This is a genomic window from Thermocrispum municipale DSM 44069 (assembly GCF_000427825.1).
GTDB classification, from domain to species: Bacteria; Actinomycetota; Actinomycetes; order Mycobacteriales; family Pseudonocardiaceae; genus Thermocrispum; species Thermocrispum municipale.
Window position 1 is genome coordinate 283,496 of the sequence record NZ_ATYT01000006.1, and the last position, 56,216, is coordinate 339,711.

The following is a 56,216-nucleotide window of genomic DNA, read 5'->3' on the forward strand; positions in this document are numbered from 1 at the left end:
TCACCGCGACGAAGCCGACCACCAGGACGCCGAGCACCACCCAGCTGCCCTTGCCGATCGCCGACTCCAACCACTTCGCCGACTCGCCGAGCGCCGCGCCGATCCCGATGTGCAGCGCGCACCAGGCCAGGCCGGCGACACCGGCGGCGGGCAGGAAGCGGTAGAACGGCAACCGGGCGGCACCCGCGGCGGCGGGCACCAGCGTGCGCATCACCGGCAGGAAGATCGCGATCATCACCGCGAACGTGCCGCGACGCCGCAGGAACTCCACCGCCTTGTCCCAGCTCTCGCCGCCGTGCTTGTCGATGAACTTGACGTTGCGCAGCTTCGGGCCGAAGTAGCGGCCCAGCCAGTAGCCCGCGGTGTAGCCGAGCATCGCGCAGCACGTGGTGATCAGCCACATCAGCAGGAACTCAGGCACCGAGTCGACCGTGACGCCGAGGATGAACAGGCCGGTCTCGCCAGGGGCGATGAAGCCGAGGCCGAGGCAGGTCTCGCCGAACACCAGCAAGCCCGCACCGAGCATCAACCAACCCTCAGGCAGGTTCTGCAGCCAGTTCAGAAAGTCAGCGATCACGCCGCGAGGCTCCCTTGCTCTGCCGTGGATTATCTGGCGAGCAGGGCGCTCGCCTCTTGGGCCGCCGGCCCGGACTCGGCGAGGTGCGCGAGGTTGGCGGGCAACGGCTCACCGCGGCGGCGCTTGGTCTGTGCGTACAGCCTGCCCGCGCGGTAGCTGGAGCGTACCAACGGGCCGGCCATCACACCGGCAAAACCGAGCGATTCAGCCACCCGAGCGTGCTCGACGAACTCCTCCGGCTTGACCCAGCGGTCCACCGGGTGGTGCCGAATGCTCGGCCGCAGGTACTGCGTGATGGTGAGGATCTCGCAGCCGGCGTCCAGCAGGTCGCGCATCGCGGGCTCGACCTCGTCCGGGCGCTCGCCCATGCCGAGGATCAGGTTCGACTTGGTGACCAGGCCCGCCTCACGGGCACGGGTGATGACCTCGAGCGAGCGGGCGTAGCGGAAGCCGGGCCGGATGGTCTTGAAGATGCGCGGGACGGTCTCGATGTTGTGCGCCAGCACCTCGGGCTCGGAGTCGAACACCTCGGCCAGCAGCTCCGGCTTGGCGTTGAAGTCCGGGATGAGCAACTCGACACCGGTGCCGGGGTTCAGCTGGTGGATCTGCCGCACCGTCTCGGCGTACAGCCACGCGCCGCCGTCCGGCAGGTCGTCCCGCGCGACGCCGGTGACGGTGGAGTAGCGCAGACCCATGGCCTGCACGCTCTCGGCCACCCTGCGCGGTTCGTCGCGATCCAGCTCCGCGGGCTTGCCGGTGTCGATCTGACAGAAGTCGCACCGCCGGGTGCACTGGTCGCCACCGATGAGGAACGTGGCCTCGCGGTCCTCCCAGCACTCGTAGATGTTCGGGCAGCCCGCCTCTTCACAGACGGTGTGCAGGCCTTCCCGTTTCACCAGGCCCTTCAACTCGGTGAACTCCGGGCCCATCTTCGCCCGGGTCTTGATCCACGACGGCTTCTTCTCAATGGGCGTCTGGCTGTTGCGGACTTCTAGTCGCAGCAGCTTGCGGCCCTCGGGTGCGGGTGCGCTCACGGTCCCCACACTACCTATCTGATCGCTGCCGGGTCAGGGTGCCGCCACCAGGTGGTCAGCCCGCCGGAGTCAGCAGGCGCAGCAGGTCGCCGACCGGGGAACGGCGGCGCTGGCGAGGTGTCTTGTCCGAGCGGTCGGCGCGCTCCTGGCCGTGGCGCACCAGCGCCATGAAGCTCGCGCCGACCCGGGTGATGTCGTCCAGTGGCTCGTGCGGTTCGGCCAGCCCTGCGGTGATGGCCAACAGTCGCTGCTCACGCTCCAGCGCGGGGATCAGCGTGTCGGGGTAGACGTCGATGTGCGCGTCCAGCACGGCGCGCAGCGTGGGGTTCTCCTCGAACGTGCTGCGCCACGCCTGCGCGACCAGGTCGGTGTTGTCCGATTCGCCGCGCGGCGGCGCGTCCATCGCGTCTTCCGGCCCACCGACCGTGCTGCGCAACTTGCCGAGCAGGCGCAGGTTCCATCGGTAGTACAGCGCCAGCAGCAGCTGCTCGGGCGTGCCGAACAACTCCTGCGCGCGCGGAATCTCGGCGAACGGCAACGGAGCGTCCGGCGCCCGGCGGGCCAGCTTGAGCACGCTGTTCATGACTTTGCGCCGAGCGTAGTAATCGTTCCAGCTCATGGCAGTTCTCCGCTTCGCACGACGGTCCCGGAATGTTGCTCCGGGGTCGCGATTGATTGACATACTGCCGGTATGTTCGCGCCCTCAACATACCATGGGTATGGTCGGCGCCGGATGGCGTAGACTTGTGATCATGGCGACAGTTCGAGCCCGGCGCGCGTCCGCCAGGAGGGCGCACTACGCCGCCAGCACGCGCGATGACCTGGTGCGGAGCGCCGTATCACTGTTCACTACGCATGGCTATGCCGGCACGTCGCTCGACACCATCGCCACCCGGGCCCGGGTGACCAAAGGTGCGCTGTATCACCATTTCAAGGGTAAGCAGGATTTGTTCGAAGCCGCATTCAGTGCGGTCGAACGGAATGTGTACAGCAAATTACAGAGAATTCTGGAGAAATCCGAGAACCTGTGGGTGAAAGCCGGGCTGGTGGTCCGGGAGTACCTGCAGAGCTGCCTGGACCCTGCCTACCAGCGCATCGTCATCCACGAGGGCCCGGTGGTCATGGGCTGGCAGCGCTGGCGCGACGCGCAGGAGGGCCTCAGCTACGGCGTGATCCGCGACGTGATCGCCGACCTACGCGCCGCGGGCGGTCTCGGTGGCATCTCGGTCGAGGTCACCGCGCGGCTGGTGTGTGGTGCGTTGTCCACCGCGGCCACGATGATCGCCAACTCGCCGGATCCGAAGCGGGTCAGTGAAGAGACCGAGGACGCCGTGGTGCGGCTGCTCGCGCTGGTCCGGGCGGGTTCCGAGACGCAGGACGGGTAGGCCGAGTAGCGCTGAGAGGCGCGACAACGACGCTTCAAGGCGGTTCGGCCGTCGCCGCCAGGAGGTGCACGACGACGCGAGAGGGTGGTTCGGCCGCCGCAGCGCCAGGCGGCGTCGGGACAGCTCGGCGAGCCGGCTCGACGGGGCCGGTCAGGCCTTGCCGTAGACAGGCACGTGCGCGCCGCTGACGGCGGTGGCGTCGTCGCGGCACAGGAAGAGGATCACGTCGGCGATCTCGCGTGGCTGCACCCATCGCGCGTGGTCGGCGCCGGGCGAACCCGCCCGGTTGGCGGGGGTGTCGATCACGCTGGGCAGCACGGCATTGACGCGGATGTTGTCGTCGCGGTATTCGGTGGCCATCGCGTCGACGAACGCGAGCACGGCGGCCTTGCTGGTGATGTAGCCCGCGGCCCCGGGAAAGGGTTGTCGCGCGGCACGGCTGGAGACGCAGACGATCGCCCCGCCGCCCGCGTCGATCATGTGGGGCAGGGCGGCCTGGCTGACCAGGTACGTCGGCCGCAGGTTCAACCGCAACTGGTTCTCGAAGTCGCGGATGTCGGTCTCGTGGATCCGGCCGCCCGCGGCGAAACCACCGACCAGGTTGGCAACCGCCTTCAGCGGCGCATCCTCGGCGGACGTCGCCGCCTCGACCACTGCGGCCACCGAGGCGGGATCGAACAGGTCGGCCCGCACGAGCTGCAGATTCTCGTGCTGGTCGAGCCGATCCAGCTCGGCCTCGACGACCCAGGGGACGACCACCCGCCATCCGGCGTCCAGGAATGCTTGCGTCACGGCGGAGCCGAGCCCGCCGGTGCCGCCGGTGATCAAGGCGGTGCGGCCGTTGAAGGGTGTCACCCAGCCAGTTCTAGCACGATACGGAGGCGGCGAACCGGGTGGATTCGGGCGAGGAGTGGTTCACGCACGCTGCAGCGCGAACGTCACGCCAGGCGCCTCGGGCTGCTCGCGCTGAATCCACCTGTCGTCGCTGACCGGTAGCTCGCCTTCCAACGCCGCCAGGGTTGCGCGCTCGGCAAGCGGCAGAACCTCGTCCACCGTCACGTCGCGGCCCAGCTCCTCGCTGAGCGACGTCACCCCTGCGTCCGTGATGCCACACGGGATGATCTTGTCGAACGCGCTCAGGTCCGCGTTGCAGTTGATCTCGAAGCCGTGCATGGTCACCCCGCGCTGGACCCGGATGCCGATCGCGGCGATCTTGCGCTCGGGACGATCGTCGGTCGCGGGCAACCACACGCCGCTGCGCCCCTCCACCCGGCCGGTGGTCACGCCCAGCTCGTCGCACACCGCGATCAGGGCCTCTTCCAGCCTGCGCACGAAGTGCACCACGTCGATCGGGTCGCCCAGCTTGATGATCGGATACCCGACCAGCTGGCCGGGGCCGTGCCAGGTGATCTTGCCGCCGCGGTCGACATCCACCACCGGGGTGCCGTCCGTCGGCCGCTCGTGCTGCTCGGTGCGCTTGCCTGCCGTGTAGACCGACGGGTGCTCCAGCAGCAGCAGAGTGTCCGGGCCGGTGCCGTCCGCGCGGGCGGTGGCCAGCTCGCGCTGCAGCTGCCACGCGTCGAGGTAGTCGATGGTTCCGATGCGACGCACGTCGACCGGGTCCGAGCTGGCCCGGCAGCTTGGGGAATCACTCACGACAGCGAGCCTACCGGGATCTACAAGACCACGGACAGGGCTTGCTCCAGCCGCTCGTGCCGGAACGTGAACCCGGCGTCGACGAGGGCTTTCGGTCGCGCGTTGTGGCTGTTCAAGATCGGTTCGACCGCGTCGGAGCCGAGCACCAGGCGCATCGCGGCTTTCGGGACGAACCACGGCGTCGGCCGCTTGAGCCGGGAGCCCAGCCGGCGGATGAACTCGGCGTTGGTCACCGGGTTCGGAGCCACGAGGTTGGCCGGACCGCGCAGGACGGCCTGCTCCACGGCGAATCGCATCGCCGCGGCGTGGTCCGGCAGGCTGATCCACGGCACGAACTGGTGGCCGTCGCCCAGCTTGGCGCCCAGGCCGAACTGCACCAGCGGCTTGAGGAACCGCAGCATGCCGCCGCGATCGGACAGCACCACACCGGTGCGCAGCCGCACCACGCGCGCGCCCGCGTCCTCGGCCGCCTGGGTCGCTTGCTCCCACTGGGCGGACAGTTCGGCGAGAAACCCGTTGCCGGCACGAACGGATTCGTCCACCACCGCGCTGCCGGTGTCGCCGTAGTAGTCGATCCCGGACGCGTTCACCAGCGTGCCGATGCCGCGCTCGGCGACCGCCTCGGCCAGCACCTCGGTCGGCTCGATGCGGCTGTCCTTCATCTCCTGCTTGCGGGCGTGGCTCCACCGGCCGGGCGTCATCGGTGAGCCACACAGGTTCACCACCGCGTCGACGCCGTCCAGCGCCGCATCGTCGATGGTGCCCGCGGGTGGGTTCCACCGATGCTCGTCCCCGGTCGCCGGGTCACGACGGACCAGCTTGCGCACCTGGTGCCCGTGAGCACGGAGCTCGGCGACCAGCGCGCGCCCCAGCAATCCGCTTGACCCGGCGACCAGGACGAGCATGAGTACCTACAGCCCGAGTTCGGACTCGAAGTTGCCCTCGGTCAACCGCTGCTTGATCGTGGTGAGGAAGCGGCCGGCGTCCGCACCGTCGATCAACCGGTGGTCGTAGGTCAGCGCGAGGTAGGCCATCGACCGGACGGCGATCGTGTCGTTGCCGTCCGCGTCGGTGATCACCACCGGGCGCTTGACCACCGAGCCGACACCGAGGATGCCCGACTGCGGCTGGTTGATGATCGGCGTGTCGAACAGCGCGCCGTTGCTGCCCAGGTTGGTGATGGTGAACGTGCCACCGGACAGCTCGTCGGGCTTGATCTTGTTGGTGCGGGTGCGCTCGGCGATGTCGGCGATCCCGCGGGCCAGCCCGGCCAGGTTGAGCCCACCGGCGTTGTGCAGCACCGGCGAGATCAGGCCACGCTCGGTGTCCACCGCGATGGCCAGGTGCTCCTCGCCGTAGTAGGTGATCTCCCCCGCCTCCTCGTCGAGGTAGGCGTTGATGTTCGGGTGCTGCTTGAGCGCCTCGACGGTGGCCTTGGCGAAGAACGGCAGGAACGTGAGCTTGACGCCCTCACGCTCCTGGAACGACTTCTTCGCCTGCTGCCGCAGCCGGGCGATCTTGGTCACGTCCACCTCGTGGACCTGGGTCAGCTGCGCCGAGGTCTGCAGCGACTCCTTGGTGCGCTTGGCGATGGTCAGCCGGATGCGGTTGGCCTTCTGCGTCGTGCCACGCAGACCGGACTTCTCCGCGGCGGCCGGAGCGGACTGCGGGCGGGCCGCCGGAGCCTGCGCCGCCGGTGCCTGCGCGGCCGCAGCCGGAGCCGCCTGCTCCTGCGCGGGCGCCTGCTTGGCCGACTGGGCCTCCGCGGCTGCCAACACGTCCTGCTTGCGGATCCGGCCACCGACGCCGCTGCCCTTGATGGCGGACAGGTCGACGCCGTGCTCGGCGGCCAGCTTGCGCACCAGCGGCGTGACGTACGGCCGCTTCTTGTCGCCGTCGGTCGACGGCTCGGCGGCCTGCGCCGGGGCCTGCGCGGCAGGCTGCGGGGCCGGCTGCTGTGGCTGAGCGGGAGCCTGCTGTGCGGGAGCCTCCTGCTGAGCGGGAGCGGCCTGCTGCGGAGCCGCCTGTGCCGCACCGCCCTCACTCGGGGTCCCGATGACGGCCAGCTGGCTGCCCACCTCGACGGTCTCGTCCTCGCCGACGGTGATCTCCAGGACGGTGCCCGCCACCGGGGACGGAACCTCGGTGTCGACCTTGTCGGTGGAGATCTCCAGCAACGGCTCGTCCACCTCGACGGTGTCGCCGACCTGCTTCAGCCAGCGGGTCACGGTGCCCTCGGTGACGCTTTCACCCAGCTCGGGCAGCGTGACCGGGGTGCCGGAGCCACCACCGGAGCCGCCGCTGGGCTGAGCCTGCTCCTGCTGGGCGGGCTCGGCCTGAGCCTGGGCGGGTTCCGGTGCGGGCTGCTCGGCCTGCTGTTCCTGCGGGGCAGGCTGTTCCTGCTGCGCCGGTGCTTCCTGGGCGGCTGCGGCATCCTGCTGCTCGCCACCCGCATCGCCGCCGGAGTCACCGGAACCGTCGTCGATCACCGCGAGCTCGGCTCCGACCTCGACGGTCTCGTCCTCCTTGGCGACGATGCGCGCAACGACGCCCGCGACGGGGGAGGGGACTTCGGTGTCGACCTTGTCGGTGGAGATCTCCAGCAACGGCTCGTCGACGGCGACCGAGTCACCTTCCTGTTTGAGCCACCGCGTGACGGTTCCCTCGGTGACGCTCTCGCCGAGTTCCGGCAATCTGACGGAGAAGGCCATCGCTGTTTAGCTCCTCAGGCAGTAGTAATTCGGGGTTCAGGCGTGGACGTGAAGCGGTTTGCCGGCCAGCGCCAGGAAGGCCTCGCCGAGCGCTTCGTTCTGAGTGGGATGGGCATGAATCAACGGGGCGACGTCCTCCGGGAAAGCCTCCCAGTTGTAGATCAGCTGTGCTTCGCCGATCAGCTCACCGACGCGGTCGCCGACCAGGTGTAGGCCGACGACCGGACCGTCCGGTGCCTTGACCAGCTTCACCGCGCCCGACGTCTTGAGAATCTGGCTCTTGCCGTTGCCGCCGAGGTCGTAAGTCAGCGTGGTCACTCCTGCACCGTATCGTTCTTTCGCCGCGTCTTCAGTGAGACCGACCGATGCCACCTCAGGGTGGGAGTACGTCACACGCGGAATGCCCGCCTCGTCGATCGGCTTGGGCTCCAGGCCGGCGATCTGCTCGGCGACGAAAATGCCCTGCGCGAACCCGCGGTGCGCCAGCTGCAGGCCGGGCACGATGTCGCCGACCGCGTACACGCCCGCGATGTTGGTGCGCAGCCGCTCGTCGGTGAGCACGTAGCCGCGCTCCATCGCGACCCCGACTTCCTCGAAGCCGTGGCCGGCGGTGTTCGGCCCGCGGCCGACGGCGACCAGCAGCACGTCGGCTTCCAGCGTCTCGCCGTTCTCCAGCGACACCGCGACGCCGTTGTCGTCCTGCTTGGCGCCGGTGAACTTCACACCCGTCTTGAACCCGATCTTGCGGCGGCGGAACGCGCGCTCCAACTGCTTGGACGCGAACTCGTCCTCCGCGGGCACCAGCCGCGGCAGCGCTTCGACCACGGTGACGTCCGCGCCGAAGGAAGCCCACACGCTGGCGAACTCGACACCGATGACACCACCGCCGAGCACCACGGCCCGCTGCGGAACGGTGTCCAGGGTCAGCGCCTGCTCGCTGGTGATGACGCGCCCGGAGATCTCCAGCCCGGGCAGCGTCTTGGCGTACGAACCGGTCGCCAGCACGACGTTGCGGCCGGTGTAGGTCACGCCCTCCACCTCGACCGTCGTCGGGCTGGTCAGGGTTCCCGCGCCTTCGACGATGGTGACCTTGTGCGCCTTCGCCAGGCCCTGCAGGCCCTTGTAGAGCCGCGAGACCACACCGTCCTTGTACTTGTGCACCCCGGCCATGTCGATGCCCTCGAGCACCGACTTGACGCCGAACTGCTCGCCGGCACGGGCGTTGTCGGCGATCTCCGCGGCATGCAGCAGGGCCTTGGTCGGGATGCACCCGCGGTGCAGGCACGTCCCGCCCAGCTTGTCCTTCTCCACCAAGATCACCGAAAGGCCCAGCTCAGCCGCGCGGAACGCGGCCGCGTAGCCTCCCGAGCCGCCACCCAGGATGACAAGGTCAGCGGACGTTTCGGTCACGGTCACTCCTCATCGTCAGACCTACACCAGTGCAGGGTCACACCATGGCCGCGCTGACGGCCCGGCGTCCGCGGGTCGCGCGTGCGCCGTGGGTTCACCACATCTTGGCATTACGGATGCCACGCTAGCGACCGGAGAACAGCCGTGGGAAACCACACCCACGGTTCCGGCAGAATGTGCTCACACAACGACGGGCGAGGTGGTTGTTTTGGCGTTGTTCAGGTGGCGGAAAGGCAAGCGGAAGCCGGGAACGCTTCGCAAAGCCACGTCCAACGATCTTGCCCATCTCGAGGAGTGGGCATCGTCCCGGCGCGGGGTCGAGGCGTACTTCGAACCGCGCACCAACGTCACCGAGGCGACCGTGGTGCTGGTCGCACACGACGGCGAGTGGACGAGGCGGCGGGTGGACAGCCTCGAGTCGCTGCAGAAATTCGGCGCCAAGCGATCGATCCCGGTTTACGAGGTCAACCGGGTCGGCTATCCGCAACGCATGCGGGACTACACGCGGCGGCTGAAGCTGCAGCGGAAGCGAGACGGTCAGGCGTAGCGCCACCGATGAGTTTCGCGCGGCGCGGCGGTCAGCACCGCAGGACGTCCTGAGCGCTAGGAGGCTGCCATGCGCCGCGTGGTCTATTGGATGGGCACATCCCTCGACGGGTTCATCTCCGACGTCGACGGGGATCACTCGTGGGGTGCGCCCGATGCCGAGCTGTTCGCCTACGTACTCGACGAGCTCCGCCACCTCGACGCGTTCCTGCTCGGCCGCAAACTCTACGAGACGATGGTCTACTGGGAGGACGCCGACCAACAGCCGGACCTGAGCGACGACGAGCGCGAGTGGGCCGTGCGATGGCAGCAGCTACCGAAGGTCGTCTTCTCGACCTCGCTGTCGTCGGTGCGCGGCAACACCAGGCTGGCCACCGGCAGCCTGACGGACGAGATCGAACGGCTGCGCACCGCGCCGGGCACCGGCGACATCGGCATCGGCGGCCCGGAACTCGCCGCTCAGGCAGCCGAACTCGGCCTGATCGACGAGTACCGGACGCGCGTCCACCCCGTGCTGCTCGGGGCCGGCATGCCGTACTTCCCGCAGCATCAACGGCGCGTCGAGCTGCGGTTGGACGAATCGCGCACGTTCCCGTCGGGAGTCGTGTGCTCCCGCTACAGCGTGGTGCGCTGAGCCTCAGCCGTTCTCGGCGATGTCGGCCAGGACGGCGGCGAGCGTGCGCACCGGAACACCGGTGCCGCCCTTGCCGGTGTAGCCCCACACCGCGTCGCTGTAGGCCGGGCCCGCCACGTCGATGTGCACCCACGGCAGGTCGTCCTTGACGAACTCGCGCAGGAAGATTCCGGCGGCCAGCATGCCGCCCCAGCGCTGCCCGGTGACGTTGGCGATGTCGGCCAGCTTCGAGTCCAGATCCGAGCGCAGCTCGTCCGGCAGCGGCATCGGCCAGCCGCCCTCGCCGGTGCGCTGCGCGATGTCGGCAACCCGGTCGCGGAACTCGTCGCTGCCCATGATTCCCGGCGTGCGGTTGCCCAGCGCGACCAGCTGTGCGCCGGTCAGCGTCGAGGTCTCGATCAGGTAGTCCGGGTCGTCCTCGCCGGCGCGCGCGATGGCGTCGGCCAGGATCAGCCTGCCTTCCGCGTCGGTGTTGAGCACCTCGACCGTCTTGCCGCCGTACATCCGCAGCACGTCGCCGGGCCGGTACGCGGTCCCCGACGGCATGTTCTCCGCCAGCGGCAAGTAGGCGATGACCTCGATCGGGTAGTTCAGCTCGGCGGCCAGCACGGCGGTGGCCAGCTGGGCGGCAGCGCCCGCCATGTCCGAGGTCATCTCCTGCATCTTCGCCGCGGGCTTGAGCGAGATGCCGCCGGTGTCGAACGTGATGCCCTTGCCGACCAGCGCCACCTTGGCCTTCGGCTTGCTCGGCTTGTAGTGCAGCCGCACCAGGCGGGGCTGGCGGGACGAACCGCCGCCGACGCCGAGGATGCCGCCGTAGCCCTTGCGCTTGAGCTGCCGCTCGTCCAGCACCTCGACCGACAGTCCGGCCTCCTCGGCCAGCTTCTTGGCCCGCTCGGCGAACGAGGCGGGGTACAGGTCGTTCGGCGCGGTGTTGACCAGGTCGCGGGCGGTCACCACGGCCGTCGCGACCGCGGTGGCGGCCTTCAGCGTGGCCTTGTGCTCCTTGCCGGTGCCGTCGGCGGGGGAGACGAAGTCGACGTTCTTCACCGGCGCCTCGCCCGGATCGGACTTGTACTCGGTGAACTGGTAGGCGCCGAGCGCGATGCCCTCGACGGCGGCCCGCAGATCGATCTGCGACAGCGTCACGAGTGCGCGCTTGGTGCCGGACAACGCCCGGCCTGCGGCCCCGCACGCGCGGCGTACCTGCTCGGCGGTCGGCGCGTCGCCGTTCACCTTGCCGAGACCGGTGGCGTAGACGGCGCTCGCACTCACCCGGCCGAACGTGGGCACGCGCACCACCTCGTCGGCCGCGCCGGTGGCGCCGAGGGCCTTGAGCGCGGACAGCAGCTCGCCGTCGAATGCTTCGTCGACCGCAGCCGCGCCGTCGGCCAGAGCCACGGTGTCGCCTTCGCTGATGGTGCCGATGACGATCACGTCGGCCTTGCCGTCGCGGATCGTCTCGGCGGTGTGGTCGGTCAGGCCGAATTTCGGCACGGTCACGGCTGCTCCCTCTGCCAACTGCCAAATGAACGTGAGCCATGCTAATGGCGCGCCGGGGGCGCGATGGAACAGCCTTTGGTAGGAGGTGTCGGACGGCCGTGCACATCCTGCCTGCGCTGCTGGTAGCGCTCCCTACAGCGGCCGCGTTCGGCGGCTGGGCACTTCTGCCGGGCCTCGTCGTGGCCGGACTGCTGGCGGCGATGTTCGGTGGCTCGGAACCTCGACGCGCGGTGCCGCATCCGCTGTTGCGGGCCGTCGTCCTCACTCTGCTTGCGGCGGTGGCGGCGCGTGCGTTCGGAATGGTCGTTCTCCCGGACCACGACTGGCTCGCGGGCCTGGTGGTGGCGGCACTGGTGAGCATGGCAGCGATCGCCGGCCTGGACATTCCGACCATGAGCCGTCGTGCGGTGTCGGTCGTGCTGCTGCTCGCCGCCGCTGGTTTCGCCGCTGTTTGTGCCGGCGTCGAACCGCCACCGGCCGTCGTGCCACGGCCGGCCGACGAGGCGCCGATCATGGGCTGGATCGTCGCCGCCGGGTTGTTCGCCGCGCCGATGCTGATGCTCGAGCCGGGCAGACGGCTGGTGCGCGTCGGATCAGCCGTCCTCGTCGCCGGAGCCGTGGCGGCGGGTGCGTTGTATCAGCTGGGACCCCAGCGGCTGGGGCTGTCCGATGCGCCGCTGCACGACACGCTGATCGCTGCCGGTGCGGACACTTTGACCACCATGCTGGCCGCGGTCGTCGTGCTCGGCACGCTCCCGGCGGCCCTCATCGCGCAATCCGCGGCGACGCGCGCGGCGGCATCCCTTCCGCGGGCGCGAGCACTGACGGCCGCGTTCTGCCTTCTCGCGCTCCTCGCGGCGAGCACGGTGGAGCCGATCATCGTGCTGGCCGCCGCCTCGACCGTGGCCGTCACCAGCACGGTGCTCGGTTGGGCACAGTCACGACGCGTTGATACCGGACAATCCCGGGGCCAGTACTAGGACGTCCGAGTAACAGGTAAATTCACACCATGACGACCGCAATGCCTTTCACCCGTACCCCGCACCCCAACCCGGCACCTGCGGAGCGGGTGGCCGAGGTATTGGCGAACCCGGGGTTCGGCACGCATTTCACCGACCACATGGTCAGCGTGCACTGGAGCGCGGACCAGGGCTGGCACGACGCCGTCGTCGAGCCGTACGCGCCGTTGACCCTCGACCCGGCCACCTCGGTTCTGCACTACGGGCAGGCGGTGTTCGAGGGGCTGAAGGCGTACCGGCAGCCGGACGGTTCGATCGTCACGTTCCGCCCCGAGGTCAACGCCCGGCGGTTCCAGGTCTCGTGCGCCCGGTTGGCCATCCCGGAGTTGCCTGAGCAGGTCTTCCTGGACTCGCTGCGCGAGCTGATCGCGGTCGACGCCCGGTGGGTGCCGCACGCGGAGGGCGCCTCGCTGTACCTGCGACCGTTCATCATCTCCACCGAGGCGGGCCTGGGCGTCAACCGGCCGGCCAACGCCTACCGGTACACGCTGATCGCTTCGCCCGCAGGCGCGTACTTCTCCGGCGGGGTGAAGCCGATCAAGCTGTGGATCTCGACCGAGTACAGCAGGGCAGCGCCTGGTGGCACCGGGTTCGCCAAGTGCGCCGGTAACTACGCCGCGTCCTTCCAACCGCAGGCCGAGGCCGTCGAGCAGGGCTGCGACCAAGTGGTGTACACCGACGCGGCCACTCATGAGTGGGTGGAAGAGCTGGGCGGTATGAACCTGTTCTTCGTGTTCGGCTCGGGGGAGAACGCGCACCTGGTGACCCCGGAGCTGAACGGCAACCTGCTCGCGGGCGTGACCAGGGACTCGATCCTGACCCTGGCGCAGGACTTCGGTTACACCGTGGAGGAGCGCCGGATCTCGGCCGAGGAGTGGGAGAAGAGCGCAACCTCGGGTGAACTCACCGAGGTGTTCGCGTGCGGCACGGCCGCGGTGATCACCCCGGTCGGATCGGCGAAGTACGCCGGTGGCGAGTTCACCATCGGGGGCGGTGAGCCCGGCGAGGTCACCATGCGACTGCGTGAGGAACTCATGGGGATCCAGGTCGGCACGCGGCCGGACAAGCACGGCTGGCGATACCCGCTGGGCTGAGCAGACGATGGTCGACGGCCGGCCGGGTGCCGGCCGTCGACGCCGTGCGGAGCCTGCTGCGATGCGGGTCCTGGCGACGGTGGTGCCGTGCGATCGTGGCCCGGCCGCGCGTCGGCGTCCGGCGTCGTGCTGGATTGTCGCCGGTGTCTTCGGTGTCGCCGGCCGCGCTGTGGGGCCTAGACGTCGGCCAGGAGCCGAGCCGCCGAGGTGAGTAGCGGCAACGCCAGCAGCCCCGCCGTGGGTGCCTCCCCGCCGAGCTGCAGGTCCAGTAGTGGCTCGAGGTCCAAATGCTCCATGGCGACGCCGTGGGCAGGCTCTGTGCTGCTCGACGCGACAAGCCACCAGTCACGCGCGCCCTGCGCCAGCTCTTCGGCGATCACCGCGGCCGCGAGCACGGTGACCCCGCCGAGCAGAACCGGGGTGCGCCGGACCGCGGCTTGCAGCAGAAACCCGGCGAGCCCGGCCAGATCGGCCCCACCGGCTGCGGCAAGCAGATCCAACGGCTGCGCCATGCGCGGCTTGGCTCGGCGCATCGCGTCCCGGACCGCGGTGGTTTTGCGCATCCACGCCGCGTCGTCGATCCCGGAGCCACGGCCGACCACGGCCACGGGCTCGGTGCCGGTGAGCGTTCCGACCAGCACGGCGGCCGGCGTGGTCGCAGCGACCCCGACGCCGGACGCGACAAGCAGGTCTGCCCCCTCGTCGACTTCGACGTCGGCGACCTGCATACCCCTACGGACGGCCTGCTCGACCTCGTCGGGGGTCAGGGCGTCCTCGGTGTCGATCGGCCTTGCCGCCTGCTCCATCTCGACCACGCGTACACCTGCGCCGGCCGCGTCGGCCAGCTCGGCCACCGCGCCGGACTTGACCGCGGCCACGAGCTCCGACGTGGTGCCGGCTGCCCGGGCCGAAACCCCGCGCTCGGCGATGCCGTGCTCGGCCGCGAACACCACGACCCGCGGGGCACGCACCGGCCGCGGTGGACACCCGCCCTGGCACCCGGCGAGCCACGCGCCGACCGTGGCGAGTTTGCCGAGGCCCAGCGGGCCTGCGGGAGAGGCGACGGTGTTGTCGGCGCCGGCCAGGCGCTGGACTGCGGCGCGGGCGGACCCGTCGGGAGGTTCGATGCGAGGCAGTTCCACCGTCATCGACCGGGTCATAGCGGGATTTCGTCGCCCGGCTTCACCCGTGGCCTGGGGATGCGCAGCTTGCGGAACTGGGTCGCCCGGATGAAGCAGTACCAGCCGAGCGAGCGGCCCTTGATGGTCTCCTTCGGGAACTTCTCCCTGGCCAGCCGGGCGATCCGGCGCCCGTTGTAGAACGCCTCCATCAACATGGCCAGCAGCAGCACCATGCACAGCATCGTGATGATCTGCTGCACCGCCACGTTGCCGATGACGGTGGAGACGAACATCACCAACGCAAGCGGCATGAACAGGCCGAGCAGATTGCGGCGCGAGTCCACGCAGTCGCGGGCGAACGCCTTGACCGGGCCGCGGTCGTGCGGCGCCAGGTACCTCTCGTCGCCCGCCAGCATGCGCTCCCGGCGTTCCCGGCGCAGTGCCTTCAGCTCTTCCTTGCTCACCGGGTTGGACTTGCGCAGCTCACGGCTGCGCTTGATGGCCTCCCGCGTCGTCTTCGGCGGCGGCGGGACCGGTCCGCGACGCTTGTTCTCGGCCTCCCGGCGGGACGGAGTGGGACGACCCTTTTTCGGGGTGTAGCCCCGGCGGATGTGGGATTGCGCACTTTCCTCGCCGGTGTCGGTGGCTTCGGCGTCCTTGGTGTCCGTCGTTGAGCTGCCTCTCCGCAAGAACCTCACGGTGCAAGCCTATGGCACCGTCGGCCGCGCTGGTTCAGCAGGCGTTGGGGATGTGTCACCATGGACGGTGAAGACGTGCCAGGTTGGCGGTCGGATGAGGAACACATCGCGCGGCCGCGGCGTTGCACCGGATGTACGTGCACGACCCAAGGAGAGTCATGACGACTGCTGAGCAGACCGGGACGGAAACCGAGCAGACGCACGGCGTCGTGTTGACCGAAGCGGCGGCGGCCAAGGCGAAGGCTTTGCTGGAGCAGGAAGGCCGCGACGACATGCACCTGCGGCTCGCGGTGCAGCCGGGCGGCTGCGCCGGCCTGCGTTACCAGCTCTTCTTCGACGAGCGTGAGCTGGACGGTGACCTGTTCCGCGAGTTCGACGGCCTGCGGGTGGCGGTGGACCGGATGAGCGCCCCGTACGTGCAGGACGCGGTCATCGACTTCGTGGACACCATCGAGAAGCAGGGCTTCACGATCGACAACCCGAACGCCACGGGCTCGTGTGCCTGCGGCGACAGCTTCAACTGAGCAACCGCTCGAGAACGCTTTCGGGATTTTCGTCGCCGACGCAAGCCGCCGGTTCGGCGGTGGCTTGCGCGCGTGTCGGTGTGCTGTTGAGCTCGCCCGTGCGGGGCATCACGTTCGGCGGGGGTCGCCCTGACGAGCGACAGTGATTGTTGCAGCCGGTATTTTTGCTGCGTTAACGCAGCGACCCCGATGGGCGACACCGAGGAGTGACCAGCGGAATGGCTCAACAGCCCGACCTGTCCGTGATCGCCGGTGCCCGGGTGGCCGTGTGCGGCTCCATCGCCACGGACCATCTGATGCACTTCCCAGGCCGATTCACCGAGCAGCTGGTCGCCGAGCAGCTGCACCGGGTGTCGTTGTCGTTCCTGGCCGACGACCTGGTGGTCCGACGCGGCGGCATCGGCGGCAACATCGCCTACGGCCTCGGTGTGCTCGGCGCCCGGCCGGTACTGGTCGGTGCGGTGGGGGACGACTTCGCGGACTATCGCGCCTGGCTGGAGCGCCACGGCGTGGACACGTCCGGCGTGCACGTCTCGGAGGTCGCGCACACGGCACGGTTCGTCTGCACCACCGATGAGGACAACTGCCAGATCGGCACGTTCTACGCGGGTGCCATGTCCGAGGCCCGCAACATCGAGCTGGCGCCCCTGGAGAACAGCGGCGGCGAGTTCGGCCTGGTCCTGATCGCGCCGGACGACCCGGAGGGCATGCTGCGGCACGCCGAGGAATGCCGTCAGCGCGGTTGGCCGTTCGCCGTCGACCCGTCCCAGCAGCTGGCCAGGATGGACGGGGCGCAAGCGCGCAGGCTCGTCACGGGGGCGCTGATGCTGTTCAGCAACGACTACGAACTGGGCCTGCTGCTACGCAAGACCGGCTGGACCGAGCAGGAGGTGCTCGAGCAGGTGGGTTTGCGGGTCACCACACTCGGTCCGAAGGGCGTGGAGATCGTCGGCGCGGACGGCACCGCGATGCACGTCGGCGCCGCGAAGGAGCTGGCCAAGACCGACCCGACCGGTGTCGGGGACGGATTCCGCGCCGGGTTCCTCGGCGCTTTACGCGCCGGGCTGAGTCTGGAGCGGGCCGCGCAGCTCGGCTCGGTCATCGCCGTACTGGTGTTGGAGACCGTCGGCACCCAGGAGTGGGGGTACGACCGCGCGGAGGTGTTGCGCAGGTTGAGCGAGTCGTATGGCTCGGAAGCCGCTGACGAGATCGCGCCCGCTCTGCCCGAGTAGGCGTCAAGGCAGCAGCACCATGCTGTCGCCGAATTCATGCCAGAGCATGCGGTGCTCGACTGCGGCGGTGTAGGCGGCGTCGACGAGTTCCTTGCCGGCCACCGCTTCCAGTAGCTGCAGGTGGCTCGAGTCCGGATCGTGCAGCCCGGTGATCAGGCCGGACACCACATGAGCCGGCCGGTGTGGGCCCAGGATCAGGTCCGTCCACCCCTGCGCGGGTCGAGCGACACCGTCGACCACAGCGGATTCCAGCGCGCGCACGACGGTCGTCCCGACCGCGATCACCCGATGTCCGTTCGCGCGGGTCATCGCGGCCAGTCGTGCGGTGGATTCCGGAACGGCGTACTGCTCGGGGATCGGCGGTTCGTGCGCCTCCGGGCTCGATACTCCGGAATGCAGCAGAACCGGTGCCACCGTCACGCCGCGGGCCATCAGACGCACCAGGATCTCGTGGGTGAACGGCCTGCCCGCGCTCGGCATCTCGGCGCTGCCCGGCTCGGTCGCGTAGACCGTTTGATACGCCGACAACGGGAAGTTCTCCGTGACGTAGCCGTAGGTGATGGGACGCCCGTACGCGCAGAGGTAGTCGATCCGCCGCATCTCGGGTGTCGTCGACGCTCTCCAGAGCCTGGACTTCAGCGCGTTCATGTCGGGATAAGGCCAGGTCAGCTTGAGCAGCACGCCGCCGGGCAGCTGCACGTGCTCGCCAGGAGCGGCGTCGTCCTGCCAGCCCATGCCGTCGGGCCTGCGCAGCTCGACGACCCAGTCACCGTCCTCCAGCTCTCCGGCGATGTGTACCGGCAGCGTCCGTCCCCGGTATTGACCGTCGACCGCCGCAGGGAGTGTGCCCGAGGTGTTGACCACCAGCAGGTCGCCGGGCTCCAACCACCTGGGCAGGTCTCGGAATCGGGTCAGCGCACGTCGGGACGGAGTGGCAACGAGAAGACGCACGTCGTCCCGGTCGAAGCCCCGCCACTCGGGCGGCGACGTCGCTTCTGAGGCTTCGGGTACGACGAAGCGGGTCATGACGTCACCGCCGCGGGCAGCTCGGCCGCACAGTAGCGGCCGCTGGGCAGTGTGCTGTCGATCAGCGGCAAAAGTGTTGCGGCCACGGCGGCCGGGTCTTCCCGGTCGGAGATGTCCTCGCCGGGGAAGGCCGCCTGGTGCATGGCGGTGTTCATGTCGCCCGGGTCGACCGCATACACCCGCAGGTCGGGCTCCTCCTCGCTCAGCACGGCCGACACGTGGTCCAGCGCGGCCTTGCTCGCGCCGTAGTTGCCCCAGCCGGGGTACGCCTCCACCGCGGCGTCCGAGCTGATGTTGACGACGCGCCCGGCGTTGGCGCGGAGCTGGGGGAGGAGAGCCGACGTCAGCAGTACCGGAGCGACGACATTCACGTCGAAGATCCGGCGCAGGTGATCAGCGGTGACCGCGCCGAGCTTGGCCGCCGGAAGCGACGGGCTCGGCCCGAGTTCGCTGGCGTTGTTCACCAGTAACCGGGCGCCGCCCTTCGCTCGGGCAGTCTCGGCCAGCTCGGCGCGATGGTCGGCGTCGGAGACATCTCCCGGGACGGCTGTGATCAACTCGCGCGGAAATCGAGCGATCGCGTCCGACAGTCGCGTCGCGTTGCGCGCGTCGGCGATCACGTGCCATCCGCGGCTGGTCAGGGTGGCGGTCAGTGCGAGGCCGAGGCCCGCCGACGCGCCGGTGACGACGGCCACCGGCGGGTGCGGCGATGTGGAATGTGCCATGCCTCCATCGTGAAACCTCGAGTTAACTCGAGGTCAAGAAGCAGCGTGCAGGTTTTTTGCCGTCGGCGAGGTCGGCACCGTCGAGGGGTCGGGATAGGTGCCCAGTACCCGGTCCGCCGTCCCGCTGGTGGTGACGGTGAACCAGTAGTGCTCGTTCTTGTAGTGGTGCCGCCGGTGGTTACGCCACACCGCGCGGAAGAGCCGGCCGCGCGGCTTGTAGTCGCTGTGGATCAGAAAGTGCGTCCATTCGTAACCCAGGCCCAGGGTGAACACCCCGACGATGAACGTCAGGCCCATGCCCGCGGTCGGGAAGGCGAGCAGCCCGATGGCGACGGTCCCGGCGATCAGCCAGATGAGCGCCTGCCACGGGATGAAGATCAGCGGCACATTCCGCGGATCGGCGTGATGTTCGCGATGTTTGCGGGCCAGCAGCGAATCGATCTTGATCGGACCCAGCTTCCGCGGCTTCCAGTGCAGGACCACCACGTGCACGACCCACTCGAAGAAGGGGAAGACGGCGAGCATGATCGCCGGCACGAGCGCGTCGTTCCACGTCCAGTCGCCGACGACGATGCGGGCGGTCACCGCGGCGACCAGGGACGTGCCGATCATCCACGGCGACGGATTGCACCAGAAGATGCCTGCGGCCTCGCCCAGTGTGATCGTCTTGCGTGAACGCCGCAGCGACTCCTCGTCCGCACGCACGCGAGTGTTGGCTTCCGATTCGACATTCATGATTGCTCCAGTTGACGCAGGGCGGTGAACATGCGCTCGGTTGCCGGGGTCAGCAGGTCGACGGCGAGTTCTCGGGCCTTACGGGCGTCGCCTGCCGTCACGGCGTCGGCCAGGGCGCGGTAGGCGTCGACCCGGTCGACCTCGGCCGCCATGACCGCGGTCAAGGCCTCCATCGTGGGCAGGTACGCCGCCCGCAACCCGTTGAACATCAGGCGGAACACGATCGACGAAGCACCTTCGACCAGCAGGTCCCAGAAGTCGAGGGCGCGATGCTGGCGGCGCACCGGGTCGTCGTCCGACTCCAGTTCGGCGATCGCGGCGCCGAGCCGGTCGGCCAGCTTCGAGCCGGAGCGCTCGGCGGCCAGTTCGGCGATCTTCGGGGCGATGTGCAGCCGGGCCTCCATGATGCTGCGAACCACGCTGACGTCGATGTCGCCACCGGGCATCAACAGCCGGGGCAGCAGGTCGAGGCCTGCGTGCTTGCGGTAATCCAACACCGTCGTGCTCTCGCCCTGGCGGACGTCGACCAACTTCGCCTGCGCCATGCGCTGGAGTGCCTCGCGCACCGCGGGCCGGGAGACGCCGAGGGCTTCGGCGAGCTTGCGTTCACTGGGGAGCGGTTCACCGGGGGAGAGCGTGCCCTGAACCATCTCGGCCAGCAGGCGTTCGAAGACCTCGTCCGGGACCGAGCGCCGGGAGATCGGCTGTAAATCCATGCGAGGCACGATAAGGCGCTGGTCGGCAGAGGTCAAGTGGTCAGACCAGTCTGTGCGGGAGTTCCACACCACGGTTCGGTGGGTGTCCGGCGCCGCGACTCGCGGGCTCGCCTGCGCACGGGCTTTCCCGACGCCCGGTTGCGCATAACTTCGCAGGCCGCTGCAGCGAAGACTGGGTGCCAGGGGGTGAGTCGAGGAGCAAGTGATGTCAGACCACACCATGCAACGACTGACCTTGGACGAGCTGCGCACGAGGTTCCACGGCAGCCTGCACACGCAGGACGACCCGGGCTACGACGAGGCCAGGATCATCTTCAACGCGGCCGTCGAGTCCCGGCCACGCCTGATCGCCGAATGCACCGACGTCGACGATGTGCGCACCGTGCTGCACTACGCCCGCGGCAACGGGCTGGACATCGCCGTCCGTGGAGGTGGTCACAGCGTCGCCGGAGCCAGCCTGGTCGACGACGGCGTGGTGATCGACCTGCGCGGGCTCAACGACGTCAGCGTGGCCCCGGAGGCCAGGACGGTCACCGTGGGCGGCGGCACCATCTGGGGTGAGATGGACCGGGCCACCGCGGAGCACGGTTTGGTGACCACCGGCGGCCGGGTGTCGACCACCGGGGTGGCGGGGCTGACGCTGGGTGGCGGATCGGGCTGGGTCGAACGAGCCTATGGGCTGGCCTGCGACAATCTGCTGGAGGTCGAGCTCATGACGGCCGACGGCAGCATGCTGCGCGCCAGCGAGTCGGAGAACCGCGCCTTGTTCTGGGCGCTGCACGGCGGCGGCGGCAACTTCGGCATCGCGACCTCGTTGACGTTCCAGCTTCACCCGCTCGACCGCTTCAGCATCGCGCTGCTGGTGTGGCCGAAGGAACAAGGCCGCGAGGTGATCGCCGAGTACCGGGATTTCGTCGAGTCCGCGCCGGATGCCGTCGGTGGCGGGGCCCTGTACTGCACCGGCGTGCCGGACGAACCATTTCCTGAGCGTCTGGCCGGCAAGCTCTGCTGCCTGACGCTGGTCACCTACCTCGGCTCCGAGCCCCAGCTGCGGGCACTGCTCGGCGGATTGCTCCGGCACCGCCCGGCCGGAGAGCTGATCACCGAGATCCCGTACGTGGATCTGCAGTGCATGCTCGACGACCCACCCGGCTACCGGAACTACTGGTCGGCCGACCACCTCGGTGCACTGCCGGACGAGGCGATCGACCGCTTCTGTGCGACGGCCGAACTGATGGTGGTGCCCTCGCCGTCGCAGCACGCCCTGTTGCCGTGGGGCGGAGCAGTGGCACGCAACGCGGAAAGTGGCACGGTGATCAACCGCGATGCACCGTGGGTGGTGCACCCGCTCGGGCTGTGGGAGGACCCGGCCGACGATCAGCGAGCCCGTGACTGGGCCAAGGCCACGGCCGACGAGCTGCGGCCGTGGATGACCGGCGACGTCTACCTGAACTTCATCGGAGACGAAGGCGCCGATCGGATCGTGGCCGGCTTCGGCAGAACGAACTACGAACGGCTGGCCAGGATCAAGGCGGCCTACGACCCGGACAACGTGTTCAACCGCTGGCACAACGTCCTGCCCGCCGGGCGGAGGTCAGGCGTGGGCGCTTGACCGATCGCTGTGGAGAGCCGGGGAGCAGCCGCGCAGCCACGCGGTCCGTTCAGAGCTTGACCGGGTAGTGCGGCTCCGGCACCTCGGGCTTGATCCGGTTCTCGACGAAAATGCCGTGCCAGAGCATGAACACCAGCAGCGCCCACAGCTGACGGCTGCGGTCGTGCGGCCCCGTCCGGTGCTCCTCGAGCAGCCCGCGCACGGCCTGCTTGTCCAGCAGTTCGTCCGTGCCGGACTCGGTGATGATGCGGCGCGCCCAGTCGTACATCTCGTCGCGCAGCCAGTGCCGGATCGGCACCGGGAAGCCGAGCTTCCGCCGGTTCAGCACATGCGCAGGCACGATCTCCGCGAGCGCCCGGCGCAGCGCGTGCTTGGTGGTCTCCTTGGTGATCTTCTCCTCGAGCGGGATGGTCGACGCCACCCGGAACACCTCGGCGTCCAGGAACGGCACGCGCAGCTCGAGCGAGTTCGCCATGGTCATCTTGTCGGCCTTGACCAGGATGTCGCCGCGCAGCCAGGTGAACAGGTCGACGTGCTGCATGCGCGCCACCGGGTCCCAGCCTTCCGACTGGCGGTACGGCTCCGCCGTCACGTCGGCATGCCCGACCCCGTCGGTGAACGTGCGCAGCACCCGGCGGAGCTGGTCGTCACGGAAGATCCGGGCGTTGCCGTAGTAGCGCTCCTCGAGCGTGAGCGAGCCGCGCCGCAGGAGGTCCTTGCCCTTGGTGCCCTCCGGGATGCGCTGCGAGACCTTGCCGAGCGCGCGTCGCAGCGCACCGGGAACCTTCTCGAACGCGCGCAGCGAGATCGGCTCGCGGTAGATGGTGTAGCCGCCGAACAGCTCGTCGGAGCCTTCGCCGGAGAGCACGACCTTGACGTGCTTGCGGGCCTCCCGCGCGATGAACCACAGCGGCACCAGCGCCGGGTCGGCGACCGGGTCGTCCAGGTACCAGACGATCAGCGGCAACGCGTCCATCATTTCCTCGGCGCTGACCGTGCGGACCACGTGCTTGACACCGATCGCCGCGGCGGACTCCGCGGCCACGTCGACCTCGGAATAGCCTTCCCGCTCGAACCCGGTGGTGAACGTGATCAGGTCCGGGTTGTGTTCCTTGGCCAGCGCCGCGATCGCGGTGGAGTCGATACCGCCGGACAAGAACGACCCGACGGTCACGTCGGCCCGCATGTGCTTGGCGACCGAGTCGCGCATGACGTCGGCGATGCGGTGATGCAGTTCGGCCGGGTCGGACACCGGTGTGGCGTTGAACACGGGGTTGAAGTACCGCCGGATCTCCGGCTTCTCACCCGGCCGCACCGTGAACAAGCATCCGGACTCGACCCGGCGGATCGCGGTGTGCAGCGTCTCCGGCTCCGGCACGTACTGCAGCACCAGGTAGTGCTGCAGCGCCGTGCGATCCAGTTCTTCGGAGAGCCCGAGCCGGCCGGCCAGCTCGAGCAGCGACTTCTTCTCGCTGGCGAACGCGGCACCGCCCGGTCCGACGGCGTAGAACAGCGGCTTGATGCCGAACGGGTCGCGCGCGCCGAACACGGTGCGCTTCTCGGCGTCCCAGATCAGGAACGCGAACATCCCGCGCAGCCGGGTCACCGCGTCCTCACCCCAGTAGTGATAGGCCGCGACGATGGCTTCGCTGTCACCTTCGGTGTGGAACCGCGCACCGTGCTTGTCGGCCAGTTCGGCCCGCAGCTCGACGTAGTTGTAGATCTCGCCGTTGAACAGCAGGGTGTAGCGCTCCGGCGACTCGGGCGGGCCCCAGGTCAGCGGCTGGTGCGAGTGCTCGACGTCGATGATGGACAGCCGGTTGAAGCCGAACACCACCTCGGCGTCGGACCACGTCCGGTTCTCGTCCGGGCCTCGGTGCCGCTGGCAGTGCATCGCAGCCGACACCACCGGCCGCGCCTCGGCGGCGCCATCCTTGCTGGTACAGATCAGTCCGAGCAGGCCGCACACGCTTCGTCCCACACTCCCAACGCCATGGCGAAAAGCTGTCAATGAAGTATGCCCGCTCACAAACGTGGGCAAGCCGCACGCCCCACCGAGGCCGCATCTGGGATATTCGGCTAGGCTCCCGATTGATCCACCGTAGGTACCGTTAGACACCTGAATCAGGAGGCGCGGCGTGCGGACCAGCAGAGTCGCCACAGTCGCCGGGCTGGCAGGGCTGCTTGCCTTGACCGTGACCGGCTGCTCGGCCGACGAGGTGCTCCGATTCGGCTGGCCGGAAGGCATCACGCCGGAGGCCCACTCGATGCGTCAGCTGTGGACCTGGTCGGTCATCGCGGCTCTGGCCGTGGGTGTGCTGGTCTGGGGCCTGCTGATCTGGTCGGTGACGTTCCACCGGAAGAAGAAGGGCGACAAGGAGTTCCCGCGGCAGTTCCAGTACAACGTGCCGCTGGAGCTGTTCGCCGTCGGTCTGCCCACCGTCATGGTGTGCGCCCTGTTCTACTTCACGGTCTCGACCGAAACCGACGTGGTACGCAGCGAGAAGCCGAATCCGGACGTCACCGTCGACGTGGTGGCCTTCCAGTGGAACTGGGAGTTCCGCTACCAGGGTGAGGAGACGCCGGACGGCGAGGTGGTGCGTACCACCGGTAGCTCGTCGGAGATCCCGCTGTTGGTCGTGCCGACCGACCGCAGGATCCAGTTCAACCTCCGCTCCACGGACGTCATCCACGCGTTCTGGGTGCCGGAGCTGCTGTTCAAGCGCGACGTCATGCCGCAGCCGGAGCGCAACAACCAGGACCACACGTTCCAGATCACCAAGATCGATCGGGAAGGTGCGTTCGTCGGGCGCTGCGCCGAGTTGTGCGGTACCTACCACGCGGTGATGAACTTCGAGTTGCGAGCACTGTCGCCGGACAAGTACGACCAGTACATGCAGCTGCGCCGTTCGGTGAACCAGGAGACCGGCCAGCCGTACACCGCCGCCGAAGCGCTGGAGGAGATGGACTGCGGCGAGCTGTGCAGCCCGACTGCCACGTCCACCAAGCCGTTCAACACCGACCGCCTCGCCCGTACGGCTTCGGGCTGAGTGAACCGAGCCAGGAGAAGGATCCGACATGAAGGTCGAAGCACGGGTCTTCGAAATCGTTACGGTCTTCGCGTTCTTCATCGCGGCGGTCTACGGCGTGGCCACCGAGCTGTGGACCGAGGACGGGATCGAGCCGGTCGGTGTGGTCGCCCTGCTCCTCACCGGTGGGCTGGCGCTGCTGGCGGGCAGCTACTTCCGGTTCGTCGCCCGGCGCATCTCGGCCCGTCCGGAGGACGACGACGAGGCCGAGGTCAGTGACGGAGCGGGCGAGCTGGGCTTCTTCAGCCCGGGCAGCTACTGGCCGGTCGGCGTGGCCGCATCCGCCGCCGTCACCGGTGTCGCGCTGGCGTTCTTCGATCCGTGGCTGATCGCGATCGGCATCGGACTGGTGCTGCTCAGCGTCGGCGGGCTGGTGTTCGAGTACCACCGCGGCAGCCCGCGTGCGGGAACGCCCAACGACTGATCTTTCCGGTCGCGGTGAGCGTGGCGCGTGTGCCACGCTCACCGGTGTGACCGATTCCGTTGCGCCCCAGCTCGAGCCGTTGGCGAGACTGGCCGAGTCTGTCGCCGATGCGTCCATTCGCACGGTCGTGCTCGTCGAGGGGCGGAGTGATCAGGCGGCCGTCGAGGCCGTCGCGGAGCGCTGTGGCCTGGACCCAGCGGCGAGCGGCTTTCTGGTTGCGCCGATGCAGGGGGCCTCGAACCTCGGTCGGTTTCTCGATTTTCTCGGATCCATCGATCTACGCGTTCTCGTCTTGGGCGATGCCGCGGAGGCGCCCGGTATGCACCGCTGCCTTGCGGGTGCCGGTGTGCCGGAGTCAGCGCTGTACGTGTGCGTACCCGACCTGGAGGCCGAGCTCATCGCCGCGCTGGGTGCCGACCGGGTGCAAGAGCTGGTCGTCGAGAACGGGGACGGCCGGGCGTTCCGGTCGCTGCAGCGACAGCCCGAGTGGCGTGACCGGCCACTGGAGGACCAGCTGCGCCGATTCTTCGGCAGCGGTTCGGGACGCAAACTGCGCTATGCGCGTGTGCTCGCCGGCCAGCTGACGCGTGAGCGCATGCCGAAACCACTTCGTGATGTGGTGCGGACGCTGGAGAACTAGCTCGCCAGCGAGCTGGACAGACTGACCCAGCGATCCAGCAGCTGCGCGGCGGCCCCCGAGTCGATCGCCTCGGCCGCTCGCTTGATCCCTGCCGCGATGTCGTCGGTCAGCGAACCGGAGAACCCGGTGAACGCCGCGAGCGCGGCACCGGAGTTGAGCAGGACCGCGTCCCGCACCGGGCTTTTCTCGCCGGCCACCAGCGCGCGGACGACGTCGGCGTTCTGCCGGGCGTCACCACCGCGCAGATCCTCGGCGGTGGCGCGCTCGATACCCACGTCGCGCGGATCCAGCGAGTGCTTGGTCACAGTCTCACCGGCGACCTGCCACACCGTGCTGGTCGTCGTGGTCGTCAGCTCGTCCAGGCCGTCGTCGCCACGCACCACCAGGGCGTTGGCGTTGCGGGCGGCGAAGACGTGCGCGATCACTTCCAGCTTGTCGGGGTAGGCACAGCCCACCAGGCCGGCGGTCGGCTGGGCCGGGTTGGTCAGCGGCCCGAGCAGGTTGAAGATCGTCGGAATGCCCAGCTCACGACGGGTCGGGCCGGCGAATTTCAGTGCCGGGTGGAACACCGGGGCGAAGCAGAACCCGATGCCGAGCTCGGTGACGCAGCGGGCCACGGCGTCCGGTTCGAGCACGGCGGCGACCCCGAGCGCCTCCAGCACATCGGCCGCGCCGCACTTCGACGACGCCGACCGGTTGCCGTGCTTGACCACCGGCGCCCCCGCGGCCGCGGTGACGATCGCGCTCATCGTGGAGATGTTCACCGAGCCGGAGCGATCGCCACCGGTGCCGACGATGTCCACCGCCGGTCCGGCGACGTCGAGCCGCCGAGCGTTGGCCAGCATGCCGTCGGCCATGCCCACGACCTCGTCCGGTGTCTCGCCCTTGGCGCGCAACCCCACGGCCAGCGCGGCGATCTGCGACGGCGTCGCCTCGCCGGACATCACCTGGTCCATCGCCCACGCCGTCTCGCGCGAGCTCAGGTTCTCGCCGGCCACCAGGCGATTGAGCAGATTCGGCCAGGTGTGAGAGCTCATCGCGCCAGGCCTTTACTGCGCCCGGACGGCGGGGACCCGGTGCGCACGCAGGACGTCGGCGACGGTGTCGGCTGCGGCGATCGGGTCCAACGGATGCACGATCACGGCGTCCGCCTGCGACCAGGTGGCCAGCCACCGGTCGTCCTTGCGTCGCACCGCGATGACGATCGGGGGGCAGTCGGTGAGCTCGTTCTTCAACTGCCTGCACAGGCCCATGCCGCCGTTCGGCTGCGCCTCGCCGTCCAGGATCGCCAAGTCGATGCCGCCTGCGTCACATTCGGCGATCACGTCGGCGACCTTGTCCACTTCCACGTAGGTGATCCGGCCAAGATCGCTCGCCGGACGACGCCCGACGGCGGTGATGATCGACTCGCGTACCTGGGGCTTGTGGCTGTACACCAGGACAGTCCGCACCTCGCTGGTCATGCCACAGACTGTAGCCCGTCGGGTGAGCCAGCCAACACACAGCTACCCGGGGGCGCGAGGTCGGGCCCGAAGGGACATAATGCAGGCGTGACTACGGCAGCCCCAACGATCAGCCAGCGCGTGCACTCGCTGAACCGGCCCAACATGGTCAGCGTCGGCACGATCGTCTGGCTCTCCAGTGAGCTGATGTTCTTCGCCGGGCTCTTCGCGATGTTCTTCACCGTGAAGGCCCAGAACACCGCAGAGAACTGGCCGCCGAACCCGCCTGGGTGGACCGAGGCAGAGCCGTTCGTGCTCAACCTCCCGTGGGCGCTGCCGTTCACCATCATCCTGGTCGCCTCGTCGTTCACCTGCCAGCTCGGCGTGTTCGCCGCCGAGAAGGGTGACGTTTTCGGGCTGCGCCGCTGGTACCTGCTGACCCTGTTCATGGGCGCGGTGTTCCTGTTCGGCCAGGTCTACGAGTACTTCCAGCTCGTCGACGAGGGTGTGACGCTGCAAGCCAACGGCTTCGGCACCGTCTTCTACCTGACCACCGGGTTCCACGGTCTGCACGTGCTCGGCGGTCTGATCGCCTTCGTCTTCCTGCTCATCCGCACCAAGATGAGCAAGTTCACACCGGCACAAGCCACGTCCGCGATCGTGGTGTCGTACTACTGGCACTTCGTCGACATCGTGTGGATCGGCTTGTTCGCGGTGATCTACATCGTGCCGTGACGCACCCGAGGAATTGACAGACAGCCTGCAACGCCCGAACTGACAGCAAGGTGCCGAAGATGACATCTCCGACGCCCCGGGGGACAGACACCGGGGAGAAGGTCTCCCGCATCCGCCGGTTGCGTGCCGGCAAGGCGCGCCGACGGATCGCCGGGCTGCTAGCCCTCGGTCTTGCGCTCATGGTTGCCGGCGGCCTGTACGCGCTGTTCGCGCCAGAGCCGCAGACCGCGCAGGCGGACAGCACACAGTCCGCGCTCGAGCGCAAAGGTGCCGAGGTCTACAACAACACGTGCATCACGTGCCACGGCAAGAACCTCGAGGGTGTCAAGGGACGCGGCCCGAGCCTGGTCGGTATCGGCGAGGCGGCCGTCTACTTCCAGACCTCGACCGGCCGGATGCCGATGGCGCGCCAGGAAGCACAGGCCTCCCGTAAGCCCCCGCGGTTGACGCCGGAGGAGATCGACGCGGTGTCCGCCTACGTGCAGTCGCAGGGCGGCGGCGTGGAACGTCCGAAGGAGAAGGGCGAGGCGCTGCGCGGCGACAACCCGGCCCGCGGTGGCGAGCTGTTCCGCCTCAACTGCGCGTCGTGCCACAACTTCACCGGCAAGGGCGGTGCGCTCTCGTCGGGCAAGTACGCACCGCCGTTGGCGCCGGCGAGCGAGGAGCAGCTGTACACCGCGATGGCCACCGGTCCGCAGAACATGCCGAAGTTCTCCGACCGGCAGCTGTCGCCGGAGGAGAAGAAGGACATCATCGCCTTCGTCAAGTCGGTCAACTACGGCAACAACAACCCGGGCGGCATGTCGCTCGGCGGTTGGGGGCCGTGGTCCGAAGGCATCGTCGCCTGGGTCGTCGGGATCGCCGCCATCGTCGGCGTGACCCTGTGGATTGGATCGAGGGCTGGGCATGAGTAGCGAGAACGAGGAGCGGTTGCCCACCGCCGCCGAACTGGCCGAGATGGATCGCGACGAGCTGCTCCGCCTCGGTGGCAAGCTGGACGGCGTCGAGCTGGTGGAGTACCCCGACCCGTGGCCGGTGGAGGGCACCAGGGCGGAGAAGCGGGCCGCGCGCGGCGTCACGATGACGTTCCTGCTGGGAGCGCTGCTCGGTGTGGCGTTCCTCGCGGTGATGCTGTGGTGGCCGTGGAAGTACCAGCCGCCGACGAACGAGGACGGCGAGTTCTGGTACAGCCTGTACACCCCGCTGCTGGGCATCACGCTCGGCGGGGCGGTGCTGTGCTTCGCGTTCGGCGTGCTGCTGTACACCCGCCGCTTCGTCCCGCACGAGCTGGCGGTGCAGGAGCGTGGCGACAACCTGGGCGCCGGGTCGGACGAGGTTCACCGGCAGACGTTCCTGGCGCACGTCACCGACGCCGGTGCGCGCAGCACCATCGGGCGTCGCAAGGCGATCCTGGGCAGCGCCGGTCTGGGCGTCGGCGTGCTCGGCCTCGGTGCCGCGGTGCTGCCGGCCATCGGTTTCGTCAAGAACCCGTGGGCGAAGGATCAGGACCCGCGCGACACGCTGGCGCACACCGGCTGGATGCCGGTCAACGGCGAGAAGGTCTACCTGCGGCGCAACACCGGCCACCCGCACGAGGTCGTGCTGGTCAAGCCGGAGGACCTGGACGCAGGCGCGATGGAGACGGTCTTCCCGTTCCGGGAGTCCGAGCGCAACGACCCCGAGGCGCTGTCCAAGGCGCTCAAGCGGGTGGACAACCCGGTCATGCTGATCCGGCTGCGGCCGGAGGACGCGGCCCGGGTGGTCAAGCGCAAGGGCCAGGAGGACTTCAACTACGGCGACTACTACGCCTACACCAAGATCTGCAGCCACGTCGGATGCCCGACGTCGCTGTACGAACAACGCACGAACCGGATCCTGTGCCCGTGCCACCAGTCGCAGTTCGACGCACTGCACTACGCCAAGCCGATTTTCGGCCCGGCCACCAGGGCACTGGCGCAATTGCCCATCACGGTGGATCCTGAAACTGGTTACTTGATGGCCAAAGGCGACTTCATCGAGCCGATCGGGCCCGCGTACTGGGAGCGTGAGTCATGAGCGAGTTGACGACTCCGACACGGGGCGACTCGCTGGTCAAGAAGCTGGCCGGCAGGCAGCTGGACGAAGTGGACAAGCGCTACCGTGCGGCCAAGGGCATCCGGCATCAGCTGAACAAGGTCTTCCCGACCCACTGGTCGTTCCTGCTGGGCGAGGTCGCGCTGTACAGCTTCATCGTCCTGTTGCTGTCCGGCGTGTACCTGACGTTGTTCTTCGACCCCTCGATGGAGGAGGTCGTCTACGACGGCAGCTTCACCAACCTCAAGGGCGTGGAGATGTCCCGCGCCTTCGAGACCACGCTGAACATCTCGTTCGACGTGCGGGGCGGCCTGCTGATCCGGCAGATCCACCACTGGGCGGCGCTGATCTTCGTGGCGGCGATGTTCGTCCACATGCTCCGCGTGTTCTTCACCGGCGCGTTCCGCCGCCCGCGCGAGGCCAACTGGGTGATCGGCGCCCTGCTGCTCATCCTGGGTATGTTCGAGGGCTTCTTCGGCTACTCGCTGCCGGACGACCTGCTGTCCGGTACCGGCCTGCGCGCCACCATGTCCGGCATCGTGCTCTCCACGCCGGTGATCGGTACGTGGTTGCACTGGGCGTTGTTCGGCGGTGAGTTCCCGGGCAACGAGATCATCCCGCGGCTGTACACGCTGCACATCCTGTTGATCCCGGGCATCATGCTCGCGCTCGTGGCGGTCCACCTGGGCTTGGTGTGGTACCAGAAGCACACCCAGTTCCCCGGCGTCCGCCGCACCGAGAGCAACGTGGTCGGCGTGCGGATCATGCCGTACTTCGCGCTGAAGGCCAGCTCGTTCTTCCTGGTCGTCACCGGCGTGATCGTCCTGCTGTCCGGCCTGTTCCAGATCAACCCGGTGTGGAACATCGGCCCGTATCTGACCTCGCAGGTGTCGGCGGGTTCGCAGCCCGACTGGTACCTGGCGTGGGCGGACGGCATCCTGCGTATCTGGCCCGCCTGGGAGCTGTATCTCGGGCCGTACACGATTCCGCCGGTGTTCTTCGCCGGTGCGGTCGGTATGCCGATCCTGTTCGGTCTGCTGATCGCCTACCCGTGGATAGAACGAAAGTTCAGCAAGGACTACGCGCACCACAACTTGCTGCAGCGTCCGCGTGACGTTCCGGTCCGCACGGGTATCGGCGTGATGGCGCTGACGTTCATGAGCGTGCTGGAGATCTCCGGCTTCAACGACATCATCGCGTTCACGTTCGACATCTCGCTGAACGCGATGACCTGGATCGGCCGGATCGGTCTGCTGGTGTTGCCACCGATCGCCTACTACGTCACCTATCGGATCTGCCTCGGCTTGCAGCGCGCGGACCGTGAGGTGCTCGAGCACGGCGTGGAGACCGGCATCATCAAGCGGACGCCGGAAGGTGCGTTCATCGAGATCCACCAGCCGCTGGGCCCGGTGGACGAGCACGGTCACCCGATCCCGCTGGAGTACCAGGGTGCCCCGGTGCCGAAGAAGATGAACGAGCTCGGCTTCGCGGGCAAGCCGGTGGCCGGCACGTTGCTGACGCCGGACCCGCCGGAGGAGACCGCCGCGTTGGAGCGGGCGCGCGCCGAGCAGCACGGCAACGGCCGGGCCGCGATCACTTCGGGCAACGGCCAGGTGACCGAGTCGGAGCGCGAAGAGGTCGAGACGCGCTCGACGTAACCAACCTGATCGACGAAGGCGGCGTGCCGGGTGACCGGCACGCCGCCTTCGTTGTATGGGGCGTCGGTGCTCGGAGTCGGCGTTGTGCTGCGAGTCGCTGTTGGGAGCTGCGGTACGGCTGCCTGGTTCACCGACGCGTGGTGCTGACACGGCCCGCGCCGAAGCGCGGTGGGGTGCCTCAGCTGGGACGGCTGTTGGCTCTGGCCTGGGGCGCTGGTTGCCTCGGGTGGGACGACTGTGGGCTCCGACTGGGGCGCTGGTTGCCTCGGGTGGGACGCCTGTGGGCTCCGACTGGGGCGCTGGTTGCCTCGGGTGGGACGCCTGTGGGCTCCGACTGGGGCGCTGGTTGTCTCGAGCGAGACGCCGGTGGCTCTGGACTGGAGCGCTGGGAACCTCAGACAAGACGACCGCTGGAGCCGAGACGAAGGTGCTGGGTGGCCTCGGGCAGGAAGCTGCTGTGTCCGGACGGGAACCGGTAGTTGCCGTGGCCCGCGAGCCCCGACCCGGTCGGCCCGGCGGTCAGCCGGCCAGTTCGAGGGTGCGGGCCGTGGCCACCCGGTCGAGCCAGCCGCGCCACCCGGATGCCGCCCCGGCAGGCTCGGCCCACGGCTCGCTGGACCGCACCAACCGCACCCCCGGCCGCGCCAGCCACCGCAGCAGCACCCGCACCTCGTCCGGGCTCGCGCCCCGCAGCGGCCCGCGTGCGGGCAGGACCGTCTCCGCCCCGGCCACCAGGGCGTCGACCACGGGCATCGGTGGGACACCGCGGCGCGCCGTGCCCGCCGAAGCCAGCCTGCCGTGGCGGATGACCGCGAATTCCCAGCCGCCGGAGCCGTCCGGGTGAGCCGCGATCAACTCTTCGATGCGCGCCAGCGCGGCCATGCGGTTCGCGGTCATCACCGAGCCCACCACGTCCGCGAGTTCGTCCCGCCGGGCAGCGGCCAGCTCGAAGCGCTGAGCGGCGGCGAGCGCGTCGACCTGGTCGGCGGCTGCGCGCAACGCCGAGCCGTCGGTCCCCGCGATGAGCGCGGCGACCGCATCGACCGCCGGCGCGTACTCCGCGACACTCTGCTGCCCGGCGCACGGCGCACCGCACTTGCCGAGCTCCCACAGCGCGCACGGAGACCCCTTGGGCGACTTCGCCGAGATCCGATCACTGCACGCCCGCAGGCCGGACGCCGACGTCAACACGGAAGCCGCTGACGCCGCGGCGGTACGACTGCGGAACGGGCCCAGCGCCCCGTCGCGCGGCACGCGAACGACCGACAGCCGTGGGAAGGCCTCCTTGGTGAGAACGACCCACCAGTACTTGTTCGGGTTGCGTGAGCGGCGGTTGTAGACCGGCTTGTGGGCGGACAGCAGGCGCAGTTCGCGGACCTCCGCCTCCAGTGAGTGCGCACACGGGATGCCCTCCACCCGTTCGGCCAGCGCCACCATCTCCCGGATCCGTCCGCGGCTTTCCGAGCCGGTGAAGTACTGCCGCACGCGCCTGCGCAGGTTCGACGCGGTACCGACGTAGAGCACCTCGTCGTTCGGCCCGCGGAACAAGTACACGCCGGGTGAGGTCGGAAGGTGGGCGGCCATGCCGCGTTTCCTGCGCTGTGCCGGGGTGACCTCGGGCAGGAAGTCCATCAACTCCTCGAGCGACTGCACGCCGAGGTTTCCGACGCGCTCCAGCAAGCCGTGCAGGACGTCGACGGTGGCGCGCGCGTCCTCGAGCGCGCGGTGGTTGGGCACGGTCTTGGCGTTGAACAACGCCGCCAGCGCGGACAGCCGGAAGCTGCGGGCGTCGTCGTGGCGGGTCAGTACACGACGCGCCAGCCGCACGGTGCAGAGCACGGTCGGCTTCGGCCAGCGGTAGCCGTGCCGGGCGCACGCCGAACGCAGGAAGCCGATGTCGAACCCCGCGTTGTGCGCCACCAGGACCGCGCCCTTGGCGAACTCCAAAAACGCGGGCAGGACCTGCTCGATGGTCGGTGCGGCGGACACCATCGCCTGCGTGATGCCGGTCAGCTGGACGATCTGCGGCGGGATGACCGTGCCGGGGTCGACCAATGTGGCGAATTCGCCGAGGACTTCTCCACCACGCACTTTGACCGCGCCGATCTCGGTGATCGCGTCCTTCTCCGACGAGCCGCCGGTGGTCTCCAGGTCGACCACCACGAACGTGGTGTCACGCAGCGGCGTACCGAGTTCGTCGAAGCTCAACTGCACGCTCACGAGCGCTCACGATAAGGCCCGGAACCGACAGTATGTTCGAATGACGCGCCGGTCTACGGTAAGTCCATGAATGCGCCCCGGGTGGACTGGTCGGCGGTGCCGGACCCGGTGCGGGCCCGGCTGGCCGATCTCGTCGCGCGGGCTCTCGGCGGCCTTGCGGAGGCGGAAATCCCCCAGCGGTTACGGCCGGTTGCCCGGTTCGCCCCCGCGAAGCGCGCCAAAGTCGCCGGTGGGCAGCTGGTGACCGCACTCGCCGAGAGCAAGAGTTTCCGCGCTGCGGTCGTGGCATGGGCGCAGCGACGACAGCCGCACATACTCCGGCCACCGGCTGACGACGTCGTCGGGCGCGCGGTGGTGGCGATGCTGTTGGAGACCGACGACGCCGAAGAAGTGGTGACGGCCGCGGCCGAACGGGCCGAGGAAGCCGATCTGCGGGCCGAGCGGGATGCGTTGCGTGCTCGCGTGCAGCGCCTGGAGGCCGAGATGGCCAAGCTGCGGGACGAGCTGGACGAGCAGCGTGCGGCGACAGCTGCGGCGCGAGCCGAACGCGAGCAGGAGCTCGACCGGCTGCGGCAGCGGCTGCGGGAACGAGGGATGCAGCTGCGCCAGGCCCGGGAAGAGACGCAGAAGGCGCGTGAGGAACTCGCCGGAGCCGGCACCGCCACCGACGACAAGATCGCCGAGCTGACCGAGCGGCTGGCCCGTGAGCAGCAGCGAGCCGCGGCGGAACGAGCCCGCGCGGACCGGGCGACCGAGCAGCTGGAGGCCATGCGCAGCGGAGTCGACCAGCAGCTGCGTGGCGACCAGGCGCGGCTCAGCTTGCTGCTGGACACCGTCGCGGGAGCGGTCGAGGGGCTCCGCGGCGAGCTGCGGCTGCAGGCCGGTACGCCAGGCCATCGCCCGGCCGACGCGGTGGCAGGCGCGACGACGGGTGGCAAGGCGCGCTCGGTGGTCAACGATCCGGTGGTGCTCGAGCGGCTGCTCGGCGTGCCGAACACGCACATGATCGTGGACGGCTACAACGTCACCAAGACCGGTTATCCGGACCTGCCGTTGGCCGAGCAGCGGGAACGGTTGATCCGTCAGCTCGCGCCGCTGGCTGCGCGGACCGGCGTCGAGGTCACCGTCGTGTTCGACGGGGCCGGGGTGGTGGCGCCGGCCAGCCGGGTGCGCAACGTGCGGGTGCTGTTCAGCGAACCCGGTGTGTCGGCGGACGAGGTGATCAAGAACTTGGTCGCCGCCGAACCGTCCGGACGCCCGTTGCTCGTGGTCACGGCGGACCGGGAGATCGTTCGCGCGGTGCGCGACCACGACGCTCGCGCGGTGTCGTCCGCCGTGTTGTTGGAGGTCGTGCAACCAGGCTGAACGACACCGTCACATCGGCGGGTGCTGTGCGTTATGTCAGTAGGGGCCACCCGGTGGGAATCACCTCCTCGCCCGCGGAGCGTGACGTATCGTCACTCCGTCGCGATGAGGGGATTGCGGGGAGCTTGGCGGGATTGTCGGAGGTGTGATGCGGGCGAGGGTCGCGATTGCGGCGATGCTGGCCGGCGCGGTGGTGTTGACGCCGGTCGGTGAGCAAGGCGCGTATGCGCAGGACACGGCGCCGACCGATCCTGGCGACCTGCGGATCGAGGCAGGCGTCGCCCCGGGCACCGGAGCGCCCGATCCGCGACCGGGCGAGGCGTTCGCCGACCCGAAGGTGGCCGCGCTGCAGCAGACCGCCAGTGACGTGCAGCGCGAACTGAGCGAGCTGGCCGACCGGATCCGCAACGCGAAGGGCAAGGTCGCCGAGGCGACGAAGAAGCTCAGCGCCGCGCGGGCCGAGCGGGAGGCGGCCGAGCTGGAGGTCGAGCGGCAGCAGGCAGAGGTCGACAACCTGTCGGCGAGCGCGTACAAGTCGCTGGGCAGGCCGAACAAGCTGCGGGCCATGCTGACCGCCACCGACCCCGCCAACTACCTCGAGAAATCCTCGGTGGTCGGTTATCTGCGTGACGAGCAGGACGAGCGGCTGCGCAAAGCGTTGCAGCGCCATCGCAAAGCGGTCGCGGCCGAACGTGCCGCACTCGGACTGGAACGCAAAGCCAGCAAGCGCGAGGCGGAGCTGACGCAGCGCAATCGCGACGCCACGAACCGGGCGGACGCCATCAGCTCGGAGCTGCGCGACCCGATCCGGACCGCCAGCGCGGCGGTCACCGCGCAGCAGCTGGAGCAGAAGAAGCGCAACGCGCGCACCGCGAAGAGCTGGCGCCAGTACCTGAACAGGCTGGACAAGGCGGGCGTCACTCCGCCCCATGCGTCCTCGCTGGTGGACCCGAAGAACCTGCCGGGTGGCCTGCGGCCGGTGAAGGGCGCCAAGGGCAAGCTGCAGCCCGGTGTGGCCGAGGTGTCGGTGAAGGGTAAGCGGCTGCTGGTGCTGCCGAAGGAGACCATCGAGGCGGTCAGTGCCGCCATCGACGCCCTGGGCAAGCCGTATGTGCCGCGTGATCACGGCGAGGGGCCGACCGCGTACTCGTGCGACGGACTGGTGCGCAAGGTGTTCGGTGACGCCGGCCTGGAGCAGCCGTCGAGCGCGCGCAGGCAGTACATGGTCGGCAAACCGGTCTCGGTGCGCGACATCCGGCCGGGCGATCTGGTCTTCGTCGGCCCGGCGAAGTACGGCGTGCAGCACGTGGGAATCGCACTGGACGAGCGAACCATGGTGGCCGCGGACGGGCGGCTGGCCTCGGTCGCGGTGACGGACATTCCTGGCAAGGGAACCTTGCTCGGGGTGACCCGTCCGTCGCTGGGGGAGGGGTCGGCACGGAAGGCGCCGCAGCGCGGCAAGAACGAGCTGACGTGGCGCTGCGGTGGCGTCGAGCTGCCGCTCTCGGTGGCGGGCAGCTTGTCCGCCGACGGTGGTTCCAGCGACGGAGCGGCCGGCGCCTGGGGTGGGTACCCGAACGGGCTGATCCCGCCGTCAGCGCTGTGCAGCGTGGGGATCGGCAATCACGCGTTGCGCTGTGACGCGGCGCAGGCGTTCGTGGCGATGTCGCGGGAGCACGCGAGGCAAACGGGGCGCCCGTTGTGCATCACCGACTCGTACCGGACGTTCCAACAGCAGGTCGATCTGTATCGCCGCAAACCGTCGCTGGCCGCGGTGCCAGGGACCTCCAACCACGGCTGGGCGCTGGCGATCGACATGTGCGGTGGCGTGGAGTCGTTCAGCAAGCCGGGCTACCGGTGGATGGCCAAGCACGGCCCCGCGTTCGGCTGGGTGAACCCGCAGTGGGCGCGCCCGGGCGGCGGGCGCGAGGAGCCGTGGCACTGGGAGTACGTCGGCCGCGGCTGACACCCGTGAGCGCACGGGCACCACGGTCGGCACCCGGTGCCCTCCGAACCGTGCGACCACCCACCTGATGGCAGCGCGCGACCGCCACCGGGACACCGGGCCGGTCGCCCGGTCAGCCTGCCCGGCGCTCGCCCTCCTCCGGCTTCCGCTCCGTGCGGGACACCAGGCGCAGCCGGGGAACCATGCCCGCGTCGGCCAGCGCCGTGACCGCACGACGCTCGTCGGCGTCCCACTCCACCAGTCCTGGCGGGCCGAGCAGCACGCTCACCACGCAGTCCGCGCACGCCGTAGGACGCACCTCGCACCGGTCACAATCGATGATCAACGTGCCGTCTTCCGCTCGTTCGCTCATGGTCGCCTCCTTCGCGGCGGGCCGTACCTGCTGGTCGCGATCACGTTCTCGGCGCCACGATAGGAACGACCACCGACAACCTCCGGCGGTCGAGAGTTCCGGCAGGCGGGCATCCACCCGATCGCGGCATGAGCCGGGAGATGGCCGCAGGGAGCACGAAGGTGCCCTGTGGGCGCGCGGGTGGCTCAGTCGGGGCGAGCGTCCTGATGCTGGTGGCGGGTGCCCGGTGGGCGCCGCTTGTGGGCCGAGTCCGCCTGTGCGGCCGAACCCGTCCGCGCGGCCGAGAACCGTGTTCGTCAGGGCAGTTCCGCGGGCGCGCGAGGTCGCCGATCGGTGAGCGGTCGCCGCGACGCGCCGAACGTTACTCAGCGTGTGTCCGATCGGTGAGCGGTAATTCTGATCGGTGAACGGTCATCCAGGCCGGTACACCACGGCTATTGCCATCGTCACAAGGGGCGATTCACCGCTGCTCCACCTGGGTTTCGCGCGCCAGTGGCGGCCAAATCTCGGAGTTGCCCTGGACGCGGGCGCGGTCGTTTCGTAACCTGTCCGAGATCTCGCGGGAGGCCGTCGCCGTACCCCGGAGGCGACGCCGCGGGATTGTCGCCGGGACGACTTGTCGGGGAGTCGTTCCTGGAGAGTCGAGGCGAGGACTGCTGCAGTAGCTGCTGGGCTTCGCCGCGCCGGTTGGAGGGCCCCCGACCTCCTTCCCGGCATCGGCTCTCGACAGGGCGACCGAGCGCAAAGGAGATACGCGCGACGTGAAGTCGCTTCATATCGTGAAGCGAGGAGTGTCCGGTGTTGTCGCAGCCGTCGCTGTCGCGGCGATGGTCAGCATCCCTTCCCCCGCTCTCGCTGATCCCGACCCGACGCCGGACACAGCCTCTGAAGCGCTGGAGGCCTACCAGGCCCTCAAGCGCAAGGCGGAGAAACTCAACGAGGCGCATCTTCGAGCACAGGACGACCTCGAAGCCAACAAGAAGAAGATGCGCACGGCCGAGCGGGCCCTGGCGTCGGCGAAGAAGGCCGAGCAGCGTGCTCGTGCCGACATCGCCGAGTACCGCAAGGTGGTCGACAAGTTCACCGGCGCGGCTTACCGCGGCAGCAGGCTGACCAGTGTGTCGGCGGCGCTGACGGGCGATTCGGTGCGGGACTACCTGGATCGCTCGGCGACCATCGACGTGCTCGCCGGCCAGAAGGCCGCGGCGCTGAAGAAGCTCAATCGTGCCGTCGAGCAGGCCCAGCAGGCCAAGGAGACGGCGCTGGCTTCGCGGAAGGCCGCCCAGAAGGCCAAGGACGAGGCACGCCGCAACCTCAAGGACATCGAAGCCCGAGGCGACGCGCTGCAGAAGCAGATCGACAAGGCTCGCGAGGCGTACAACGAGCTGAGTGGTGCCGATCGGGCGGCGCTGGAGGCCAGCTACGGCGACGGTGAGACGCCGCCGAGCAGCATCAAGGCGCCGTCGGCCAAGGCGCAGGTGGCCGTGGACGCGGCGATGTCCAAGCGCGGCAGCCCGTACGTCTACGGTGCCGAGGGTCCGGACAGCTTCGACTGCTCCGGCCTGACGTCCTGGGCCTACCAGCAGGCCGGGATCAGCATTCCGCGGTCCAGCTCGGCGCAGTCGCAGTCGGGCACCCCGGTGCCGCGGGAGCAGCTGCAGCCCGGCGACCTGGTGTTCTTCTACTCTCCGGTGTCGCACGTCGGCATGTACATCGGCAACGGCCAGATGGTGCACGCACCGCAGGAAGGTGACGTCGTCAAGGTCGCCCCGGTGATGTGGGGAGACTTCGTCGGCGCCCGCCGATATGCCTGAGCCGCTTCGACGGCTTGCCTGAGAAAGACAGAGCCACCTTCGCAGTCCCCCGGGCGAAGGTGGCTCTGTTGTGTCTTCGGTAGCGTTGAGCAGGTGCGGCCGACCCTGTTGGTGACCAACGACTTCCCGCCGCGACCCGGCGGTATCCAGAACTACCTGCACTCGCTGGCGAAGCGGCTGAGCGCGAACGACCTCGTCGTGCTGTGCTCGAGCTGGAACCGGCCGCAGGGCAGCGACGCCCGGTTCGACGCCGAGCAGCCGTTCGAAGTGGTGCGGCACCCCACGTCGGTGCTGCTACCCACGCCGGACGTGCGTCGCCGCGCCGCCGAGCTGATCAAGGACCGCGGCTTGGGCGCGGTCTGGTTCGGTGCCGCCGCACCGCTGGGTCTGCTCGCGCCCGCGCTGCGCCAGGCGGGGGCTGAGCGCGTCGTGGCCAGCACCCACGGCCACGAGGTCGGGTGGTCCATGCTGCCCGGTGCGCGGCAAGCGCTGCGGGTCATCGGTTCCACCAGCGACGTCGTGACCTATGTCAGCCAGTACACGCGACGCCGATTCGCCACGGCGTTCGGCCCGCTGGCCGGTCTGGAGCATCTGCCGTCGGGCGTCGACACCGACGTCTTCCGCCCGGATCCGGCGGCCCGCGAGGAGCTCCGCAAGCGTTACGGGTTGGGGGATCGGCCGGTGGTGGTATGCGTCTCGCGGCTGGTTCCCCGCAAGGGGCAGGACATGTTGGTGCGGGCGCTGCCTGCGCTGCGCGAGCGCGTCCCGGACACGGCGTTGCTGCTGGTCGGGGGCGGCCCGTACCGCCAGCACCTGCAGCGTGCGGCGCAAGCGCACGGCGTGGCGGACCACGTGATCCTGGCCGGCTCGGTGCCGTGGGAGGAGCTGCCCGCGCACTACGCGGTCGGCGACGTCTTCGCGATGCCTGCCCGCACCCGCGGCAAGGGACTGGACGTCGAGGGCCTGGGGATCGTCTACCTCGAAGCCTCCGCGACCGGCCTGCCCGTGGTCGCCGGACGCTCGGGTGGTGCGCCGGAGACGGTCCTGGACGAGGTGACCGGACACGTCGTCGACGGCCGTGACCTCGATCAGCTCGTCGACACCGTGGCGGCGCTGCTGTCCGATCCGACACGCGCGGCCACCATGGGCGCCGCCGGACGCGAGTGGGTCAGCAGGCACTGGCGCTGGGACCGCCTGGCGCATCGGCTCGCCGGCCTGCTCAGCGGCGAACCGGCCCTGTACCGGAGGTAGGCCAACGGGCCATCGGTAGGGTCGGTGGCCGGAGGTAGCCGATGGACCCGCACGAGTTGCAGAAGTGGGATGCCGCCCACGTATGGCACCCGTACGGCCCCATGCCGGGAACCGTCGCGCCGCTGGTCGTGGAGTCGGCGTCCGGTGTGCGGCTGCGTCTGGCGGACGGGCGCGAGCTGGTGGACGGCATGTCGTCGTGGTGGGCGGCGATCCACGGCTACCGGCACCCCGAGCTCGACGCGGCGGTGACCGAGCAGCTGAGCCGGATGAGCCACGTCATGTTCGGTGGGTTGACGCACGAGCCCGCGGTACGCCTGGCCCGCAGTTTGGTGGAGCTCACGCCCGAGGGGCTGGAGCACGTGTTCCTGTGCGACTCGGGATCGGTGTCGGTCGAGGTCGCCGTAAAGATGTGCCTGCAGTACTGGCGGTCCGTCTCCCGGCCTGCCAAGCGGCGGCTGTTGACGTGGCGCGGCGGTTATCACGGCGACACGTTCCACCCGATGAGCGTGTGCGACCCCGAAGGTGGCATGCACTCGCTGTGGCGCGGTGTCCTTCCCGAGCAGGTCTTCGTCCCGCCGCCTCCCGGGGGCTACCGCGCGCCGGTCGACGACGAGTACGCCCAGCTGGTGCACGACGAGATCGCTCGGCACGCCGACGAGCTGGCCGCGGTGATCGTGGAGCCGGTCGTGCAGGGCGCGGGCGGTATGCGCTTCCACAACCCGGGCTACCTGAGGGTGCTCCGCGAGGCGTGCGACGCGCACGACGTGCTGCTGATCTTCGACGAGATCGCCACCGGGTTCGGTCGCACGGGCGAGTGGTTCGCCGCCGATCACGCCGGCGTCACCCCGGACGTGATGTGCCTGGGCAAGGCACTGACCGGTGGGTATCTGACCATGGCCGCGACGCTGTGCACCCCACGGGTCGCGGACGGGATCTCTCGTGGTGAACTGCCGGTTCTGGCCCACGGGCCCACCTTCATGGGAAATCCGCTCGCGTCCGCGGTGTCCAACGCCTCGATCGCTCTACTGCAGCGGACCGACTGGCGCGGGGCCGTCAAGCGCATCGAGCAAGGGCTACAAGGCGGGCTGGCCGACGCAGACGGGATTCCGGCGGTGACCGACGTACGCGTGCTGGGCGCGATCGGCGTCATCCAGCTCGATCACCCGGTGGACATGGCTGTGGCTACTCGGACGTGCGTCGAGCACGGCGTCTGGCTTCGGCCGTTCCGCGATCTGGTGTACACGATGCCGCCGTTCATCAGCACCGACGAGGACCTGGCCGCCATCACCGAGGCCATGACGGCGGTGGCCGCGGCCGCTTAGTGAACGGCCACTAAGCTCGCACGCCGTGAGCCTGCTGGTCATCACCGGAACGGATACGGGCGTCGGCAAGACGGTCGTGACGGCCGCTGTCGCGGCGTTGGCCGTCGGCTCCGGTCAGCGGGTCGCCGTCGTCAAACCCGCGCAAACCGGTGTAGGCCCGAACGAAGCGGGCGACGTCGACGTCGTGCGCCACCTCGCCGGGCCGGTCACCACCAAGGAGATCCGTCGTTATCCCGACCCATTGGCCCCGGACACGGCCGCTCGTCGCAGTGGCCTTCCGCCGGTGACGCCGGCCGAAGCGGCGGCGGCCGCCGGCGAGCTTGCCGAAACGCACGACCTGGTGCTGGTCGAGGGGGCGGGCGGCCTGCTGGTTCGGATGGACCACCACGGCGGGAGCCTGGCGGACGTCGCGTGGGCGCTGGCTGCCCCGCTGATCGTGGTCGCACGCTCCGGGCTGGGGACCCTGAACGCCACCGCACTCACCGCGGAGGTGGCCACCCGCCGCGGTCTCGACGTGGCGGGCGTGGTCGTCGGGAGCTGGCCGGAGAAGCCGGACCTCGCCGAGCGCTGCAACATCGAGGATCTTCCGAACGCGGCCGGAGCGCCGTTGCTCGGTGTCCTGCCCGAGGGTATGGGCGAGCTGACCGGCGACGCGTTCACCGAGGCGGCCGCCGCCGGACTGTCGCCGTGGCTGGGTGGCACGTTCGACCCGGAGCGGTTCACCGAACAGGTGCTCGGAGCGTGACCGGCGTCTCGCCACGGTCGCAACCGGGAGCGAAGCGGTTAGGGTGAATCCGCACTCCGTGCCCCGGCGTACTCGAGGAGTTGGTGTGACCACTGCGGCTCGAACCGACGTGCTGGCCGTCGCGCGCGAGCAGGTGCTCGAACGCGGCGAGGGCCTTGCCGAGGATCAGCTGGTGCAGGTGCTGCGCCTGCCCGACGAGCGGCTGACCGAGCTGCTGGAGCTCGCCCACGAAGTGCGGATGCGCTGGTGCGGGCCGGAGGTCGAGGTCGAGGGCATCGTGTCGGTCAAGACCGGCGGCTGCCCCGAGGACTGTCACTTCTGCTCGCAGTCCGGCCTGTTCCCGTCGCCGGTGCGGGCCGCGTGGCTGGACATCCCCGGCCTGGTGCGGGCCGCCCGTGAGACGGCCGAGACCGGGGCGACCGAGTTCTGCATCGTCGCCGCGGTGCGAGGCCCGGACAAGCGGCTGATGTCGCAGGTGCGGGACGGGATCAAGGCGATCAGGGCGGACGGCAACGACATCAACATCGCCTGCTCGCTCGGCATGCTCACCCAGGAACAGGTCGACGAGCTGGTCGAGATGGGCGTGCACCGCTACAACCACAACCTGGAGACCGCCCGCAGCCATTTCCCGAACGTGGTCACCACGCACACGTGGGAAGAGCGCTGGGAAACGCTGCAGATGGTGCGCGAGGCGGGCATGGAGGTGTGCAGCGGCGGCATCATCGGCATGGGCGAGACCATCGAGCAGCGCGCCGAGTTCGCCGCCCAGCTGGCGGAGCTGAACCCGGACGAGTGCACGATGAACTTCCTCATCCCGCAGGCGGGCACGCCGTACGAGCACTTCGACGTCGTCGAAGGCAAGGACGCGCTGCGCACGGTGGCGGCGTTCCGGCTGGCGATGCCCAAGTCCATCGTCCGGTTCTCCGGCGGCCGCGAACTGACGTTCGGCGACCTGGGGACCAGGCAGGGCATGCTGGGCGGGGTCAACGCGATCATCGTCGGCAACTACCTGACCAGCCTCGGCCGCCCGGCGGCGGAGGACCTGCAGATGCTCGACGAACTGAAGATGCCGATCAAGGCCCTCTCCGACACGCTGTGAGCACGTACTGCGTCCATTGCGGCAAACCCCGAACGGAGCCGGTGCACGAGGTCTGTGACAGCCCGCGCGCCCGGCTCGAGCCGCCGCGGTTCTGCGCCGAATGCGCACGCCGCATGGTCGTGCAGGTCACGCCGTTTGGTTGGACGGCCAAGTGCAGCAGGCACGGCGTCACGTCGTCCCAGTAGGGCGAGGTGGCGCCGCGGCGGTTAACCTGCCTGGCATGGTGTTCCAGCTGCCCCGCGAACGACCCCGGGTCGTGGTGAAGGCCGACCTGCTGCCCGCCATCTCGATCCTGTCGCTGTTCGGTCTGCTCGGCATCCCGCTCGGGTGGCTGTGGGCGCAGCTGGCCCCGCCGCAGCGGTCGCAGATCCAACCGGACGGCAAGGCGTACCCGATCGACATCGAGGCCTGGCACGCGTTCGACGCGGTGGTGATCTTTGCGTTGCTGGCCGCGGCCTGCGGGGTGGTCATCGGGGTCGGCACCTGGTTGCTGCGCGAGCGGCGCGGACCGGTCGCCATGGCCGCGGCGGTGCTCGGCTCGCTGCTGGCCGGATGGCTGGGCACCACGATGGGCGGCGCGTTCCTCGGTGACCGGTACACCCCGGACGGCCCGCCCGAGGTGGGGCAGATCATCGACGTCGCACCGGAGATCACCACCGACTNGGTGCTGATCTGCGCACCGTTGACGTGCGCGTTCACGTACGCGTTGCTGGCGGCGTGGAACGGTCGCGACGATCTCGGTCGCCGGTTGGGCTGACCGGGAAGCCGTAGGCTGGGGCGCGTGACCACCCAGGACAGAGTGCGATTCCCGCGCATCAGCCCGCGGGCCTACGAGCATCCGGTCGACCGTGGGGCCCTGGCGACGCTGCGTGCCGTGCCGGGCTTCGCCCAGGTGCTCAAGGCGCTGGCGGGCGCGTTCTCCGAGCGCGGTCTGCGGCTGACCGCGTTGGCGTCGGCGATCCGTGTCGGGCCGACGCAATATCCGGTGCTGGACGAGCTGCGTACCGACTGCGCGGCCGCGCTCGACCTCGATGGAGTGCCCGAGCTGTACGTGACTCGCGACCCGGTGGCCGCCGCGTACACCGTGGGAATGGACCGGCCGATCATCGTGCTCACCACCGGCCTGGTCGAGCTGCTGGACACCGACGGTCTGCGGTTCGCCATCGGCCACGAGATGGGTCACGTGCTGTCCGGCCACGCGGTGTACCGGACGATGATGATGTACGTCCTCAACGCCCAGCAGAGCCTGTCGTGGAACCCGCTGTCGGCGCTGGGGCTGCGCGCGATCAACGCCGCGCTGCACGAGTGGTATCGCAAGTCCGAGCTGTCCTGCGACCGTGCTGGGCTGCTGTGCGGACAGGACCCGGCCGCCGCGCTTCGCGTGCACGTCCTCCTGGCCGGTGGACTGGACCCCGCCGAGGTCGACATCCCGTCGTTCCTACGTCAGGCGGAGGAGTACACCGGCAGCGGCGACCTGCGGGACAGCCTGCACAAACTGCTCGCCGTCGAGAACATGTCCCACCCCCTGGCCGTGATTCGTGCCGCCGAGCTGCAGAAATGGGCGTCCTCCCAGGAGTACCGGGACATTCTGGCCGGCACCTACCCGCGCCGCGACGACGATGCACCGACGTCCACGTGGCGTGACGACCTCGCCTCGGCCGCGCGTTCGTACAAAGAGTCCTTCTCCGAGTCGACCGATCCGCTCGCCAAGGTGTTCAGCGACGTGGGCTCGGCGATCAGTGGGGCAGCGGGCAGGATGCGTGACAAGTTCCGCGGCGAGCGCTAGCCGCGGCGCTTGTTGCTGGGTGGCTTGAGCACCGCGAACGCGTCGGTGACGTGCACCCCGTTGCAGGTGAAGGCGTACAACGCCGCCGGACGCCCGCCTGCTCGCCCGGGCGGAGCGATCTCGCCGGTCGGCTCGAGCACACCCCGCCGGGAAAGCACGCGCTGCAAGTTGGTCGCCGAGACCCGGTAGCCGAGCGCCGCGGAGTAGATGTCCCGCAGCTGGGAGATGGTGAAGCTCGCCGGAGCCAGTGCGCTGCCGATGGTGGTGTAACTCAGCTTGGCGCGCAGCCGGTCCCGCGCGCGCAGGATGATGTCGCGGTGGTCGAACGCCGTCCGGGGGAGGTCGTCGACCGAATGCCAAGCGGTGTCCTCCGGCACGTCGGGATCGACATCGGTGGGCACGACACCGAGGAACGCGGTCGCCACCACGCGCGGACCGGGGACCCGGTCCGGTGCGCTGAAGACCGCCAGCTGCTCGACGTGCGAGAGCTTGCGGATGTCCACCTTCTCGGCCAACTGCCGCCGCACGGACGTTTCCACGTCCTCGTCCATGCGGAGCCTGCCGCCCGGTAACGACCACCGTCCGACGTGAGGTTCCAGCGCGCGCTGCCACAACAGCACCTGCACTGTGGCGGAACGCACGCGCAATACCGCGGCCAGAACCTCGTGGACCAGGGGTGCCTGGGTGTTAAGATGGCTGCGCACGTTTTCGATCCTAAGTCGAAAACCTGATGGGTGCCAACCCGGGGAGGACCAATGACCGAGACGCTGGAGCGCCCGCCCTATCCGCTGACCCCGTACGGCGGCGTGGAGGCCGACGAGGCGTGGGCGCGCGAGGTGCGGCGGCTGGCCCGCGAGCGGGACGCGGTGCTGCTGGCGCACAACTACCAGCTGCCGGAGATCCAGGAAATCGCCGACCACACCGGTGACTCGCTCGCGCTGAGCAGGATCGCCGCGGAGGTGGACGCGTCGACGATCGTGTTCTGCGGCGTGCACTTCATGGCCGAAACGGCCAAGATCCTCAGCCCGGACAAGACGGTGCTCATCCCGGACGCGCGGGCGGGCTGCTCGCTCGCCGACTCCATCACCGCCGAACAGCTGCGGGAGTGGAAGGCGCAGCATCCCGGCGCGGTCGTGGTCTCCTACGTCAACACCACGGCGGACGTGAAGGCGGAGACCGACATCTGCTGCACGTCGTCGAACGCCGTCGACGTGGTCGCCTCGATCCCCGCTGACCAGGAGGTTCTCTTCCTGCCGGACCAGTTCCTCGGTGCGCACGTCAAACGTGAGACGGGCCGGGAGAACATGCACGTGTGGGCGGGTGAGTGCCACGTGCACGCGGGCATCAACGGCCCCGAACTCGCCGAGCGGGCGGCGGCGAACCCGACGGCCGAGCTGTTCATCCACCCGGAGTGCGGCTGCGCGACCTCGGCACTGTACCTGGCCGGGGAGGGCGCGGTGCCGAAGGAGCGCGTGCACATCCTGTCCACCGGCGACATGGTCAAGCAGGCGCGTGCGACCAGGAGCAACACGGTGTTGGTGGCCACCGAGGTCGGCATGTTGCACCAGCTGCGCAAGACCGCCCCGGAGATCGACTTCAAGGCGGTCAACGACCGCGCGTCCTGCCGCTACATGAAGATGATCACTCCGGCCGCGCTGCTGCGGTCGCTGCGCGAGGGCGCCGACGAGGTGCACGTCGCCCCCCAGATCGCCGAGCGGGCACGCGCTTCGGTGCAGCGGATGATCGCGATCGGGCAGCCGGGCGGTGGCGAGTGAGCGGCCATGTTGGCGCTCGGGAGTCGAAAACCGAGCCCGCTTGGCAGGCGGACGCAGAACTGGTCGTGGTCGGTTCCGGGGTCGCGGGACTGACCGCCGCCGTCCGGGCGGTCGAGCTCGGCATGCGGGTCGTGCTGGTGACCAAGGCGGCCGTGGCCGAGAGCAACACCCGGTGGGCGCAGGGCGGCGTGGCGGTCGTGCGGCCGGAAGAGTGCGATCCGGGCGATTCCGCCGAGCGGCACGTGGCCGACACGCTGGCGGCTGGTGCCGGGTTGTGCGACCCGGACGCGGTCGCGTCGATCATCGCCGACGGGCCTGCGGCGATCCGGCGGTTGCAGCAGCGCGGCGCACGGTTCGACGTCGGAGCGGGAGGGCTGCTGGCCCGCACCCGCGAGGGCGGGCACAGCGCGTTCCGGGTCATCCACGCCGGCGGAGACGCGACCGGCGCCGAGGTGGAGCGTGCGCTGGTCGAGGACGCGTATGACCACAGGGTGCGCATCCTGGAGTGCCACATCGCCATCGACGCCCTGCTGGACGACCATGGCGCGGTCGCAGGAGTGACGGTCCTGGATGAGCGTGGGCGGCTCGGTGTTCTCCGCGCGCCGGCCGTCCTGCTGGCAACAGGCGGGCTGGGTCAGCTCTACCGGGCGACGTCCAACCCGGAGATCGCCACCGGCGACGGTCTTGCCCTGGCGTTGCGGGCGGGCGCGCGGGTTGCTGACCTGGAGTTCGTGCAGTTCCACCCGACGGTGCTCTACACCCCCGGGGCGCGGGGGCGGTGTCCGCTCGTCACCGAAGCGGTCCGTGGCGAGGGCGCTGTTTTGGTGGATGCCACCGGTTCACCCGTCATGGCGGGGGTGCACGAGCTCGGTGATCTGGCGCCTCGTGACGTGGTGTCGGCCGCGATCAGCAGGCGGATGGCGCAGGCGCCGGGTGGCGTGGACGATCACGTGTTCCTGGACGCGACCGGGATCGCAGATTTCGCCGGCCGATTCCCGACGGTGTACTCGTTCTGCCGGCAGGCGGGTATCGACCCGGCCACCGAGCCGATCCCGGTGGCGCCCGCGGCCCACTTCGCGTGCGGCGGCGTGCTGACGTCGACTGCGGGCCGTACCACGGTCACCGGCCTGTACGCCGCGGGCGAGGTGGCCCGGACCGGGTTGCACGGCGCGAACCGGCTGGCCTCGAACTCGCTGTTGGAAGGTCTCGTCATGGGCGGACGTGCCGTGGAAGCCGCCGCGATGGACCTGGCCGCAGGGGTACTCAGTACTGCCCGGCCCGAGTTCCGACGGCCGCGAGCGCACGTCCTCGAGCGCGAGCGGCTGCAGAGGGTCATGACCAGGCACGCAGCCATCGGCCGCGACGCCCACGGACTGTCGGAGGTCTCCGCCACGCTGGCGCAGGCACGGCCCGTCGACCTTGCCACCGTGCGAGACGTCGAGGATGCGGCGTTGACGCTGGTGGCGCGTGCCGTGGCGACGGCGGCGGAGTCGCGGACCGAAACCCGCGGTGCTCACGTACGGACGGACTACCCGCACCGCGACGACCAGCGATGGCAGTTCTCACAGGTGCTCGGCATGCACGACGACAAGCTGGTCGTGCTCGAACCCGCGCTCGCGGGAGGAGGTGCGTCATGACCCTCGACCAACGGGACGTCGCGCGCGTGGTGCAGACCGCGTTGGAGGAGGACTTGCGCTACGGCCCGGACGCCACCACGGAAGCCACCGTGCCCGAGGATGCGATCGCGGTCGCCGAGCTGACTCCCCGGCGTGACGGTGTGTTGGCTGGTGGCCCCGTGGCGCTGGCCGTTTTCGACGCCGTGCTCGGCAAGGACTACGAGGTACTCGATCGCGTCGAGGACGGCACCCGGTTGACCGCGGGCAATCCGGCGATCGTGTTGCGCGGACCCGTGCGCGGCTTGCTCACCGCCGAGCGCACCGCGCTCAACCTGCTCTGCCATCTGTCCGGAGTGGCCACCGTGACGGCCGCATGGGTGGACGCGGTGGCCGGAACGCAGGCCGTGATCCGTGACAGCCGCAAGACGTTGCCCGGCCTGCGGTCGCTGCAGAAGTACGCCGTGCGCTGCGGAGGCGGGGTCAATCACCGCATGGCCCTCGGTGACGCCGTGCTGATCAAGGACAACCACGTCGTCGCCGCAGGATCGGTCACGGCCGCGCTGGCCGCCGCGCGGGAACACGCTCCGGAGCTGCCGTGCGAGGTCGAGGTGGACTCGCTCGACCAGCTGCGGGAAGCCCTGAGCGCGGGCGCCGACGAAGTCCTGCTGGACAACTTCACTCCCGAGCAGTGCAGCCAGGCGGCGCGGCTGCGGGACGACCTCGCGCCGAAGACCCGGCTGGAAGCCTCCGGTGGCCTGACTTTGTCCGTCGCACGGGCTTACGCCGAGGCCGGAGTGGACTACCTTGCGGTTGGCGGATTGACCCATTCCGCCCCTGCCCTCGACATCGGGATGGACATGAGGGCGGGGTGACTGCGGGGAGGGGGAAACACCCTTGAGCGACATCAAGCCCTACGACGCCGAGACCACCTCCGCATACGGTTTCGGTCTGCATCACGTCCAGCCGGCGATCCCGCCGGACAGTGAGGACGTCTGCCGCGAGTTCTACGTCGACGTGCTGGGCATGACCGAGGTTGCCAAGCCGCCCGAGCTGGCCGCTCGCGGCGGGCTGTGGGTGCGCGCCGACCGGTTGGAGCTCCACCTCGGGGTCGAGGTGGCTTTCCGCCCGGCCCGCAAGGCCCACCCCGGCATCCTGGTCGACGATCTCGACGGGCTCGCCAAACGGCTGATCGACCACGGCATCAAGGTCGACTGGGACGGCAACTTCCCGGGGTACCGGCGGTTCTACACCGCCGACGCGGTGGGCAACCGGCTGGAGTTCCTCAGCCCGCAGCAGGCCTGAGCAGGCGAGCCCGCAGCAGGACTCGGCCCGCAGCAGGCCTGAGCAGGCGAGCCCACAGCAGGCTTCAGCCCGCAGCAGGCCGGTGCCGAGCGCGTGCGAAGCTTGGCCGCATGAACACCGCTGCCTGGGTTGTGCAAGGAGTGCTGGCGGCCATGTTCTTCGGTGTCGGCCTGGCGAAAGTCACCCAGACCAGACAACAGTTGCAAGCGCTGTCGCCGAACTTGGCGTGGACCGAGGACTTCGGCGACACCACCGTGAAGCTGATCGGCGCCGCCGAGGTGCTCGGCGCGCTCGGGCTGATCCTGCCGATGCTGACCGGCATCGCGGAGCTGCTGACGCCGATCGCGGCGGTGGGGCTGGTCGTGGTCCTGATCGGTGCGGTCGTCACGCACGCGCGACGCAAGGAGTTCAACGCGACGACTCCGCCCCTCGCGCTGGCGATCGGTGCGGGCTTCGTCGCCGGGGTGCGGTTCGGGCTGCTCTAGAGCCTGCGGTTCGCCAGCACCGCGGTGGCCTGGCGGGACTCCTCGGCCCGCTTCGGGTCGATGTCGACCACCAGGATCCCGGGCCCCGCGCCCAGCTGGTCGTGCACGTTCCCGAACGGGTCGGCCACCGTGCTGTAGCCGATCCCGGTCGGCACGCCGGGCTTCGTCTCGATGCCGCTCGCGGTCGGGTCCGCCTGCCCGCAGGCCAGGATCCAACAGCCGGAGTCCAGTGCCCGGGCACGCACCAACAGCTCCCACTGCTCACGCTTGCCCTCCCCGGCACCCCACGAGGCAGGCACCACCACGGCGGCCGCACCGGCTTCGCCGTGCGCCTGGAACAGCTCGGGGAACCGGATGTCGTAGCAGGTCGCCAGGCCGATCTGCACGCCTTCCACGTCGACCGAGACCAGTTCGCTTCCCGGCGCGACCGTGCGCGACTCCTGGAAGCCGAACGCGTCGTAGAGGTGGATCTTGTCGTAGCCGATGGACTTGCCGCGGCCGGTGACCAGCAGCGTGTTGTACACCCGGCCGTCGTCGGCAGGCGTGAACATCCCGGCCACCACGAGCACACCGGCGGCTTCGGCGATCGCCGAGATCACCGACGCCCACGGGCCGTCGAGTGGCTCGGCGACGTCCTTCAGCCGAGTACCGAAGCGGGCCATGGTGGCTTCCGGGAAGACCACCAGGTCCGCTCCCGCCTTGACCGCTTCGGCCACCGACGCGCGAACCTGCTCGACGTTCTCCACCGGATCGGGGCTGCTGGTGATCTGGCACAAGGCGACGCGCATGTCTGCAGGTTACTTGTCCGCGCCGCATCTGCCATGGTCCGAACCGCTGACGCCCGCACGTGGCAGCCGCCACCCGGTCAGGCGCCGACGGGCTCGACGGCCGTATCGTTAGCGGCATGCTCAGCCGCATCGACCTGCGTGAACGGATGCCTGCGGAGTTGACCTCCGCCCAGCTGCAAGCCACCCTGCCCAGGGCCGAGATCGACGTCGACGCGGCAGTGCATCAGGTGCGGCCGGTGGTGGAAGCGGTCCGCGAGCGCGGGGTCGCCGCGGCGCTGGACTACACCGAGCAGTTCGACGAAGTCCGGCCGGAGACCGTGCGAGTGCCGGCCGACGAGCTGGCCAAGGCCGCCGAGCAGCTGGACCCCACGGTGCGGGCGGCGCTGCACGTCAGCATCGAGCGGGCCCGTCGCGTGCACGCCGACCAGCTCCGCTCGGATGTCACCACGACGCTGGCCGACGGTGCGACCGTGACCGAACGTTGGGTGCCGGTTCGCCGGGTCGGCCTCTACGCTCCGGGCGGCCTCGCGGTCTACCCGTCCAGCGTGGTGATGAACGTGGTCCCCGCCCAGGTGGCCGGGGTGGAATCGCTCGTGGTCTGCTCGCCGCCGCAAGCCGAGTTCGGGGGCCTGCCGCACCCCACCATCCTGGCCGCCGCCGCGATGCTGGGGGTCGACGAGGTGTGGGCCGTCGGCGGCGCGCAAGCCGTGGCGCTGATGGCCTACGGCGGAACGGACACCGACGGCACACCGCTGGCCGGCGTGGACATGGTCACCGGCCCCGGCAACGTGTACCTGACGGCGGCCAAGCGCATGCTGCGCGGCGTGATCGGCATCGACTCCGAGGCCGGTCCGACGGAGATCGCCGTGCTGGCCGACGACACCGCCGACCCGGACCACGTCGCCGCCGACCTGGTCAGCCAGGCAGAACACGACCCGTTGGCCGCATCCGTGCTGGTCACCACGTCCGAAGGGCTGGTGGACGCGGTGGAAGCGCGGTTGCAGCAGCGTGTCGCCGCCACCAAACACAGCGAACGCGTGCGCGCGGCATTGACCGGCAAGCAGTCCGGCGTCGTGCTGGTGTCGACGCTCGACGACGCCATCCGGGTCGTCGACGCGTACGCCGCCGAGCACCTGGAGATCCAAACCGCGGACGCTCGGGCGGTCGCGGCCCGCGTGCGCAACGCCGGTGCGATCTTCGTCGGCCCGTACTCGCCGGTGTCGCTCGGTGACTACTGCGCCGGCTCCAACCACGTGCTGCCGACCGGGGGATACGCCCGCCATTCGTCCGGCCTGTCGGTGCAGACGTTCCTGCGTGGCATCCACGTCGTGGACTACAGCCAGGCCGCGCTGCGCGATGTCGCCGACGAGGTCGTGACGCTGGCCAACGCCGAGGACCTCCCCGCACACGGTGAGGCTGTGCAGGCTCGCTTCCCGGGAGGCGCCCAGTGAAAGACGTGACGCTGGACGACCTGCCGCTGCGCGACGACCTGCGGGGGCGGAGCCCGTACGGCGCTCCGCAGCTGGACGTCCCCGTTCGGTTGAACACCAATGAGAACCCGTACCCGCCGCCGCCCGAGCTGGTCGCGCACGTGGCCGCGTCCGTCGAGCAGGTGGCCAGGCAGCTGCACCGGTATCCCGACCGGGACGCCCTCGAGCTGCGCGGCGACCTCGCCGCCTATCTCAGCGGGACCACCGGCGTGGAGCTGACTACCGAGAACATCTGGGCGGCCAACGGCTCCAACGAGGTGATCCAGCAACTGTTGCAGGCGTTCGGTGGTCCGGGACGCACCGCGGTGGGCTTCGAACCGTCGTACTCGATGCACCCGATCATCTCCGCGGGCACCCGCACCGAGTGGCTGCCTGCCCCGCGGCGTGCGGACTTCAGCCTGGACGTCGACGTGGCGGCACAGCAGATCGCCGAGCGGGCGGCCGATGTCGTCTTCGTGACCAGCCCGAACAACCCGACCGGTGGCAGCATCTCGGCCGACGACTTGCGCAAGATCCTCGACGCCGCGCCGGGCATGGTGGTGGTCGACGAGGCGTACCAGGAGTTCTCCAGCAACCCCAGCGCGGTCCAGCTCCTTGCGGAGTACCCGGCGAAGCTGGTGGTCTGCCGCACCATGAGCAAGGCGTTCGCGTTCGCCGGCGGCAGGCTCGGATACCTGGCGGCCGCCCCGGCGGTCATCGACGCGCTGCTGCTGGTGCGCTTGCCGTATCACCTGTCGTCGCTGACCCAGGCGGCGGCGCGGGCGGCGCTCGCGCACGGCAAGCAGACGCTGGAGTCGGTGCGGCAGCTCGTCGCCGAACGCGAGCGGGTGGCGGGGGAACTGACCGCCATGGGCTTTTCCGTGGTGCCCAGCGACGCGAACTTCCTGCTCTACGGCCGGTTCAGCGACGCTCCGGCGGCATGGAAGTCCTACGTGGAGAATGGTGTTCTGGTCCGGGACGTGGGAATCGAAGGACACCTGCGGGTGACCATCGGCACACCCGAGGAGAACGACGCGTTCCTGCAAGCGAGCAAGAAGGTGACAGCGTGAGCCGCATCGGCAAGGTCGACCGCACCACGAAGGAGTCGTCGATCAGCATCGAGCTGGACCTGGACGGCACCGGCCAGGTCGAGATCGACACCGGGGTGCCGTTCTACGACCACATGCTCACCGCGTTCGGGGTGCACGGATCGCTGGACCTGCGGGTGCGCGCCGAGGGCGACGTGCACATCGACGCCCACCACACGGTGGAGGACACCGCGATCGTGCTCGGCCAGGCCATCCGCGAGGCGCTGGGCGACAAGCAGGGCATCCGCCGCTTCGGGGACTGCTGGATCCCGATGGACGAGACGCTGGCGCACGCCGCGATCGACGTGTCCGGCCGCCCGTACTGCGTGCACACCGGGGAGCCGGAGGAGTTCACCACGTTCACCATCGGCGGCAACTACCCGTTCGTGCTGACCAGGCACGTGTTCGAGTCACTGGCGTTCCACGCGCAGATCGCCCTGCACGTCCGGGTGATTCACGGTCGCGACCCGCACCACATCGCCGAGGCGCAGTACAAGGCGGTGGCTCGCGCGCTGCGAGCCGCCACCGAGCCGGACCCGCGCGTGGGCGGTGTGCCGTCCACCAAGGGCGTGCTCTAACCTCCGTCCGCAACGGAGGGAGCACGGTGGAGACGCGCGACTACTTGATCGTCCTGCTGATCGGCGCTGCGGGCCTGCTGCTCGGCGGGGTCATCGCCATGTGGAAGACCTCGAAGGCCTTCGCCGGGTTCCTGCTGCTGCTCTGCCTGCTGGCGGGTGTCGGCGCCGTGCTCTGGTGGCAGTCCGCCTGACGTCAGACACCACCCTCGGCGGCCGGCTTGAGCCGCGGCGCGCCCGGGCCGAACCGGGCCATCTCGTCGTCGTGGTTCATCAACGAACACGACCGCAGCGACAGGCAGCCGCACCCGATGCAGCTGGTCAAGCTGTCGCGCAGCCGCTGAAGGGCGTCGATGCGGGCGTCCAGCTCGCTGCGCCACTGCTTGGACAACCGCGCCCAGTCGGCCTTCGTCGGGGCACGGTCCTGCGGGAGCGTGGCCAGTGCCTCGGCGATGTCCTCCAGGCTCAGTCCGACCCGCTGTGCCGAGCGGATGAACGCGATGCGGCGCAAAACTGTGCGCGGATAGCGACGCTGGTTGCCGGCGGTCCGCTCGGAGGAGATCAGGCCGCGCTCCTCGTAGAACCGCAGCGCGGTGTGCGGCACCCCGCTGCGCTCGGCGACCTGTCCGATGGTGAGGTGATTGGCCAGCCGGGTCACGCTCGCCATGGTAGCGAAAAAGTTCGACATTAGTTGAGGTTGACCTCACGATGACCGCACCGGCCGCGACGATTACGCTGGGGCGAGTGACGGCACGGGTGGTGATTCTCGACTACGGCTCCGGCAACCTGCGCTCCGCGGAGCGCGCACTGCAGCGAACGGGAGCCGAGGTGACCGTCACGGCTGACGCGAAAGCCGCACTCGAAGCGGACGGCCTGGTGGTGCCCGGTGTCGGTGCGTTCGCCGCGTGCGCCGAGGGACTTCGGTCGGTCAACGGCGAGTACATCGTCGACCGCAGGCTGGCCGGAGGCCGGCCGGTGCTGGGCATCTGCGTCGGGATGCAGATCCTCTTCTCCACCGGCGTCGAGCACGGCATCAAGGCCGACGGGCTGGGGCAGTGGCCGGGCACGGTCGAGCGCCTGCACGCCGACGTGCTGCCGCACATGGGCTGGAACACCGTCCGTGCCCCGGAGAACTCGGTGCTGTTCGCCGGGTTGGATGCGCAGACCAGGTTCTACTTC

At 69.5% G+C, this 56,216-nt stretch carries 58 protein-coding genes (2 of these 58 running past the window's edge); 35 read left to right on the forward strand and 23 right to left on the reverse strand.

Features of this window, described 5'->3' with window-relative positions; translation table 11 throughout:
- The 3 genes in view from YWM_RS22695 to YWM_RS0108295 are tightly spaced (at most 46 nt apart) and all read right to left on the reverse strand, a layout consistent with a single transcriptional unit that may run on beyond the window.
- Positions 1-577 carry the 5' portion of a DedA family protein gene (locus tag YWM_RS22695; protein ID WP_245565967.1) on the reverse strand. Its footprint begins 182 nt before the window's first position, so only the first 577 of its 759 coding nucleotides appear in the window; its start codon is at positions 575-577; its stop codon lies off the left edge, out of view.
- Between the two features lie 29 nt (positions 578-606).
- Positions 607-1,620: a lipoyl synthase gene (gene lipA / locus YWM_RS0108290; protein WP_028850335.1), complete on the reverse strand. Its 1,014-nt coding sequence runs from the start codon at positions 1,618-1,620 to the stop codon at positions 607-609.
- A gap of 46 nt (positions 1,621-1,666) precedes the next feature.
- A complete protein-coding gene (locus tag YWM_RS0108295) occupies positions 1,667-2,230 on the reverse strand; it encodes a hypothetical protein (protein WP_028850336.1) in 564 nt (187 codons plus the stop codon).
- Positions 2,231-2,363: 133 nt separating this feature from the next.
- On the opposite strand from YWM_RS0108295, the gene YWM_RS0108300 reads away from it, so the two are divergent.
- A complete protein-coding gene (locus tag YWM_RS0108300) occupies positions 2,364-2,996 on the forward strand; it encodes a TetR/AcrR family transcriptional regulator (protein WP_028850337.1) in 633 nt (210 codons plus the stop codon).
- Between the two features lie 150 nt (positions 2,997-3,146).
- Here the strand turns inward: YWM_RS0108300 and YWM_RS0108305 are convergent, their stop codons facing one another.
- Genes YWM_RS0108305 through lpdA form a run of 5 tightly spaced genes read right to left on the reverse strand, consistent with a single transcriptional unit; the run spans position 3,147 to position 8,773 of the window.
- A complete protein-coding gene (locus tag YWM_RS0108305; protein WP_028850338.1) occupies positions 3,147-3,851 on the reverse strand; it encodes an SDR family oxidoreductase in 705 nt (234 codons plus the stop codon).
- A gap of 60 nt (positions 3,852-3,911) precedes the next feature.
- Positions 3,912-4,652 (reverse strand): lipoyl(octanoyl) transferase LipB, encoded by a 741-nt coding sequence (gene lipB, locus YWM_RS0108310; protein WP_028850339.1) that lies wholly within the window; start codon positions 4,650-4,652, stop codon positions 3,912-3,914.
- A gap of 20 nt (positions 4,653-4,672) precedes the next feature.
- Positions 4,673-5,557 (reverse strand): TIGR01777 family oxidoreductase, encoded by an 885-nt coding sequence (locus YWM_RS0108315; RefSeq protein ID WP_028850340.1) that lies wholly within the window; start codon positions 5,555-5,557, stop codon positions 4,673-4,675.
- Between the two features lie 6 nt (positions 5,558-5,563).
- On the reverse strand, positions 5,564-7,363 hold the full coding sequence (gene sucB / locus YWM_RS0108320) for a 2-oxoglutarate dehydrogenase, E2 component, dihydrolipoamide succinyltransferase (RefSeq protein WP_028850341.1): 1,800 nt from the start codon (positions 7,361-7,363) through the stop codon (positions 5,564-5,566).
- A gap of 36 nt (positions 7,364-7,399) precedes the next feature.
- Positions 7,400-8,773 (reverse strand): dihydrolipoyl dehydrogenase, encoded by a 1,374-nt coding sequence (lpdA, locus tag YWM_RS0108325; protein WP_028850342.1) that lies wholly within the window; start codon positions 8,771-8,773, stop codon positions 7,400-7,402.
- Between the two features lie 199 nt (positions 8,774-8,972).
- On the opposite strand from lpdA, the gene YWM_RS0108330 reads away from it, so the two are divergent.
- Together YWM_RS0108330 and YWM_RS0108335 are read left to right on the forward strand one after the other, a co-directional pair.
- Entirely contained in the window at positions 8,973-9,320 is a 348-nt protein-coding gene (locus YWM_RS0108330; protein WP_028850343.1) for a hypothetical protein, read from the forward strand.
- Positions 9,321-9,389: 69 nt separating this feature from the next.
- Complete coding sequence (locus tag YWM_RS0108335; RefSeq protein WP_028850344.1) at positions 9,390-9,953, forward strand: dihydrofolate reductase family protein; 564 nt, start codon at positions 9,390-9,392, stop codon at positions 9,951-9,953.
- Positions 9,954-9,956: 3 nt separating this feature from the next.
- Here the strand turns inward: YWM_RS0108335 and YWM_RS0108340 are convergent, their stop codons facing one another.
- A complete protein-coding gene (locus tag YWM_RS0108340; protein ID WP_028850345.1) occupies positions 9,957-11,456 on the reverse strand; it encodes a leucyl aminopeptidase in 1,500 nt (499 codons plus the stop codon).
- Between the two features lie 98 nt (positions 11,457-11,554).
- Between YWM_RS0108340 and YWM_RS22700 the strand changes: the two genes are divergently transcribed.
- A complete protein-coding gene (locus YWM_RS22700) occupies positions 11,555-12,436 on the forward strand; it encodes a hypothetical protein (protein ID WP_052344677.1) in 882 nt (293 codons plus the stop codon).
- 29 nt (positions 12,437-12,465) lie between these two features.
- On the forward strand, positions 12,466-13,569 hold the full coding sequence (locus YWM_RS0108350; RefSeq protein ID WP_028850346.1) for a branched-chain amino acid aminotransferase: 1,104 nt from the start codon (positions 12,466-12,468) through the stop codon (positions 13,567-13,569).
- A gap of 176 nt (positions 13,570-13,745) precedes the next feature.
- Here the strand turns inward: YWM_RS0108350 and YWM_RS22705 are convergent, their stop codons facing one another.
- On the reverse strand, positions 13,746-14,717 hold the full coding sequence (locus YWM_RS22705; RefSeq protein ID WP_043660223.1) for a nicotinate-nucleotide--dimethylbenzimidazole phosphoribosyltransferase: 972 nt from the start codon (positions 14,715-14,717) through the stop codon (positions 13,746-13,748).
- An 8-nt stretch (positions 14,718-14,725) separates the two neighbouring features.
- On the reverse strand, positions 14,726-15,388 hold the full coding sequence (locus tag YWM_RS0108360; protein WP_028850347.1) for a DUF3043 domain-containing protein: 663 nt from the start codon (positions 15,386-15,388) through the stop codon (positions 14,726-14,728).
- 158 nt (positions 15,389-15,546) lie between these two features.
- Here YWM_RS0108360 and YWM_RS0108365 point away from each other — a divergent pair, with 158 nt between their 5' ends.
- Positions 15,547-15,912, forward strand: coding sequence for a HesB/IscA family protein (locus tag YWM_RS0108365; RefSeq protein ID WP_028850348.1), 366 nt, complete (start codon positions 15,547-15,549; stop codon positions 15,910-15,912).
- Positions 15,913-16,130: 218 nt separating this feature from the next.
- Positions 16,131-17,144, forward strand: a complete 1,014-nt coding sequence (locus YWM_RS0108370; protein WP_245565968.1) for a carbohydrate kinase family protein — start codon at positions 16,131-16,133, stop codon at positions 17,142-17,144.
- 3 nt (positions 17,145-17,147) lie between these two features.
- Here the strand turns inward: YWM_RS0108370 and YWM_RS0108375 are convergent, their stop codons facing one another.
- From YWM_RS0108375 to YWM_RS0108390, 4 genes are read right to left on the reverse strand one after another with little or no spacing between them, the layout of a single operon-like run.
- A complete protein-coding gene (locus tag YWM_RS0108375; RefSeq protein WP_028850350.1) occupies positions 17,148-18,170 on the reverse strand; it encodes an S-adenosylmethionine:tRNA ribosyltransferase-isomerase in 1,023 nt (340 codons plus the stop codon).
- Positions 18,167-18,895 (reverse strand): SDR family NAD(P)-dependent oxidoreductase, encoded by a 729-nt coding sequence (locus YWM_RS0108380; protein ID WP_028850351.1) that lies wholly within the window; start codon positions 18,893-18,895, stop codon positions 18,167-18,169. The genes YWM_RS0108375 and YWM_RS0108380 overlap by 4 nt, the downstream gene beginning before the upstream one ends.
- A gap of 33 nt (positions 18,896-18,928) precedes the next feature.
- Positions 18,929-19,630, reverse strand: coding sequence for a sterol desaturase family protein (locus YWM_RS0108385; protein WP_052344678.1), 702 nt, complete (start codon positions 19,628-19,630; stop codon positions 18,929-18,931).
- On the reverse strand, positions 19,627-20,346 hold the full coding sequence (locus tag YWM_RS0108390) for a FadR/GntR family transcriptional regulator (RefSeq protein ID WP_028850353.1): 720 nt from the start codon (positions 20,344-20,346) through the stop codon (positions 19,627-19,629). Before YWM_RS0108390 ends, YWM_RS0108385 begins: the two co-directional genes overlap by 4 nt.
- Before the next feature lie 205 nt (positions 20,347-20,551).
- Between YWM_RS0108390 and YWM_RS0108395 the strand changes: the two genes are divergently transcribed.
- On the forward strand, positions 20,552-21,958 hold the full coding sequence (locus tag YWM_RS0108395) for an FAD-binding oxidoreductase (protein WP_028850354.1): 1,407 nt from the start codon (positions 20,552-20,554) through the stop codon (positions 21,956-21,958).
- 49 nt (positions 21,959-22,007) lie between these two features.
- Here YWM_RS0108395 and asnB read toward each other — a convergent pair whose 3' ends face one another.
- Entirely contained in the window at positions 22,008-23,927 is a 1,920-nt protein-coding gene (gene asnB, locus YWM_RS0108400) for an asparagine synthase (glutamine-hydrolyzing) (protein WP_028850355.1), read from the reverse strand.
- 169 nt (positions 23,928-24,096) lie between these two features.
- Between asnB and ctaC the strand changes: the two genes are divergently transcribed.
- From ctaC to YWM_RS22710, 3 genes are read left to right on the forward strand one after another with little or no spacing between them, the layout of a single operon-like run.
- Complete coding sequence (ctaC, locus tag YWM_RS0108405; protein ID WP_028850356.1) at positions 24,097-25,008, forward strand: aa3-type cytochrome oxidase subunit II; 912 nt, start codon at positions 24,097-24,099, stop codon at positions 25,006-25,008.
- Between the two features lie 28 nt (positions 25,009-25,036).
- On the forward strand, positions 25,037-25,471 hold the full coding sequence (locus YWM_RS0108410) for a cytochrome c oxidase subunit 4 (protein WP_028850357.1): 435 nt from the start codon (positions 25,037-25,039) through the stop codon (positions 25,469-25,471).
- Between the two features lie 46 nt (positions 25,472-25,517).
- A complete protein-coding gene (locus YWM_RS22710) occupies positions 25,518-26,111 on the forward strand; it encodes a TOPRIM nucleotidyl transferase/hydrolase domain-containing protein (protein ID WP_052344679.1) in 594 nt (197 codons plus the stop codon).
- Here YWM_RS22710 and trpD read toward each other — a convergent pair.
- The gene (gene trpD / locus YWM_RS0108420; RefSeq protein ID WP_028850358.1) at positions 26,108-27,148 is read right to left on the reverse strand and encodes an anthranilate phosphoribosyltransferase; all 1,041 of its coding nucleotides are present in this window, start codon (positions 27,146-27,148) and stop codon (positions 26,108-26,110) included. The genes YWM_RS22710 and trpD overlap by 4 nt on opposite strands.
- 12 nt (positions 27,149-27,160) lie before the next feature.
- A complete protein-coding gene (locus YWM_RS0108425; protein WP_028850359.1) occupies positions 27,161-27,574 on the reverse strand; it encodes a hypothetical protein in 414 nt (137 codons plus the stop codon).
- Between the two features lie 87 nt (positions 27,575-27,661).
- Here YWM_RS0108425 and ctaE point away from each other — a divergent pair, with 87 nt between their 5' ends.
- From ctaE to qcrB, 4 genes are read left to right on the forward strand one after another with little or no spacing between them, the layout of a single operon-like run.
- Positions 27,662-28,288, forward strand: coding sequence for an aa3-type cytochrome oxidase subunit III (ctaE, locus tag YWM_RS0108430; protein WP_028850360.1), 627 nt, complete (start codon positions 27,662-27,664; stop codon positions 28,286-28,288).
- 59 nt (positions 28,289-28,347) lie between these two features.
- Positions 28,348-29,202, forward strand: coding sequence for a cytochrome bc1 complex diheme cytochrome c subunit (gene qcrC / locus YWM_RS0108435; RefSeq protein WP_052344688.1), 855 nt, complete (start codon positions 28,348-28,350; stop codon positions 29,200-29,202).
- Entirely contained in the window at positions 29,195-30,343 is a 1,149-nt protein-coding gene (gene qcrA / locus YWM_RS0108440; protein ID WP_028850362.1) for a cytochrome bc1 complex Rieske iron-sulfur subunit, read from the forward strand. Before qcrC ends, qcrA begins: the two co-directional genes overlap by 8 nt.
- Positions 30,340-32,019 carry a cytochrome bc1 complex cytochrome b subunit gene (gene qcrB / locus YWM_RS0108445; protein ID WP_028850363.1) on the forward strand — a complete coding sequence of 560 codons (1,680 nt, stop codon included), beginning with the start codon at positions 30,340-30,342 and terminating at the stop codon, positions 32,017-32,019. The genes qcrA and qcrB overlap by 4 nt, the downstream gene beginning before the upstream one ends.
- A gap of 519 nt (positions 32,020-32,538) precedes the next feature.
- On the opposite strand, the gene YWM_RS0108450 is transcribed toward qcrB, so the two are convergent.
- A complete protein-coding gene (locus YWM_RS0108450; RefSeq protein WP_028850364.1) occupies positions 32,539-34,233 on the reverse strand; it encodes a DEDD exonuclease domain-containing protein in 1,695 nt (564 codons plus the stop codon).
- Positions 34,234-34,305: 72 nt separating this feature from the next.
- Between YWM_RS0108450 and YWM_RS0108455 the strand changes: the two genes are divergently transcribed.
- Both YWM_RS0108455 and YWM_RS0108460 read left to right on the forward strand, forming a co-directional pair.
- Complete coding sequence (locus YWM_RS0108455; RefSeq protein WP_028850365.1) at positions 34,306-35,604, forward strand: NYN domain-containing protein; 1,299 nt, start codon at positions 34,306-34,308, stop codon at positions 35,602-35,604.
- A 148-nt stretch (positions 35,605-35,752) separates the two neighbouring features.
- Positions 35,753-37,570, forward strand: coding sequence for an NlpC/P60 family protein (locus tag YWM_RS0108460; protein WP_028850366.1), 1,818 nt, complete (start codon positions 35,753-35,755; stop codon positions 37,568-37,570).
- A 112-nt stretch (positions 37,571-37,682) separates the two neighbouring features.
- Here the strand turns inward: YWM_RS0108460 and YWM_RS0108465 are convergent, their stop codons facing one another.
- The gene (locus YWM_RS0108465; protein ID WP_028850367.1) at positions 37,683-37,922 is read right to left on the reverse strand and encodes a hypothetical protein; all 240 of its coding nucleotides are present in this window, start codon (positions 37,920-37,922) and stop codon (positions 37,683-37,685) included.
- Between the two features lie 761 nt (positions 37,923-38,683).
- Between YWM_RS0108465 and YWM_RS0108475 the strand changes: the two genes are divergently transcribed.
- The 8 genes from YWM_RS0108475 to YWM_RS0108505 all read left to right on the forward strand — a co-directional run bounded on the left by YWM_RS0108475 (position 38,684) and on the right by YWM_RS0108505 (position 45,939).
- Entirely contained in the window at positions 38,684-39,736 is a 1,053-nt protein-coding gene (locus YWM_RS0108475) for a C40 family peptidase (protein WP_028850368.1), read from the forward strand.
- 93 nt (positions 39,737-39,829) lie between these two features.
- A complete protein-coding gene (locus tag YWM_RS0108480) occupies positions 39,830-40,987 on the forward strand; it encodes a glycosyltransferase family 4 protein (RefSeq protein WP_028850369.1) in 1,158 nt (385 codons plus the stop codon).
- A gap of 41 nt (positions 40,988-41,028) precedes the next feature.
- Entirely contained in the window at positions 41,029-42,309 is a 1,281-nt protein-coding gene (locus YWM_RS0108485; protein WP_028850370.1) for an adenosylmethionine--8-amino-7-oxononanoate transaminase, read from the forward strand.
- Positions 42,310-42,334: 25 nt separating this feature from the next.
- Positions 42,335-43,054, forward strand: a complete 720-nt coding sequence (bioD, locus tag YWM_RS0108490) for a dethiobiotin synthase (RefSeq protein WP_028850371.1) — start codon at positions 42,335-42,337, stop codon at positions 43,052-43,054.
- 85 nt (positions 43,055-43,139) lie between these two features.
- Entirely contained in the window at positions 43,140-44,153 is a 1,014-nt protein-coding gene (gene bioB / locus YWM_RS0108495; RefSeq protein ID WP_028850372.1) for a biotin synthase BioB, read from the forward strand.
- Positions 44,150-44,338, forward strand: a complete 189-nt coding sequence (bsaP, locus tag YWM_RS27160; protein WP_084612251.1) for a biotin synthase auxiliary protein BsaP — start codon at positions 44,150-44,152, stop codon at positions 44,336-44,338. Before bioB ends, bsaP begins: the two co-directional genes overlap by 4 nt.
- A 35-nt stretch (positions 44,339-44,373) precedes the next feature.
- Positions 44,374-44,910, forward strand: a complete 537-nt coding sequence (locus YWM_RS0108500; RefSeq protein ID WP_028850373.1) for a DUF2567 domain-containing protein — start codon at positions 44,374-44,376, stop codon at positions 44,908-44,910.
- Between the two features lie 24 nt (positions 44,911-44,934).
- The gene (locus YWM_RS0108505; RefSeq protein ID WP_245565969.1) at positions 44,935-45,939 is read left to right on the forward strand and encodes a M48 family metallopeptidase; all 1,005 of its coding nucleotides are present in this window, start codon (positions 44,935-44,937) and stop codon (positions 45,937-45,939) included.
- Here the strand turns inward: YWM_RS0108505 and YWM_RS0108510 are convergent.
- Complete coding sequence (locus YWM_RS0108510) at positions 45,936-46,586, reverse strand: NUDIX hydrolase (protein ID WP_028850375.1); 651 nt, start codon at positions 46,584-46,586, stop codon at positions 45,936-45,938. The genes YWM_RS0108505 and YWM_RS0108510 overlap by 4 nt on opposite strands.
- 108 nt (positions 46,587-46,694) lie before the next feature.
- Here YWM_RS0108510 and nadA point away from each other — a divergent pair, with 108 nt between their 5' ends.
- From nadA to YWM_RS0108535, 5 genes are all read left to right on the forward strand, one after another.
- Positions 46,695-47,714, forward strand: coding sequence for a quinolinate synthase NadA (gene nadA / locus YWM_RS0108515; protein ID WP_028850376.1), 1,020 nt, complete (start codon positions 46,695-46,697; stop codon positions 47,712-47,714).
- Positions 47,711-49,351 (forward strand): L-aspartate oxidase, encoded by a 1,641-nt coding sequence (locus YWM_RS0108520; RefSeq protein ID WP_028850377.1) that lies wholly within the window; start codon positions 47,711-47,713, stop codon positions 49,349-49,351. Before nadA ends, YWM_RS0108520 begins: the two co-directional genes overlap by 4 nt.
- A complete protein-coding gene (nadC, locus tag YWM_RS0108525) occupies positions 49,348-50,202 on the forward strand; it encodes a carboxylating nicotinate-nucleotide diphosphorylase (protein ID WP_028850378.1) in 855 nt (284 codons plus the stop codon). The genes YWM_RS0108520 and nadC overlap by 4 nt, the downstream gene beginning before the upstream one ends.
- Positions 50,203-50,224: 22 nt before the next feature.
- Entirely contained in the window at positions 50,225-50,632 is a 408-nt protein-coding gene (locus YWM_RS0108530; protein ID WP_245565970.1) for a VOC family protein, read from the forward strand.
- A gap of 110 nt (positions 50,633-50,742) precedes the next feature.
- A complete protein-coding gene (locus tag YWM_RS0108535; RefSeq protein WP_028850380.1) occupies positions 50,743-51,117 on the forward strand; it encodes a DoxX family protein in 375 nt (124 codons plus the stop codon).
- Here the strand turns inward: YWM_RS0108535 and YWM_RS0108540 are convergent.
- On the reverse strand, positions 51,114-51,905 hold the full coding sequence (locus tag YWM_RS0108540) for a carbon-nitrogen hydrolase family protein (RefSeq protein WP_043660123.1): 792 nt from the start codon (positions 51,903-51,905) through the stop codon (positions 51,114-51,116). The two genes, YWM_RS0108535 and YWM_RS0108540, sit on opposite strands and share 4 nt — an antisense overlap.
- 116 nt (positions 51,906-52,021) lie before the next feature.
- On the opposite strand from YWM_RS0108540, the gene hisD reads away from it, so the two are divergent.
- Genes hisD through YWM_RS26405 form a run of 4 tightly spaced genes read left to right on the forward strand, consistent with a single transcriptional unit; the run spans position 52,022 to position 55,231 of the window.
- The gene (gene hisD, locus YWM_RS0108545) at positions 52,022-53,356 is read left to right on the forward strand and encodes a histidinol dehydrogenase (protein WP_028850382.1); all 1,335 of its coding nucleotides are present in this window, start codon (positions 52,022-52,024) and stop codon (positions 53,354-53,356) included.
- Positions 53,353-54,444 carry a histidinol-phosphate transaminase gene (locus YWM_RS0108550; protein ID WP_028850383.1) on the forward strand — a complete coding sequence of 364 codons (1,092 nt, stop codon included), beginning with the start codon at positions 53,353-53,355 and terminating at the stop codon, positions 54,442-54,444. Before hisD ends, YWM_RS0108550 begins: the two co-directional genes overlap by 4 nt.
- Entirely contained in the window at positions 54,441-55,040 is a 600-nt protein-coding gene (gene hisB, locus YWM_RS0108555; RefSeq protein WP_028850384.1) for an imidazoleglycerol-phosphate dehydratase HisB, read from the forward strand. The genes YWM_RS0108550 and hisB overlap by 4 nt, the downstream gene beginning before the upstream one ends.
- A 26-nt stretch (positions 55,041-55,066) precedes the next feature.
- Positions 55,067-55,231 (forward strand): hypothetical protein, encoded by a 165-nt coding sequence (locus YWM_RS26405; protein ID WP_169720972.1) that lies wholly within the window; start codon positions 55,067-55,069, stop codon positions 55,229-55,231.
- A 2-nt stretch (positions 55,232-55,233) separates the two neighbouring features.
- Here the strand turns inward: YWM_RS26405 and soxR are convergent, their stop codons facing one another.
- A complete protein-coding gene (soxR, locus tag YWM_RS0108565) occupies positions 55,234-55,695 on the reverse strand; it encodes a redox-sensitive transcriptional activator SoxR (RefSeq protein WP_028850385.1) in 462 nt (153 codons plus the stop codon).
- A gap of 98 nt (positions 55,696-55,793) precedes the next feature.
- Here soxR and hisH point away from each other — a divergent pair, with 98 nt between their 5' ends.
- Positions 55,794-56,216, forward strand: the 5' portion of a protein-coding gene (gene hisH, locus YWM_RS0108570) for an imidazole glycerol phosphate synthase subunit HisH (RefSeq protein WP_028850386.1). Its footprint extends 201 nt past the window's final position; 423 of the gene's 624 nt are visible here — the first part of the coding sequence; its start codon is at positions 55,794-55,796; the stop codon falls past the right edge of the window.

Bases quoted from the DNA above. Each gene is read 5' to 3' on its own strand.
- YWM_RS0108295 (WP_028850336.1), bottom strand. From the start codon at position 2,230: ATGAGCTGGAACGATTACTACGCTCGGCGCAAAGTCATGAACAGCGTG.
- YWM_RS0108300 (WP_028850337.1), top strand. From the start codon at position 2,364: ATGGCGACAGTTCGAGCCCGGCGCGCGTCCGCCAGGAGGGCGCACTAC.
- YWM_RS0108315 (WP_028850340.1), bottom strand. From the start codon at position 5,557: ATGCTCGTCCTGGTCGCCGGGTCAAGCGGATTGCTGGGGCGCGCGCTG.
- sucB (WP_028850341.1), bottom strand. From the start codon at position 7,363: ATGGCCTTCTCCGTCAGATTGCCGGAACTCGGCGAGAGCGTCACCGAG.
- YWM_RS0108335 (WP_028850344.1), top strand. From the start codon at position 9,390: ATGCGCCGCGTGGTCTATTGGATGGGCACATCCCTCGACGGGTTCATC.
- YWM_RS0108350 (WP_028850346.1), top strand. From the start codon at position 12,466: ATGACGACCGCAATGCCTTTCACCCGTACCCCGCACCCCAACCCGGCA.
- YWM_RS22705 (WP_043660223.1), bottom strand. From the start codon at position 14,717: ATGACGGTGGAACTGCCTCGCATCGAACCTCCCGACGGGTCCGCCCGC.
- YWM_RS0108365 (WP_028850348.1), top strand. From the start codon at position 15,547: ATGACGACTGCTGAGCAGACCGGGACGGAAACCGAGCAGACGCACGGC.
- YWM_RS0108370 (WP_245565968.1), top strand. From the start codon at position 16,131: ATGGCTCAACAGCCCGACCTGTCCGTGATCGCCGGTGCCCGGGTGGCC.
- YWM_RS0108375 (WP_028850350.1), bottom strand. From the start codon at position 18,170: ATGACCCGCTTCGTCGTACCCGAAGCCTCAGAAGCGACGTCGCCGCCC.
- YWM_RS0108380 (WP_028850351.1), bottom strand. From the start codon at position 18,895: ATGGCACATTCCACATCGCCGCACCCGCCGGTGGCCGTCGTCACCGGC.
- YWM_RS0108385 (WP_052344678.1), bottom strand. From the start codon at position 19,630: ATGAATGTCGAATCGGAAGCCAACACTCGCGTGCGTGCGGACGAGGAG.
- YWM_RS0108390 (WP_028850353.1), bottom strand. From the start codon at position 20,346: ATGGATTTACAGCCGATCTCCCGGCGCTCGGTCCCGGACGAGGTCTTC.
- YWM_RS0108395 (WP_028850354.1), top strand. From the start codon at position 20,552: ATGTCAGACCACACCATGCAACGACTGACCTTGGACGAGCTGCGCACG.
- YWM_RS0108410 (WP_028850357.1), top strand. From the start codon at position 25,037: ATGAAGGTCGAAGCACGGGTCTTCGAAATCGTTACGGTCTTCGCGTTC.
- trpD (WP_028850358.1), bottom strand. From the start codon at position 27,148: ATGAGCTCTCACACCTGGCCGAATCTGCTCAATCGCCTGGTGGCCGGC.
- YWM_RS0108425 (WP_028850359.1), bottom strand. From the start codon at position 27,574: ATGACCAGCGAGGTGCGGACTGTCCTGGTGTACAGCCACAAGCCCCAG.
- qcrC (WP_052344688.1), top strand. From the start codon at position 28,348: ATGACATCTCCGACGCCCCGGGGGACAGACACCGGGGAGAAGGTCTCC.
- qcrA (WP_028850362.1), top strand. From the start codon at position 29,195: ATGAGTAGCGAGAACGAGGAGCGGTTGCCCACCGCCGCCGAACTGGCC.
- qcrB (WP_028850363.1), top strand. From the start codon at position 30,340: ATGAGCGAGTTGACGACTCCGACACGGGGCGACTCGCTGGTCAAGAAG.
- YWM_RS0108455 (WP_028850365.1), top strand. From the start codon at position 34,306: ATGAATGCGCCCCGGGTGGACTGGTCGGCGGTGCCGGACCCGGTGCGG.
- YWM_RS0108460 (WP_028850366.1), top strand. From the start codon at position 35,753: ATGCGGGCGAGGGTCGCGATTGCGGCGATGCTGGCCGGCGCGGTGGTG.
- YWM_RS0108465 (WP_028850367.1), bottom strand. From the start codon at position 37,922: ATGAGCGAACGAGCGGAAGACGGCACGTTGATCATCGATTGTGACCGG.
- YWM_RS0108485 (WP_028850370.1), top strand. From the start codon at position 41,029: ATGGACCCGCACGAGTTGCAGAAGTGGGATGCCGCCCACGTATGGCAC.
- nadA (WP_028850376.1), top strand. From the start codon at position 46,695: ATGACCGAGACGCTGGAGCGCCCGCCCTATCCGCTGACCCCGTACGGC.
- nadC (WP_028850378.1), top strand. From the start codon at position 49,348: ATGACCCTCGACCAACGGGACGTCGCGCGCGTGGTGCAGACCGCGTTG.
- YWM_RS0108535 (WP_028850380.1), top strand. From the start codon at position 50,743: ATGAACACCGCTGCCTGGGTTGTGCAAGGAGTGCTGGCGGCCATGTTC.
- YWM_RS0108540 (WP_043660123.1), bottom strand. From the start codon at position 51,905: ATGCGCGTCGCCTTGTGCCAGATCACCAGCAGCCCCGATCCGGTGGAG.
- hisD (WP_028850382.1), top strand. From the start codon at position 52,022: ATGCTCAGCCGCATCGACCTGCGTGAACGGATGCCTGCGGAGTTGACC.